We start from the raw sequence: 56,020 nt of genomic DNA on the forward strand, positions 1-56,020 counted from the left end.
AGGATTTGAGCAGCGACGACGCCTCGCCCGCCAGAAGGCCTGAGTCCGTGGTCGGGCGCCAGTGGCAGGTGGGTTGTTCGAACAGACGCGGGCCGTGGATGACGGCGCCGCCCTTGGGATCGTCGGCGGCCCAGACCACGCGGCCGATGCGGGCGTGGCTGATGGCCCCGGCGCACATGGCGCAGGGCTCCAGCGTCACATAGAGGGTCAGGCCGGTAAGGCGATAGTTGTCCAGCGCCGTCGCCGCGCGCCGCATGGCGACGATCTCGGCATGGGCGGTGGGGTCGCGAGCTGCAATCGGACCATTGGCGCCGGTCGAAATTACCTCACCTGAGGCGGGATCGACAAGAATTGCGCCCACGGGCACCTCTCCTGCGTCCGCCGCCGCTTGCGCTTGGTCCAGCGCCATGCGCATGAACCGCTCATCATGGTCCGCCATACAGACGACAACGACAAGAAGCCCCGCGCCCGTCAAGACGAACGGTCGCCCCGGCCCTTTAAATCCTCCGGTCCCCGCAAGAGCGGCGACGGGACGAGATCATTCGGCGACAAGCCGCGCGGCCCTCGCGAAGACGGCGCCAAGCGGTTCGGCGACAAGGCCGACAGCCCACGCAGCGACCGGCCCCGCACCGACAAGCCGCGCAGCGATGGGGGCGGCAAGGACGGCAAGTCCAAGACGCCGGACACGCCTCTGCGCGCTGAGCGAATCGCCAAGACCATGGCCCGCGCCGGCATCGCCTCGCGCCGTGAGGTCGAGCGTCTGATCGGCCTGGGCAAGGTGGCGGTCAACGGCCGCATCCTGGACACGCCCGCGACCCTGGTGACGCGCGACGACGTGATCACCGTGGACGGCAAGCCCATCGGTTCGACCCAGGCGACGCGGGTCTGGCGCTATCACAAGCCGGCGGGCCTTTTGACCAGCCACAGCGATCCGACGGGACGACCGACGGTGTTCGACGCCCTGCCGGCCGGCTTGCCGCGCGTGATCTCGGTCGGGCGGCTGGACCTGGCGACCGAAGGCCTGCTGCTGCTGACCAACGACGGCGAGCTGAGCCGGGCGCTGGAGCTGCCCTCGACCTCGCTGGTGCGTCAGTACCGGGCGCGGGCGCGGGGCAAGATCACCCAGGAACAGCTGGACGCGCTGAAGGACGGCGTGGTCGTGGACGGCGTCGCCTATGGTCCCATCGAGGCCAAGCTGGACAAGGCCAAGGAGTCGAAGTCCGAAGACGGCAAGGCGCCGGCGAACCTGTGGATCTCGGTGTCGATCACCGAGGGCAAGAACCGCGAAGTCAGGAAGGTGCTGGAGTCCGTCGGCCTGACGGTTAACCGGCTGATCCGCCTGGCCTACGGCCCGTTCCGCCTCGACGTCCTGCCCATCGGCTCGGTGGAAGAGGTCGGGCCGCGCGTGATCCGCGAGCTGCTGGCCGACTATATCCGGCCCGAGAACCTGCCGACCGGCAATACGGTCGAGACGCCCGCGCCCATCCCCGGCCGTCGGGTCTCCACGCCCATCGTCAAGGGCCGGTCGGGTTCGGCCATGTCGGACCCGTCGCGCAAGCCCAGCCGCGTTCGCGCCGCCGAGACGGCCCAGGCGGACGCGGTCGAGCGCCGCGAGCGTCCGCCCAAGAAGGAAGGCTGGGCCAAGGCCGCGCCCAAGTTCGAGCATTCCAAGAGCTTCAAGCCGCGCGAACGCACCGCGCCCGCCGGTGATCGTCCGGCGCGTGAGGATGGAGATCGGCCAAAACGCGCCTTCAAGCCGCGCGACGACCAGTTCATCGACGACCGGCGCGGCAAGCCCGGCGCCAAGCCGGCGGGACGCGCCGGCTCCGGCCCCCGCGTAGGCGGTCCCGGCGGAAAGCCGGCCGGCGGCCGCGACTTCAAACCTCGCACAGGCGGCGGCAAACCGGCCGGTCCGTCCGGAACGAGCGGACGCGGGCCAGGCGGCAAGCCGCGCACGCCCCGCTGAGGCTCGCCGCCGAGGACTGAGCGATGACGATCTCGACCGGGCGGTGCCTGTGCGGCGCCGTCACCTTCACCGCGACGCCGAACGGCGGGATGCACGCCTGCCACTGCCCGACCTGTCGGCGGCAGTCGGGCGGCATCCTGTTCAGCGTGGACTGCGGCGACAGCGTCGCGGTCACGGGCGAGGTGGCGACCTATGTGTCGTCCGACTGGGCGACGCGGCAGTTCTGTCCCGCCTGCGGGACGGGCCTGTTCTGGCGATCCAACGACGGGGCGATCACCATGGTCTCGGCCCAGGCGTTCGACGATCCGTCGGTCTTCGCCCTTGAGGACGAGTTCTGCATCGAGAGCAAGCCGGCGACCTATGCGCTGGCGGGCGAGCGGCCGCGCCTGACGACGGACGAGCTGTGGGCGCAGTTCGCGCCGCCGCAGGATTGACGACAAGGGTTGCGACAGGGGGAATGGCGATGACGACGACGACAGCGGATCTGAGCCCGGCGAAGGGCGATCACAGCCTGGAACGGCTGCTGCTGTTCTCGGACGGGGTGTTCGCCATCGCCATCACCCTGCTGGCCATCGAACTGCATGTGCCCGAAGGCTGGAACGGACAGTGGGCCAGCCTGTGGGCCGAACGGTGGCCGATGTTCACCGCCTTTGCGCTCAGCTTCGCCATCATCGGCGTCTTCTGGAACACGCACCGGCGGGTGTTCGCCCGCATGACCGGCTTCAGCAACGGGGTGATGCTGTTCAACATGTTGGCCTTGGCCGGGGTGGTGTTGATGCCGTTCGCCACGACCCTGCTCTACGAACAGCCGCGCAACGGCGAGGGGGCATGGATCTATCTGAGCCTGGTGGCGCTGGTCGGCGTCATGCACGCCGGCGCCTATGGCTGGGCTGCCTTCGTCACCGATGCGATCCGGCCGCGACCGCATTGGGCGGTGCGCGCCACGGTGGTCGTGACCCATGCCCTGATGCCGGGGCTGGCCTGCGCGCTGAGCTTCTTTCTGATGGCGCGGGGTGTCGGGCTGCTGGCGGCCGTGACGGCGCTGGCGCTGGGTCTGCTGATCGCCGGCCGGGTGTGGGTCGGACGCCGCTTTGGCGGAGCCGCCTGATGCGGATCGTCGCGGGCAGCCTGAAGGGCCGGGCCATTGTCGCGCCGGAGGGGCAGGGCACGCGCCCGACCTCGGACCGTGCGCGCCAGGCCTTATTCAACGTGCTGGAACACGCCGCCTGGGGCGAGAGCCTTCAAGGCTTGCGGGTCATCGACCTGTACGCCGGGTCGGGCGCCCTGGGGTTCGAGGCGGTCAGTCGGGGCGCGGGCTTCTGCCTGTTCGTCGAGACGGACGACGGCGCGCGCGGCGCGATCCGCGAGAACGCCGACGCCTATGGGCTGATGGGGCGCACGCGGGTGCATCGCAGGAGCGCGACGGACCTGGGCGTGCGGCCCGGCCCGATCGCCGAGGCGTTCGACCTGGCGTTTCTGGACCCGCCCTATGGCAAGGGGCTGGGGGAGCAGACGCTGGCGCGGCTGATCGAGGGAAGCTGGCTCAAGCCCGGCGCCCTTGTGGTGTTTGAGCGCGGGTCGGACGAGCCGGAGATCGACACCCCCGGCTATCAGCGGCTGGACGCGCGCGACTATGGCGCAGCCAGGGTGCTGTTCCTGAAGGTTTCGCCGACAGCAGAGTGAGGCGATGCTGCCCGTCTCCCAACGGGAGAGGGGAGGGTTACAGTTTGGCGGCCAGGCCGCGCGCCGCCGCCGTCACCTCGGCCCAGGTGATCTCGAACCCGTCGTCGTCGCCGAAATAGGGGTCGGCGACGGCCTGACCCTCGCGGCCGGGGACGTGGTCGAGCAGCAGGCTGAGTTCGGCGGTCGCATCGGCGGGGGCGAGGCGGCGCAGATTGGCCAAGTTGTCGTGGTCCAGGGCGATCACATGGGTGAAGCGGCGAAAGTCCGCCTGCGTCACCTGCCGCGCCTTCAACCCCGAAATCTCGACCCCATGGCGCCGCGCCGTCGCCTGCGCCCTCGGGTCCGGCGCCTCGCCCGCATGCCAATCCCCGGTCCCGGCGGAATCGACGATCAGATCGAGGCGCAGCCGTTCCGCCTCGGCGCGCAGGGCGGCCTCAGCGAGGGGCGAGCGACAGATGTTGCCAAGGCAGACGAAGAGGATGGAGGGCGTCTTCAAGACAGAAACGTCGCAGCGTCAAAAAGCCCCGCCAAATCTTGCTTTGCCATAGGGAGGCCCTTGATAGCTTCATGCAATAGGTACCCTGCGGCGTTGCGACGGTCCGGCGTCAGAGGATAACGCGAGCAGACGACTTTTTTAAAAGCCTTCAAAGAGTGATCACTCTCGTGCGCGATGAGGTTTCGTGTTGTGAATGCGCGCTTGATGACTTCCTTGTGCTTTGGCTCGAGTAGAGAGAATGGTCTTCCCCTAGCAAATAAAGCATCAGCTCTCTTCTCTGTTCGATCATATGGAAGGTAATCGGCGTAAGATGAACCCATTAAGAGGACAGTTTTTACTCGATTAGGGTTAGATTCAGATACCTTGCGAACAAATCTTCTTGTTTTTCCGTTTACTAACTTCGGTCCCCAGTTCGTCGATGGGTTGCATAGGTGAACCATCTGACTTTCTATAAAATATTCGAACGCTCGAACTCCAAAGAGATAAGCGCCCTGAATGACGACGCCCTCTTGATTTGCATCGGCACCCTTAGTTCCTATTCTCTTCAACGCACTGTCTATTGTTTGCCCCAGAACTCCGTACTGGGCTCTCAAGTTGTCAATTGGGTCCGGCATTGGTGGTCAGACCCGCGTGGATGTAGTCTCGGACAACAGTCCGATTTCTAGCGCGATTTGAACGGCTGTTCAGCGCCGCTTGCACTTCGGGAGGCAGTTGATCGCGAGCGTCCAGTGCTCGAGAGATGCTTCTAAGGCGGTCTTCTAGGTCAGGCCGTTGTGGCAGATTTTCACGGCGGCGGGTCCGATTGACAACTGGGCCAAATCTCAAATCTAGAAGGGCGGCAAACAGCGAGTAAAACACTGCCGAATTGCGGAATGCGCTTCGAGCGATATATCCTCCAGCAAACGAAGATATTGTGTTCATCGTTTCTTCGAATGCAGATAAGATGAATGGCATTTCGGCCCAATCATTATCTAGACGCTTATAGGTGGCGTCGATGGATGGTTGGGTTTTCTCTTGAATTCCTCTTTCGGTCAGCATGAGAAGTTCGCTAACGAATTCGACTTCCTTCATCCGAGCGAAATCAGACTCGTTGAATATGCGCCAGTTTCTCCAGGTCTCTAGGTATGATGTAGATAGAGTTTTTGATGTTTGAGAGAAGTGACCAAAGAATTTTGCATTCCTCAGTTCTTGCGCATTTAGCTTTACGCCGCTGGCATTCATCCTTCTAAACATATCTAGAACTTCTGCATCTGATGTACTTGCGGGAAGTACATGAGTGCTGATTTGATATGATATGATTTGCTCACGTAGCGAAGCTGAGAGCTCGCCGAACGCTAGGCCTCCAATGTCGCTGTTGTGAACTTTGCTGACCGTGAATCCGTCACGATCGACGACAAAGCCGGGCACTAAGTCAGGGGCGATATAGCTAAATAATGTGCGTAATCGTTGCTGACCGTCAACGACTTCTCTGAGTGTTCGGAGTGTATTTAAGTCCGTTCGCTCTCTAAGAAATATAATCGGAATCGGTAAGCCGCGAACTACGGTGTCAATAAAATACGATTTTGCAGGCGGCTTCCATACTGAGCGGCGTTGAAAATTTGGATTTAACTCTAGCTCGCCGCTCCGCATCCATCCGATGTACTGGGCTACAGTAAATTCGGTTCGTGCAATTTGTAAAAAGCCCGCCATCTCGGTCTCACATGGGGGAGCCGATCCATACCGCCTCAACCCCGTGGGCGGGACAATGCCTTTGCGATCATTTCAAATCAAATCGGGAGTGTGCTGCCTTCCCCAATCCTCTTATCGCACCGGAGTGACAGGCCCTCACCGTCTCCCGAACAGCTTCTCCAGATCGTGCAGCTTCAGCTCCACATAGGTCGGGCGGCCGTGGTTGCACTGGCCGGAGTGGGGGGTGGCTTCCATCTGGCGGAGAAGGGCGTTCATCTCAGGGGCCGAGAGGACGCGGCCGGAGCGGACGCTGCCGTGGCAGGCCATGGTGCCGCAGATGGCGGCGAGGCGTTCCTTGAGCGACAGGGCCTGGCCGTGTTCGGACAGATCGTCGGCGATGTCGCGGATCAACCCTTGCACGTCCGTATCGCCCAGCATGGCCGGGGTCTCGCGCACCAGGACGGCGCCGGCGCCGAAGGCCTCGACGATCAGGCCCATCTCGGCCAGTTCCTCGGCCCGCCCGGCGACGCGCTCGGCTTCGGCGGGGTCCAGATCGACCACCTCGGGTGTTAGCAGGGCCTGGCGGGTCACGGACCCCTCGGCCATCTGGGCCTTCATCCGCTCATAGACCAGCCGCTCATGCGCCGCGTGCTGATCGACGATGACCAAACCATCGCGGGTCTGGGCGACGATATAGTTGGCGTGGAGTTGCCCCCGCGCGGCGCCCAGGGGGTAGTCGAGGGGGTCTAGGGGAGCGGCGAGTGGCGAGTGGCCAGTGGCGAGGTCGCTGTTTTGCGCAGGTTGCGACGGCCATGAGGGGCCGTCCCATGACGACTCGACGCGGGCGCTGCGTTCGTTGAGGCCGGGGATGATCTGCGCGGCGGCGGCGGGCTGGGACCGGCCGGTCCAGCCGCTGAAGCCTTGCGCCGACGGGGCGCTGGGGCTGTAGGCGGGGCCGGAAGTAACGCCGGTGTGGGTCTGGAAGCCCGACAGGGCGTCGGCGGCGACGGTTGTGCTGGCCCGATGCCCGGCGGCGTGGAGCGCGTGCCTCAGGGCGCCGACGATCAGGCCCCGCACCAAGGCCGGATCGCGGAACCGGACCTCGGCCTTGGCCGGGTGGACGTTGACGTCGACATAGAGCGGATCGATGTCGAGGAAGAGGACGGCGGCCGGATGCCGATCGCGCGCCAGGAAGTCGGCGTAGGCGCCGCGCAGGGCCCCTTGCAGCAGCCGGTCCTTCACCGGGCGGCCGTTGACGAACAGATACTGATGCGCCGCATTGCCGCGTGAATAGGTGGGCAGGCCGGCGTATCCCGACAGGCGCACCCCGTCGCGCTCCTGATCGATCAGCAGGGCGTTGGCCTCGAAGTCGCGACCCAAGAGGGCCGACAGCCGCTTCAGCCGGCCTTCATCGCCGGGATGTTCGGCGGGCAGGCGCAGGGTGACCTTGCCGTCCAGCGACAGGGTGAAGGCGACGGCCTCGTGCGCCATGGCCTGGCGCTTGATCTCTTCGGAGATGGCCATGGCCTCGGACCGCTCGGACTTCATGAACTTGAGCCGGGCGGGGGTGGCGTAGAAGAGGTCGCGCACCTCCACGCGTGCGCCGTGCGGGCCTGGGAAGGGGGCGGGGGCCAGGGGCCGGGTCTCGCCACCCTCGACCGTGATGGCCCAGGCGTCGGTTTCGTCGCGGGATCGGGTGATGATCGACAGGCGGGCGACCGAGCCGATGGAGGGCAGGGCCTCGCCCCGGAAGCCCAGGGTATGGATGCGCAGCAGGTCCACGTCGCCGGCGTCGTCAGGCTCCAGCTTGGACGTGGCGTGGCGTTCGATCGCCAGCGGCAGTTCCTCGCGCGGAATGCCCTTGCCGTCGTCGGCGATCAGGATGCGCGACAGGCCGCCGCCGTCGGCCTGGATCTCGATGTTGCGGCCGCCGGCGTCCAGGGCGTTCTCGACCAGTTCCTTGATGGCGCTGGCCGGCCGCTCCACCACCTCGCCGGCGGCGATGCGGTTGACGGTTTCGGGGGAAAGGCGGCGGATGGGCATGAGCAGGCGAAGATAGGGCGCGGGGGGGATTCGCGCCATGAGGCTTCGCCTCCTCCCCACGTCACGGGGAGAAGGCGTTGAGCGTCAGTCTTCGGTCTTGGACTTGGCGGCCTTCTTCGCCGGAGCCTTCTTGGCGGCCGGTTTCTTGGCGGCGGCCTTCTTGGCGGGCGCCTTCTTCTTGGGCGCGGCGCCGGCCTTGGCGGCCAGAAGAGGCAGGGCGTCTTCCAGGGTCAGGTCTTCGGGCGCCGTGCCCTTCGGCAGGGTGGCGTTGATCTTGCCGGACTTGACGTAGGGCCCAAAGCGGCCGGCCATGACGTGGATCGGTTCGCCCGTTTCCGGGTGGGCGCCCAGGTCTTTCAGCGGAGCCGTGGCGGCGCCACGACCGGGACGACCGGCGCGCTTCTCGGCCAGCAGGGCCACGGCGCGGTTCAGGCCGACCTCGAACACCTCGTCGATGTCAGAGACATTGGCGTAGGTGCCGGCGTGCAGGACGAAGGGTCCGTAACGGCCCAGGCCCGCCGTGATCATCTTGCCATCCTCGGGGTGGACCCCGACCTCGCGCGGCAGGGCCAAGAGGCGCAGGGCCTGGTCCAGAGACAGGGACGCCGGCGACCAGCCCTTGGGCAGGGACGAGCGTTTGGGCTTGTCGCCTTCGGGCGGCGTGATTTCGACGTAGGGGCCGAAACGGCCGATCTTCAGCTGGACCGGCTGGCCCGTTTCCGGATCGATGCCCAGCTCGCGGTCGCCGCTCTCGGCCGAGCCGTCCTCAGCCGACGGGCTGGCGACGGGGCGGGTGTATTTGCACTCGGGATAGCGGTCGCAGCCGATGAAGGCGCCGAAGCGGCTGGTCTTCAGGCTGAGCTGGCCTTGGTGGCACAGGGGGCACTCGCGCGGATCGGTCCCATCGCCCTTGTCCGGGAAGATGTGCGCGCCGAGGCTTTCGTTCAGGGCGTCGAGAATGGCTGTGGTGCGCAGTTCGCCGGCGGCTTGCGTCGCGGCGTGGAAGTCCTGCCAGAAGTTGCGCAGCAGCACCTTCCAGTCCAGTTGACCGGCCGAGACCTCATCGAGCTGGGTCTCCAGCGCGGCGGTGAAGTCGTATTCGACCCACTTCCTGAAGAACTGCTCCAGGAAGGCTGTCACCAGCCGTCCCTTGTCCTCGGGATAGAAGCGGTTCTTGTCGACGCGGACGTATTCGCGGTCGCGCAGGGTCGATAGGGTCGAGGCGTAGGTCGAGGGGCGGCCGATGCCCAGCTCTTCCAGCTTCTTGACCAGGGTGGCTTCCGAATAGCGCGGAGGCGGTTCGGTGAAATGCTGGTCGGTGCGGATGGCGTCGACCTTGGCCTTGGCGCCTTCCTTGAGCGCGGGCAGGCGGCTGGTGTCGTCGCTCTCGTCGTCTTCGGCGCCCTTCTGCTTTTCGTCGCGGCCTTCCTCATAGACGGCGAGGAAGCCGTCGAAGGTGACGACCTGGCCGGTGGCGCGCAGGCCCGTCTGGCCGTCGGCGGTCTCGATGTCGACGGTGGTGCGGTCCATCCGGGCCGCCTCCATCTGCGAGGCGACCATCCGCTTCCAGATCAGTTCATAGAGGCGCTGAAGATCGGATTCGAGGCGCAGGCTGTCGGGATGGCGGGCGATGTTGGTCGGCCGGATCGCTTCGTGCGCTTCCTGAGCATTCTTGGCTTTAGTTTTGTAATAGCGCGGTTCTTGCGGGACGAAGGCCGGGCCGAACGCCTGGCTGATGACCTCGCGCGCCTGGGCGATGCCCTCGGGCGTGGTCTGGACGCCGTCGGTCCGCATATAGGTGATCAGGCCGCCGGTCTCGTCGACGCCCTCGTACAGTTTCTGCGCCGCCTGCATGGTGCGCTGGGCCGAGAAGCCGAGCTTGCGCGCCGCCTCCTGTTGCAGGGTCGAGGTGGTGAAGGGCGGGGCCGGATTGCGGCGTACGGGCTTCTTCTCAACCGCGTTGATGGTGAAGTCGCCGGCGGCGATGGCCGCGCGGGCGGCGGAAGCCGTGGCCTCGTCCCTAATGTCGAGACGCTGGATGCGCTTGCCGGCGTGCTTGACCAGGCGGGCGGTGAAGGGCGGGCTGTCGGCGTTCAGGTCGGCCTCGATGGACCAATATTCCTGAGCCTTGAACTTTTCGATCTCCATCTCGCGATCGACGACGATGCGCAGCGCCACGGATTGGACGCGTCCGGCCGAGCGCGCGCCCGGCAGCTTGCGCCACAGGACCGGCGAGAGGGTGAAACCGACGAGGTAGTCCAGCGCGCGGCGAGCCAGATAGGCCTCGACCAGCTCCATGTCGATCTGGCGCGGATTGGCCATGGCCTCGAGCACGGCGGACTTGGTGATGGCGTTGAAGGTGACTCGTTCGACGTGGGTGTCCTTCAGCGCCTTTTTCTTGTTCAGTACTTCAAGCACGTGCCAGCTGATGGCTTCCCCCTCGCGGTCGGGGTCGGTCGCCAGGATGACGCGGTCGGCGCGCTTTGCGGCCTCGGCGATTTCGGACAGGCGTTTGGCCCCCTTGGCGTCGGCTTCCCAATGCATGGAGAAGTCGTCGTCAGGCAGGACCGAGCCATCCTTGGACGGCAGATCGCGGACGTGGCCGTACGAGGCCAGGACCTCATAGTCCGAGCCCAGATACTTATTGATGGTCTTGGCCTTTGCGGGGCTCTCGACGATGACGAGGTTCATAACGGTCCGGTCTCGGGAAGGGGCGCGAACGTGGTTGGAGCGGAGCCGTGAGTCAATCGCACCTGTCGTCTTACATCTCTAGATAGTGGTTTCGAATAACGAAGGTTGTGTTAGAGTCATGCTCAGATTGTCAAATCAGCTTCAGAGGAGGTGTTACGGTGAGTGCAATGCATCCCAAGCAAGACGAACGCGGTGGTGGCAATGCTAAGCCTCTTGCTGTTAGAGAATACATCGGCGCCATGGCGCTGGAAATGGCGCGGCTGGCGCGGGACGAGGGCGACGTGCGGCTGGCCAGCTTGCTGGAACAGGCCGCGGGCGTGGCGGGTCATCCGCCGACCTAAAGAGAAGCCAGGCCGCCAGGCAGCAGATCGGCGCGGCCGGTCAGGCTGAGCTCCAGCAGGGCGGCGGCGACCTGTGACACCGGAGCGTTGAGGGCGCGGGCGATCTCGTCGCGCGGCGTCGGGGTCGGCGACAGCAGGGCGGCGACGCGGTCGAAGAAGGCGTCGTCGATGTCGCCGTCGAATCGCATCGGATTGGCGGGCGGCTCGCGCAGGGTGCGCAGGGTGTTGAAGGCGCGGTCGATGTCCTCGATCCCCTCGCACAGGATGGCGCCCTGACGCAGCAGTTCGTTCGGGCCGCGCGCGCGGGGATCCAGCGGCGATCCGGGCACCGCGAAGACATCGCGGCCCTGCTCGGCGGCGAGACGGGCGGTGATCAGGGAGCCGGACCGAATCTCGGCTTCAACGACCACTACCCCGCGTGACAGGCCCGAGATGATGCGGTTGCGGCGCGGGAAGTCGCGCGCCTGGGCGCGGGCGCCGACCGGGCTTTCGGAGACGACGCAGCCTTGTTCGGTCAGACGAGCGTAGAGGTCGGCGTGTTCGGACGGATAGATGTCATTCACCCCGCCGCCCAGGACCGCGACGGTCCCGGTCGCCAGGGCGCCTTCGTGGGCGGCGGCGTCGATGCCGCGCGCCATGCCCGAGACGACGACATGACCGGCCTGACCGAGTTGCTGCGCCAGACCGCGTGCGATCCGCTGACCGCCCGCCGAGGCGATGCGGGCGCCGACAATGGCGACCGAGGGCTGGTTCAGCAGGTCGACGCGGCCCCGCGTCCACAGGATCGGCGGCGGCGGATCGAGCGCGGCCAGCATTTCAGGATAGTCGGGATCGCCCAGCACCAGCAGGCGGGCGCCGATGGCGTCGCCGGCGGCGATCTCGCGTTCGACCGCCTCGACGGGCGGCGGAACGGAGGCGGAGCCGGATTTGCGCACCAGATTGGGCAACGCGTCCAGCGCACTGAGGGCCGAGCCGTAGCGGCCGATCAGTTGAGCGAAGGCGACGGGGCCGATGCGGTCGGTGCGGGCGAGCCGCAGCCGGGCGAAGCGTTCGGCCGGGTCCAGGCTCACGCCTTCTTGGCCCCGATGCGCGGTTCCTCGCCCTTCAGCAGCCGGGCGATGTTCTGGTGATGTCGAACCCAGATCAGAACGGCGGCGAAGACGGTCAGGGCGAGGATGGGAAGGCTGACCGGCAGGCCGACGACGGCGAGCGGCAGAAGCGCCAGCAGAGGCGCGGTCGCCGATGAGATGAGCGCCGCCAGCGACGAATAGCGGAACAGGAAGGCGCAGAGCAGCCAGACCGAGCCCGCCATCAGGCCCAGCGGCCAGGCGGCGGCCAGCAGCAGGCCGTAGAAGGTGGCGACGCCCTTGCCGCCCTTGAAGCCCAGCCAGACGGGAAACAGGTGTCCCAGGAAGGCCGCGCCGCCGGCGATGGCGCCGGCTATTTCGCTGCTGAACAGATGACGGGCGATCAGCAGGGCGACCGCGCCCTTGCCGGCGTCCAGCAGCAGGGTGGCCAGGGCCAAATCCTTGCGGCCGGTGCGCAGGACGTTTGTCGCGCCGATGTTGCCTGAGCCGATGTTGCGCACGTCGCCGGCGCCGGCTGCACGCGTGATCACCACGCCGAATGGAATCGAGCCGAGCAGATAGCCGCCCAGCGCCACCAGCGCCAAGGTCCCGAGAGCCGGGGCCACTAGATCCTGCACGTTGATTCGCTCCCCGCGTGTCGTTGCGGCAAAATGCGTCGCGGGGCGGCCGGGAGCAAGGGCGATCCGACCTCTTGACCCGATGATCGGCGCAGCGTTTGGTCCGCGCGTCTTTCCGGAGCCGATCCATGACCCGTATTTCCGCCGCCGCTGCGACCCTGCTGCTGCTTTCGACGACAGGTTGCGTGGGTGCGCTGCCGATGGCGTCTGCGCCGTCATCGGGTCCGGCCTTGGCGGCCTATTTCGACTGCGTGCGGGACGGCGGCGTGGCGATCTCGGCGCACCGGGCGGTTTCGGCGCTGGACCAGCCCGAGAACTCCATCGCCGCCATCGAGGCGACGGGCCGAGCGATCCCCAATGCGATCCTGGAGCTGGACGCTGTCCTGACCAAGGACCGGCAGCTGGTTCTGATGCACGACGACACCATGGACCGGACGACCACCGGGCGCGGCCGGGTTGCGGACCTGACGCTGGCCCAGGTGAAACAGGCGCGGCTGAAGGCGTCGAACGGCGCCCTGACGCGCGCCGCGCCGCCGACGCTGGGCGAGGCGCTGGACGCCGCCGGACGCGTGGGGGCCATCGCCAGCATCGACCTGAAACCCGCCGACGGCGAGACCACGGTCGATCTGGCGCGGGCGGTGATCGATCAGGTGCGCCAGTCGCGGGCCGGAAACCGGGTGATCCTGATCACCTACAATGACTCCGATGCGCGAGCGGTTGCGGCCATGGCGCCGGAGATGATGATTTCGGCCGGGCTGGGCGGCGTGGAGGATCTGAGCGGGCTGAACCCGGCGCAGATTCTGGCCTGGACCGGCACGCGCGAGGAGCGTCCTGCGCTGTGGCGCGCCCTGCGCGAGGCCGGCGTCGAGGTTCAGTTCGGCACCCTGGGCGCCGAGGGCGTGCGCCGTGACGACCGCTACGCCGCCGACGGGGACGTTTCGGAATACCGCGATCTGGTGCGCCAGGGCGTGACCGTGATCGCCACCGACACGCCGCTGGCCGTCAAGTCGGTGCTGGGCGCCGAGGTGGCCAAGGCCGCGAAGTGCGCACGGCCGCGCTGATCTAAGTCTCAGAAGACCTTGCGACCGCCCACCCAGGTTCCGATCAGCTTGCCCTGAAGCCGGCGGCCATCGAACGGGGAGTTCTTGGACTTGGAGTGAAGGGCGTCGGCGTCGATGATGACCGGCGCGCCGGCGTCGAACAGGATGACGTCGGCAAGGGCGCCCTCGGCCAGGACGCCCGCGTCGAGGCCGAGCAGGGCGGCGGGCCCCTGGGTCAGGGGACGAAGCACGTCGAGCAGGTCCAGACCGTCTTCGTGATGCAGGGTCAGGGCGGCGGGCAGCAGGGTCTCCAAGCCGATGGCGCCGGGCGCGGCCTCGGCGAAGGGCCGGCGCTTGTCCTCGGCTGGGGCTGGGGCGTGGGCGGAGGTGATGACGTCGATCAGGCCTTCGCGCACGGCTTCGATCAGAGCCTGGCGGTCGGCCTCCGAGCGCAGCGGCGGGTCCAATCGGTAGAAGGTGCGGTAGTCACCGATGTCCACCTCGTTGAAGCACAGGTGGTTGATCGAGACGCTGACGGCGACCTCCAGCCCCTTGGCGCGGGCGCGGGCCAGGGTGTCCAGGGCGCCCTCGGTCGAAATCTGATCCACGAGGAACCGCGCGCCGGTCTGTTCGACCAGGGCCAGATCACGCTCCAGCCCGATCCGCTCGGCGATGGCGGGGCTGCCGGAAAGGCCCAGGCGCGTGGCCAGTTCGCCCGAGGCGGCCACGGCGCCTTCGGTCAGCCAGGGGTCGGCCGGTCGGCAGGCGATCAGGGCGTTGAAGGCGGCCGCGTAGCTCATCACCCGTTGCAGGGTGCGGCTGTTGACGATGACCTTGTCGCCGTCGGTAAAATAGAGGGCGCCGGCCTCGTCCATCAGGCCGATCTCGGCCATGCGCTGGCCGTCCAGGGCCTTGGTCGCGGCGCCGGCGGCGCGGACGTTTACGAGGTTCAGGGCCGCGCCGCGTCGCTGGATGAAGTCGATCATCGCCGGGTCGTCGACGGCGGGATCGGTGTCGGGCTGGACCACGATGGTGGTCACGCCCCCTGCGGCGGCGGCCAGGCTGGCGGACTTCAGCGTCTCCTTGGGTTCGGCGCCGGGTTCGCCGGTCTTGACCCGAATGTCGATCAGGCCGGGCGCGAGGCACAGACCGTCGGCGTCGATGATCTGATCCGCCGCCAGGTCCGGCGTCGGACCATGGATGACGCGGCTGATGCGACCGTCCTGGATCAGCAGGCCGCCGGGGCCGTCGTAGTCCGTAGCGGGGTCAAGCAGACGGGCGTTGATGATGGCGACGGTGGTCATCGGGCGTCTCCCCAACGGGCGGAGAGGGAGGCCAACACGGCCATGCGGGCGGCGACGCCCATCTCGACCTGATCCTGGATCAGCGAGACGTCCAGGTCGTCGGCCACGTCGGAATCGATCTCGACGCCGCGGTTCATGGGGCCGGGGTGCATGACCCGGGCGCCGGGGTTGGCCCAGGCCAGCTTCTCGCGATCCAGGCCCCAGAAGCGGAAATATTCGCGGGTCGAGGGGACCAGGGCGCCGGCCATCCGCTCCAGCTGAAGCCGCAGCATCATGACCACGTCGCAGCCCTTCAGACCCTCGCGCATGTCATGGAAGACCTCGCAGCCCCAGCGGTCGGCGTCGCCAGGCACCAGGGTCGGCGGACCGATCAGGCGGACGCGCGCCCCCATCATCTGCAACAGGGCGACGTTGGAGCGCGCAACGCGGCTGTGGGTGATGTCGCCGCAGATGGCGACGGTCAGGCTGGTCACATCGCCGAAGGCGCGGCGCATGGACATCAAATCAAGCAAGGCCTGCGTCGGGTGTTCGTGACGGCCGTCCCCGGCGTTGACGACGGCGCAACCGACCTTCTGGCTCAGCAGTTCGGCCGCGCCCGAGGCCGAATGACGGATGACCAGGATGTCGGGCTTCATGGCGTTCAGGGTGACCGCCGTGTCGATCAGGGTTTCGCCCTTCTTCACCGAGGAGGAGGCGACTGGCATGGTGACGACGTCGGCGCCCAGCCGCTTGGCGGCGATCTCGAAGGAGGAGGAGGTGCGGGTCGAGTTCTCGAAGAACAGGTTCACGACCGTGCGGCCGTGCAGCAGATCCAGGGCCTTGGACGACTGGCGATTGAAATCGACGAAGGCGTCGCCCAGATCCAGCAACTGCGGCGTCACATACGGATCGAGGTCCGATGCGGCCAGGAAGTGTGGTTTGGGGAACGGAACCAGCCGGTCGTGGATGGTCTGATCGGTGACTTGAGCGGGCTGGGTCATCGAGACGCGGCTATAGGCGTGACTCGCCCTGAACGCCAGTCAGGTGAAGTGGAACAGGGCCAGCAGGATGGGAATGACCACGGCGCTGCCCACCGTGGTCAGGGCGATGACGCCAGCAATCAGGGGCGCGTCGCCGCCCATCTGACGCGCCAGGATGTAGGAGGCGGCCGAGCCGGGCGCGGCACCGCAGATCAGAGCGATGCCCTGCGCCAGGCTGTCGCCGCCCAAAGCCCAGGCGATGAACCACATCAGCGGCGGCATGACCCCGAGTTTGACCAGGCTGACAGCGGCGATGGTGGTGCGGCGGCGTTTGACCTCGGCGAAGGACAGACCCCCCCCGGCGACGATCAGGCCCAGGGGCAGCGCGGCGGCGCCCAGCAGGTCCAGGGCGTCGGACAGGCCGGGGATCAGGGGCACGCGCAACAGGTTCAGCGCCAGGCCGATAAGACAGGCCAGCAGGATCGGATTGGCCAGCATCGACTTGATAAGGCCGACGACCGACGGCTCGCGCCGCAGCGAGCCCCATTTGGCCAGGACGGCGACGCAGGCGATGTTGGTGACGGGAATGATGAAGGCGATGGCGACCGCGGCCAGCGCCGTGCCTTCCGAGCCATAGACCGACTGGATCACCGGCACGAAGACGAAGCTGTTCCAGCGGATCACGCCCTGAAAGACGCTTGTGTAAGCCGGGCCGTCCAGGGTGATCAGAGGCTTGGCCGCCAGTGTCGCGGTCGCCACGATCAGGGTCGCCCCGACCGCCGCAGCGCCCGCTACGGTCGCGCCGCCGCCGGCGAGGTCGGCGTGCCAGATCGCGGGGACCAGGAAGCTGGGATAGAAGATGTTGATCGACAGCTTCTCGATCGGCCGCCAGGCCTCGTCGGGCAGGAAGCCGGACTTTCGCAAGCCATAGCCTAGGGCGATCATCAGAAAGACCGGCAGGACGCCGGCGATCAGGGCCGTCAAACCCAGGTCGCCTGGTCCCGAACCCGATCCAACGCCCCTTGCAGAATCCAGGCGGCGGCCGTGCGGTCCACGACCTGGGCGCGGCGTTTGCGGTTCAGGTCCAGATCCTCGATCAGGAAACGCTCGACGGCGCTGGTGGACAGCCGCTCGTCCCAGAAGGCGATGTTGACGGGCCTCAGCCGCTCCAGATTGCGGGCGAAGGCGCGGCACGACTGGGCGCGCGGGCCTTCGGTGCCGTCCATGTTGGCGGGCAGGCCGATGACCAGGGCCGAAACCTTGCGATGCGCCATCAGTTTGAACAGGTGTTCGGCTTCCTGCGTGAACTTGGACTTGCGGATCAGCTCCAGCGGCGAGGCGATGAGGCGCGTCGAATCCGACACGGCGACGCCGATGGTCTTCTCACCCAGATCCAACCCAATCCACGGTGTGTCGGGTGGGCAGGCGGCGGGCAGATCGAGGAGTTCGAGGACGGGCACGGCCTGCGGTTAGGACTGGCGCGGGCCGAAGTCAAAGGCGATGGTGACGACGATCGACAGGAAGGACGATGACATGCGCACGGCGACAGCGGCGATGACGGCTTTTGGGCTGGTGCTGAGTGGGTGCGGACAGTCGGACACGCCGGCCAAGACCTCGACCGCACAGGATACTCAGATTGCGGCAGCCGCGCCGACGCCGAGCCCGATTACGCGTGCGGACCCGCCACCGACCGCCAAGTCGGTCGGGCCTGCCAAACGGCGCGCGGCTGCTGCACGCGAAGAGATCGGCACGGCCGCCGACGTGTCGCAGTTGCAGGCCTTGCCGGACCAGAACGCCAAGGTCTTCAGCCTGTCGGGCGGCGATCCCGCGGTGAATGGTCTGGTGACCTATTTCGCCCTGTTCGGCGGCCCGGCCGAGGGCTGGCGCGCCTATCCTCTGGGCGACTATGCCGAATGGAAGGTCGTGGAGGCGAAGGCCAGGCGTGTGGTCCTGGCGGTGCGTCAGGACACGGCGGGGCCGAACGGCGACATCCTGAAGGTGGAGCGCACGGTGCAGATCGACTTCCCCTCAAGCGGCGAGACGCCGCCCGACGCGGTGTCCGTCAGCACGTCGCGGTGAGATCGCGCCTGACGACGGGCGGCTGATCCTTGTGAATCCCAGTGCGGGCGGCTAATCCGACCGCTTCGTTTTCATTTTGTGTGTTGGAGGGCCGCATGGCCATCGACGCTGCGACGGTGCGCAAGGTTGCGCATCTCGCCCGCATCAAGACCCCTGAGGACCGATTGGAGCCGCTGGCGAAGGAGCTGAACGGCATCCTGGCCTGGATCGAGCAGTTGGATCGGGTGGATGTCGAAGGCGTTGAGCCGATAACCTCGAACGTCGCCCAGCCTTTGCGCCTGCGCGACGACGTCGTCACCGACGGCGCCAAGGTCGATGCGGTCCTGTCGAATGCGCCCAAGTCGGCGGACGGCTTCTTCGTCGTGCCTAAGGTGGTCGAATAGTCATGAGCGACCTGATCAAACTGACCCTGAAGGGCGCCGTCGACGGGCTGAAGGCCAAAGACTTCACTTCGGCCGAAATCACCCAGGCCTTCCTGACCACCATCGAGGCCGCGAACCCGACCCTGAACGCCTATGTCGAAGTGACGGCGGACAAGGCCATGGACATGGCGCGCGCGTCCGACGCCCGCATCGCCGCCGGCGAGGGCGGGGCGCTGGAGGGCGCGCCGCTGGGCATCAAGGATCTGTTCTGCACCGAGGGCGTGCAGACGACGGCCGGCTCAAACATGCTGCGCGGCTTCGTGCCGCCGTACGAGTCGACCGTGACCGCCAATCTGTGGCGCGACGGGGCGGTCATGCTGGGCAAGCTGAACATGGACGAATTCGCCATGGGCTCGTCCAACGAAACCTCGGCCTTTGGACCGGTCAAAAACCCGTGGAAATCGACCGGCTCGAACGCCGAGCTGACGCCGGGCGGTTCGTCGGGCGGTTCGGCCTCGGCCGTGGCGGCCGACCTGTGCCTGGCCGCCACCGCATCGGACACCGGCGGCTCGATCCGTCAGCCCGCCGCCTTCACCGGCACGGTCGGCATCAAGCCGACCTATGGCCGCGCCAGCCGCTTCGGCATGGTGGCCTTCGCCTCGTCGCTGGACCAGGCCGGGCCGATCACCAAGACGGTCGAGGACGCGGCCCTGCTGCTGCAATCCATGTGCTCGTTCGACGCCAAGGATTCGACCAGCCTGGACATCGCCACGCCCGACTGGACCCAGTCGGTCGGCAAGTCGGTCAAGGGTCTGCGCATCGGCGTGCCGCGCGAATATGTCGTGGACGGGATGCCGGCCGAGATTCAGGCCCTGTGGGATGAGGGCGTGGCCTGGCTGAAAGACGCCGGCTGCGAGATCGTCGAGATCAGCCTGCCGCACACCAAATACGCCCTGCCGACCTACTATATCGTGGCGCCGGCCGAGGCTTCGTCGAACCTGGCTCGCTACGACGGGATGCGGTTCGGGCATCGGGCGGAGGACTTCAAGTCGCTGGACGACCTGTACGCGACCTCGCGCGCCGAGGGCTTCGGAAAGGAGGTCCAGCGTCGCCTGACCATCGGCGCCTATGTGCTGTCGGCCGGCTTCTACGACGCCTACTACGTCAAGGCGCTGAAGGTGCGTCGCCGCATCGCCGAGGACTTCGACAATGTCTGGGGCCAGGTGGACGCCATCCTGACGCCGTCGACCCCGTCCGCCGCCTTCGCGCTGGGCGACAAGCAGATCGACCCGCTGACCATGTATCTGAACGACGTCTTCACGGTGACGACCAATCTGGCCGGCCTACCGGGCATTTCGGTGCCAGCGGGCGTAGACGCCGGCGGTCTGCCGCTGGGTCTGCAGGTCATCGGCAAGGCGCTGGACGAGGCGACGGTCTTCCAGGTCGGCGCCGCGCTGGAACGGGCGGCGGGCTTCACGGCCAAGCCGAGCAAGTGGTGGTGAGCATGAGCGACAATACCAAGACCATCAAAGGCCGCACCGGCGATTGGGAAATCGTCATGGGCCTGGAAATCCACGCCCAGGTGGCGTCGAAGGCCAAGCTGTTTTCGGGCGCCGCCGTCGGCTTCGGCGCGGGGCCGAACGAGCAGGTGTCGCTGGTCGATGCGGGCTTCCCCGGCATGTTGCCGACGCTGAACAAACACTGTGTCGAACAGGCGGTGAAGACAGGCCTGGGCCTGCGCGCGCAGATCAACCGACGCAGCCAGTTCGACCGCAAAAACTACTTCTATCCCGACCTGCCGACCGGCTATCAGATCAGCCAGCTCTATTACCCCATCGTCGGTGAAGGCGTGGTCGAGGTGGAGGCCGAGGACGGCAGCTTCTTCAACGTCGGCATCGAGCGGCTGCACCTGGAGCAGGACGCGGGCAAGCTGATCCACGACTTATCGCCGACCGAAAGCTACGTCGACCTGAACCGGGCCGGCACGGCGCTGATGGAGATCGTCTCGCGTCCTGACCTGCGCACGCCGGACGAGGCGGTGGCCTATGTGAAGAAGATCCGGACCATCCTGATCTATCTGGGCACCTGCGACGGCGACATGGAGAAAGGCAATCTGCGCGCCGACGTGAACGTGTCGGTTTGCCGGGCCGGCAACTACGACAAATTCAAGCAGACAGGCGACTTCAGCTATCTGGGGACGCGCTGCGAGATCAAGAACGTCAATAGCTTCCGCTTCATTTCTCAGGCGATCCAGTATGAGGCGCGCCGCCAGATCGAGATCCTGGAGGACGGCGGTTCGATCACTCAGGAGACGCGCCTGTACGACCCGACGGCCGGCGAGACGCGCTCGATGCGGTCCAAGGAAGAGGCGCAGGACTATCGCTACTTCCCCGATCCCGACCTGCTGCCGCTGGATCTGGAAGAGGCGTGGATCGCCGAGATCAACGCGTCGCTGCCCGAGTTGCCGGACGACAAGCGCAAGCGCCTGATGGCCGACTATGGCCTGTCGCAATATGACGCCATCGTGCTGATCTCGGAACAGGCCAAGGCCGACTATTTCGAAGCCGCCGCCAAGGGACGGGACGCCAAGCTGGTTTCCAACTGGGTCACCAATGAGGTTTCGGCGCGCCTGGCGGCCGAGGGCAAGGACTTCAGCGAGAACCCGCTGCCGGCGGCGCACGTCGCGCAGCTGGTGGAGTTGATCGAGACGAACGTCATCTCGTCCAAGATCGCCAAGGAAGTGTTCGATCACGTCTGGAACGGCGAAGGCTCGCCCGCCGAGGTGGTCGAGAAGCACGGCCTGAAACAGGTCACGGACACCGGCGCCATCGAAAAGGCCGTGGACGAGATCATCGCCGCCAACCCGGACAAGGCGGCAGCCGTGGCTGAAAAGCCCCAGGCCATCGGCTGGTTCGTTGGTCAGGTCATGAAGGCCACGGGCGGCAAGGCCAATCCGGCGGCGGTCAACGACATCCTGAAGGCCAAGCTGGGCCTGTAAGGCGAGGCGTCGGACTAAAAGCAAAGGCCCTGCGAATCGCTCCGCAGGGCCTTTTCAATTCTGTGTTTAGGCTGACGGCGGGACGGGCGGCGTCGGCGGTGCAGGGGGAGCTGGAGGCGCAGGCGGGACGGGGGCGTCCGGGTCGGTCGGCGCTGGCGGAGCGGGCGGGGCAGGCGGCGGAGGAGGAGCGGACTCATCGACAGGGGTCGGCGCCGGGGGCGCGGGCGGCGCAGGCACGGCGGGATCGATCGGCGGCGGGGCCGGATGGTGCGGAGTCTGATGATCGACCGGCGGGGGCTGCGGAGGCGGCGGCGCGCTGGGCGCTTGCTGGGCGGTTGCGGCGCCGGCCAGCAGCATCGAGGCGGCCAGGGCGGTCAGTGCGATCTTCATCGGGACATGTCCTTCGGTTGAAACGCCATCCGGAAACGCTTCCGGACGTCATCGTGAATGGCGACGAAGACCAGCGTCGGAGCGCATCGCGGCCGATTTTCGTCCGGCGGGTCTCAAGTCGTTTCAAGCGCTGATTGCTGAAGCTGATCTCGGCTGAACGGCGTTTGTGGCGCAGCTGAGGGCTTCGAATACCTGGCGATCCAATGACGCATGACAAGATGTCGCACCGGAACAAGGTCACGGGAAGGTCACGGTTCGCAATCCTTTAGCGAAGCGGGGCAATAAAAAAGCCCGACGGCGCGGGGCCGTCGGGCGGATGTGCAAAATCGTCAGGCTGTTACCAGCGCCAGGCGTCGCGGACGACGTCGATAATATAGCCGTCGTATTCGTCGATCAGATACAGAGTGTTGTCGACGGAAACCCAGCGCGTGCCCTCGGGCGGATAGCCCAGGCCGTAGGTGCGCCAGTCGTTCAGCTGATAGCGCCAGAAGGCATCCGGCAGATACTGGCCGACCGACCACGACCGACCCCAGTAGGAGCGCGGCACGCTGTAGTAGCCCCAACCCGGCGCGAAGTAGAAGCCGACGCGCACGCCGTTGTAACCCCTGAAGCGCCGATCATTGCGCCACCAGTCCGAGCGGTGGTTGCGATAGAAATCCCGCCGCCATTGATCGCCGTTGAAGCGCTGGCGGAACTCGCGGTGCTGACGGTCGCGGTCACGACCGTTGTTCCACCCCGAGCCTGGACGGTCGGGACGGTTCCAGCCGTTTCCAGGACGGACGGGGCGTTGACCGCCAGCATTTGGGCGGTCGGGCCGATCGGGTCGGTTCCAGCCGCCTTCGGGCCGGTCGGGACGCTGGCCGCCGGTATTCGGACGATCGGGTCGGTTCCAGCCGCCTTCGGGCCGGTCCGGACGCTGGCCGCCTGTATTCGGACGATCGGGCCGGTTCCAGCCGCCCTCGGGTCGGTCCGGACGCTGGCCGCCGGTATTCGGGCGATCGGGTCGGTTCCAGCCCCCTTCGGGCCGGTCCGGACGCTGGCCGCCGGTGTTGGGGCGATCAGGCCGAGACCATCCGCCTTCGGGACGATCCGGACGTTGGCCGCCTGCATCGGGACGTTCGCCACCCGACGGGCCCTCGGGACGGGGCGTATCGTTTGCGGGTCGGCTGGGACGTTCGGGGCGAGGCTCGCGCGGTCCGTCTTCACGACCCATCTGCGGACGCTCGGGCCGGTTCATGCCGCGGGCGCGGCCTTCACGCTGAGGCCGTTCCTGCTGAGCCTGGTCCTGTTCCTGGGCGAGGGCTTGCATCGGAGTTGCAAGCGGGCCGGCGACGGCGGCGATGGCGGTGAAAGCCATCAGGAGGCGTTTCATGGTCTTTGGTTCCTGCACGCCGGGTCTCCGGCGGCTTGAGGCAATCATCGATCGGTGGCGATGAACCCAGGCTGAACACTGTTCGCAATCAAGGGACTGTCGGAAAAAGCAGAACCCCGCAGGCAAGACCTGCGGGGTTCGATCGTCCGGTTATGGCGGGGCTTAATAGACGCCCGAGAGGACGCTGGCGATCAGACCGCTGGCCACGGCGATCAACAGGATGTCGTTGCCGGCGTGGACGTAGCGATAACCGCGCGGCGCTTCGCGAAGACCGTAAACATAGGGGTCGCGGACGTAGTAGCTGCGATACTGCGCCGGCAGATAGCCGCCGGTGCGCCAGCGATAGCCGCTGTAGCGCGGCTCGACCCGGTAGTAGCCGTAGCTGGGCGCATACCAGTAGCCTGAGCGCGGACCGTTGTAGCCACGGAAGTCCGAGCGGCCGCGCCACCAGTTGCTGTTGTTGCGGTCCCAGCGGTCGTTGCGCCAATCGCGACGGTCATCCCGGCGTTCGTCGCGATAGTCACGACGGTCGTCGCGGCGATCACGACGATAGTCTTGGCGGCTGTCATAGCGACCGTCGCGCCAGTCGCGGCGATCTTCACGGCGTTCCTGGCGGAAGTCGCGGCGGTCGTCACGGCGATCCTGACGATACTCGCGGCGGTCGCGGTCCTGGGCCTGAACGAGCATCGGCACGGCCGTGGTCGACAGGGCGAGGGCGACGACGGCGGCCTTGGTGAGGCGGTTCATCTTCGTGCTCCATTCTGGGCCGCCGACGGATGTGCCGACCCGACCCGTTAATGATGAGCAAGGTCGGATTTCGCGCCTGAATGCCCGCTGAACGATCGCGTCAGGTTTGCGGAGCGCTGATCGTGTGCGGAGTTGAGGCGTAAACGAGAGATTTCCGAGAGATTTCCGAGGTCTGAATCCCGTTGAAAGTATTCATTTCTGCTTTACTGAAAAGTCCGTGCGAGGCTTTACGCCGTTAACTTTAACTTCAAACCACCGGTATTTGATGGCGTCTCAGAGGCGGGCCCAGAATGGCGCCCGATCAGGAGATACGGTGATGAACGCGCAAGAAATGGCGCACGACCTGCAGGCCAACGATGAAGGTCTGCCGCTGCCGACCCCGGACATGTCCGGCGACGACCTGTTCAAACTGGGCATGATGTATTCGGCCGGATCGGGCGGTTGCCCGATGGACCGGGTGTCGGCTCACATGATCTTCAACCTGGCGGCCATGAAGGGTTCGATCGAGGCGCGCGTCTATCGCCGCGAGATGAGCCAGGAGATGGAACGCGAAGAGATCGCCGAGGCCCAGAAGGCCGCGCGGCGCTACATCGACCAGGGCGTGGTTCAACTGGTCGCGTAAGCGATCAGTTCAGAACTGCGCGTAGCCGTTGCCGTTCGATCCGTTGATCGAATAGCTGAAGCCGATAGGCAGGGCGGCGCGCACCTGGGTGAAGAAGGCTGCCAGTTCGCCCAGCGTCGAACGCGGCACGAAGACGATGTCGCCACGCCGCAACGGCACGACCTCGCCGCGACGCGGACGCAGGTCCACCACCCGCATCATGCGTGATCCGCCGGGGCCGCGACGAATCAGGGCCACGCTGTCCTGACGCGACGTCGGGGCGAAACCACCGGCCTGGATCACCGCCTGATAGGCGTCCAGACCGCCGATCATTTCGAAGACGCCCGGGTTGCGCACCTCGCCATCGACCCAGACGCGGATCGGGCCGGCCTGGCGCAGGGTGACCTCGACAACAGGGCGCACCAGCTGGGTAGCATAGGCCGCAGAGACGACCTGCTGAAGCTGGGGCAGGGTGCGATCCGCCGCCATGACCGATCCGATCAGGGGCAGGGCGATGCGACCATCAGGACCGACCTTGAGCGTGCGCGTCAGCTCCGAGGCCGTCGGCGTCGCCACCTCAATCTCGTCGCCGGGATACAGCAGATATTCCGGCTCCTGGTCCGTCCAGGGGGCGAAGGGCAGGCCGGCGAGCTCGTCGTAGGGCGACCGGTCGGCGCGCCGAGGATCGGGAACGCCGCCGGCACCGCCGCAGGCCGCCAGCGAGGCGGCGATGGAGGCTGAACCCAGGGTCAGCAGAAACAGGCGGCGATCGGTCAGCATGGGAATCGGTCGGCCTCGACGAGGGATATCAGGCAACCTCGCCGGTTATGGGTAATCATCGGTTAACGCCGGTGGGCGAAGGGTGACGACAACACGCCTTTCAAGGGATTCGGCCCGCCCGATGCGCTCCACCGCACACGTCACCACAAGGCCGCGCTACGGCGTTCTGGACGTGATCGGCCTGTTGTTCCGCGAACTGCTGCTGATGATCGTCGTCTTCGTGGTGATCCTGGGGCTGGGGTTCGCCGCCGCCATGACGCTGAAGAAGAGCTACACCGCTACCGGCTCGGTTTTCGCGGGTGTGGGTCAGGAATACGTCTATCAACCGCGCGTCGGCACGGCCGAGCGGGGCCAGGCGCCCCAGGGCGACGAGGTCGCCAACTCCGAAGCCGCCATCCTGGGCTCCAGCGCTGTGCGCCAGAAGGTGGTCGAGGCGCTGGGTCCCGCCGCCATCCTGGGCGAGCCGCCCAAGGGCAGTCCGCAGGCCGCGCGGTCCGCTGCGCTGAAGGCCGTCGGCGGCGGCCTGGGCGTCGCCACGGCGCCGGGCAGCGCGGTCATCCATCTGACCTACAAGGCCGACGATCCCGAACGGGCGGCCCGGGTCCTGAACACGATCATCGAGCAATATCTGATCTATCGTCGCGAAGTCTTCCAGGACAAGACGCCGGCCATCGCCAGCCAACGCATCGCCTTCGAGGATGAACTCGGCAATGCGGACCGGGCTTATGAGGCCTTCCTGGCCTCCAATGACATCGGCGACTTCACGGCGGCCAAGGCGACGCTGGCGGCGACCTATCAGGCGGTCTTCACCGACCGGATGTCGACGCAGAGCCAGCTGAACCAGACCGCCCAGCGGCTGAACACCCTGGTGGCGCAGCAGGCGGGAACACCGGCGGAGGTGGCGTTGCAACAGGATCTGAACATCTCGGCCCAAGACCAGGTGCTGCAACTGCGCACCGAACGCGAGCAGCTGTTGTCGCGTTACCAGCCCGACGCCCAGCCGGTGAAGGATATCGAGGCGCGGATCAATCAACTGCAAGCCTATGTCGCGACCGGCACGGCCGTTGGGGCCAAGGAAGTCCGCACCGGGCCGAACCCTGTCTGGACCGAGCTGGAAACCACGCGGATCAACACCCGGGCTGAGCGCGACTCGCTGGCGGCGCGTCTGGCGGTCCTGGACCGGCAGCTGGCCGATATTCGTTCGCGGCAGGCGCGGCTGACGGCGCTGGAATCCGAGAACACGACTTTGGCCGGCAATCGCGAAGTGCTGAGCGCCTCGATCCGAGAGTTCCAGCAGCGCGAGACCCAGAGCCGGGCCGACAACGCCCTGGTCGCCGCCGGCGCCGACAACGTCACCGTCATCGAGCGCGCTCAGCCGCCGGCCACGGGCAAGAGCCTGAAGATCCCGCTGCTGGCGGCGGTCTTCCTGTTCGCCGGGTTCACCGCCCTGTGCGTCGGCCTGTTGCGCGTGTTCACGCGGCGCGGCTTCACGACACCGGCCTCGGTCAGCCGCACCCTGGACATGCCGGTCCTGGCCGTCGCGCCGGCCAAGGCGGCCTAGCGAAACTCGTGCTAGGCTGAGGGCTTAGGGAGCGCCTTGGCGATTCGATGGTCGATCTGACTTCAGAAATGGCGGGCCTTTGGGCGGCGCTGGGACCGGCGCCGGCGCACCGCGCGCGCGTGATCCAGTTCGCCTCAGCCGCGACCGGCGAGGGTGTCTCGACCGTTGCGCGCGAGTTCGCCCGTCTGGCGGCGGTGCGGGCGCGCAAGCCCGTCTGGTTGATCGACGGCGACTTGGCGCAACAGGGGCAGTTGGAGACGGTGTCGGCCGAGCCGGATCGGTTCGGTCAGGTCGGCAAGGCGGCGCAAGGCTCGCCCGACGGCTCAAGCTTTTACGCCGTGACGCCGCGCGTGACCGGGCGCGACGGCAAGCCGGTGCCGGATTCGCGGCTGCTGACGGCGCGGTCTTGCCTGGGCGGCCGCCTGTGGGTGACGCATTTCCACATGGAGGCGCTGCGATCCGGTCACCGGGTCGAAGCGGTTGGAGAGCCCCGCTATTGGGAGGCGCTGCGGCCCCACGCCGACACCATCGTCATCGACGCGCCCGCCGCCGACCGCAACGACATGGCGATCATCCTGGCGCCCTTCGTGGACATGACGGTCTTGGTGATCGCGGCCGAAAGCACGCCCGCCCATGCCCCGGTCATCCTGCGCGACGAGATCGAGGCGGTGGGCGGCAAGATCGCCGGCGTGGTCATGAACCGTTCGACTTACAAGGCGCCGGGTTTTCTGCAGCGGCTGATGGGCTGAAGCCGCTTTTGAAGCCGACATTTCTGGCGTCCGATTTCGCACATTCGGCAAGAAAATGAAGCGGTTGCGTTAAATCGAGTGCTGATGTGGCGCCTTTGTGTGCGTCGCGCATTGTGTAGCCATGACAAAGTCCGTCGCATTCGTCGGAGCGGGGCCGACGACGCTTTACGCCCTTCATGACCTTCTGTCCGAAAGCGTCGTTTCGGCGCGGGTCACGGTGTTTGAAGCGCGCGAGACGGCCGGGTGCGGCAGCCCCTACAGCCCGGACTGGAACGATCCGGCGATGCTGTCGAACATCGCCAGCATAGAGATCCCGCCGTTGCAGGAGACGCTGGCCGACTGGCTGTCGGCACGAACGCGTGCCGAACTAGCAGAGCTGGACGTGGATGGGGCGTCGCTCAACGATCGGACCTTCGTCCCACGCGTGGCCTTAGGGCGATATTTCGAAAGCCAGTTCGCCACCCTGGTTCAGCAGGCCCGCGCCAAGGGCGTCGACATCGATGTGTGGACGGGATGCCGGGTCATCGACGCGGCGAATCGTCAGGAAGGGATCGAGCTGACCTTCACGTCGCCGCCGTCGCAAAAGGTCGCCAAGGCTGTGTTCGACCATGTGGTTCTGGCAACGGGTCATCAGTGGCCGTCGGGGCCGGACGCCCAGCCCGGATATTTCCTAAGCCCATGGCCTGCATCCGACCTCGCGGATGTTCCGGCGACACGCATCGGCATTCGGGGGTCGTCGTTGACGGCCATCGATGCGGCCGTCGCCCTTGCCACGTCGCACGGGGACTTCGTTCGGCGGGACAATCGGCTGATCTATCAGCCCGCGCCGGATACTGAAGATCTTCACATCGCAATGATGTCGCGAAAGGGTTTGCTGCCCGAGGCGGACTTCTATTTTCCGCTGCCGCATGGCCCGCTGACCTATTGCACGCCCGAGGCTGTTGCTGCGGCTGTGGCGCGCGGCCCTGACGGGCTGTTGGACACCGTATTCGACCTGTTTCGGACCGAGCTGATCCATCTGGACCCTGACTATGCCGCGGAGACGGGACTGCATGATGCGACGCTTGAAACCTTCGCCGAGGCCTATTTCGCTCGGCGCGCAGCGGTTGATCCCTTCGTCTGGGCCGCCGCGAACCTGAAGGAGGCGCAGGCGAACCATGCCGCACAGGTGACGGTCGCTTGGCGCGACGGCATTCTGCGCATGCACGAGATTGTCGCCATCATCGTGCCGCATCTGGACAGCGCCGAGTTCGAGCGGTTCAGCCGCGCCTTCAAGCCGATCTTCGTCGATATCTACGCCGGGGTTCCGCACGAATCGATCGAGCGGATGCTGGCGCTGCACGCCGCAGGACGGCTGGATGTCATCGCGCTGGGCGACGATCACGAGGTGGATACGCGCTGTCCCGAAGGCGGCGCGCGCGTGGCCATCGGCGACACGACCCGCCATTTCCCGATCTTCATCGAGGCGACGGGGCAAGCGGCCCTGAGCGGCATACAGTTCCCGTTCCTGTCCTTGCTGGAGCAGGGGATCGTTCGAGATCAGGTCGCCAACGATGCGCCCGACGTGGTCCGGGGGATTGCTGTCGATGACCTGTTCCGGCCGGTCGATGCGCCCCTGCCGACGGATCGGCTGTTCTGTCTCAGCCTGCCGTTCATCATGGGGCGGCATCCCTTTGCGCAAGGGATCACCAGTTCGCACGAAATGGGTGGGATCGTCGGTCGGCGACTGGCGTTGATCCTGAATACCGCAAAGCCTGCGGTCGATCTTGCCGATACGGCGGCCTGACGCGAGGACGAATGAAGCTGTTTGCGATCTACATCGGCGGGGAGCACCCCGGCGCCAATATCGAGGTGCACGATATGCGCTTCCTCGTCGCCCCCACGATCGAAGCGACGAAAGACGCCTTGCTGGCGCAGTGGTGGGGACGTGAAGGGACGTTGCACATCGATTGCTGGTCGGAGATTTCGCAGGCAGACGGCTATGAGGTCAGCCTGTCGCCGACGCCTTATGAGGGCAAGGAAAAGCTCTACTACGTCAACCTGGGCGGCTACGACGGCGTGGCGTTCGCCGAGCAGCACCGCAATGTCTTCGTGGTCGCCGATAGCCTGCCCACGGCCAAGGCACGCGCCATCAAACTGGCCAAGGGGTGGACGGACGCGCACCGGGACGAGATGTATGAGGCCGAACAGGCGTTTGCGCTGGACGACGTTGCGGGCGCCGAACGGCTTTATATCCACCTCAAGCCGAGCCTGATGACCGGCGATCCGGACTTCACCTGCCGCTATATGCCGATCCGCTGATCAGGCCGAGGTCGCTTCAGCATCGCCGCGCCATACAGTTTAGGCTCGAAGCCCTTGGTCCAGAAGACCTTGCCGAGACCACGCGCGCAGCGGTCGTAGGTGTGGGCGCGGTCGGGACGACGAAGGAGGGCGGACATCAGGGACGCGGCGCCCCAGACACCGGCTTGGGCCAGACCGACCAGCATCCATTTGATGACGCCGGGCCAGTCGCGACGGTCGGCGGCCATCTGGCTCGGGCTCTGGCCATAGGCGAAGGCGCGGGTGAGGGCGTAGTTCAGCGTGGCGCGGTGGGGCGGGGCGAACTCATCCACCCAAGCGTCGGCGGCCCAGCCGAAGCGGCCGCCCCGCGCCGACAGGGCAGTGAACAGCCGGTCGTCCTCGCCGCCTGTCTCGTTCATGGCGACGTCGAAGGGGGCCTTGCCGGGCAGGGCGGTCCTGCGCACCATCAGGCTGTTGCCGCAGCCGTGGATGTCGTCGGTCAGGCCGGTCTCACGCGGGCCGTCGCGACCGAAGAACCGCTCCAGATAGGCGGTGGTCCAGCCGGTGTTTTCCGGCACACGCCCGCGAATGGGGCCGAAGACGACATCGGCGCCGGTCTGGCTCTGCGCGTCCAGCAGGGCGGCGAGCCAGCCGGGCGAGGCGGCCTCGTCGTCGTCGAGGAAGGCGATCAGAGGGGCGTCGGTGGCGGCCAGTCCGACGTTGCGCGCCGTCGCCACGCCGGGGGCCGGGGCGTGGGCGTAAATCATCGGGACGGGCGCTTCGTCGCGCAGCCGCTCGATCAGGGCGGCGGCGGAGCCTTGCGGGTCATTGTCGGCGATGACGATGGCGGCGACGCGGTGCAGCGACCCGGTCTGGGCGAAGACCGAGCGAAGGGCGCGCTCCAGGCTGTCGGGGCGGCGCAGGGTCGGGATGATGACGGCGACGTCGCGCATGGTCAGACGGCGTCCGCATAGACGGCGGCGCGGTAGAGCCTGAGCGCGAAGGCGCGGGCCTTGACCGGCAGGGCCGTCGTCAGGGCGGCCTGTTTCATCAGGCGGCGCGCCAGGGGCAGGGCGGGCAGGCGTTTCAGGGCGCGCGCGGCCTTGTAGCTGGGATAGGTCTGGACGATGGCGGGATGCAGGGCGACGACGCGGGCGAAGTTGCCGGCGCCCTGGTCGAACTTGCGCGCCAGATCCTCGACCGTGTCCAGGCCCATGTGGGTGGCCGGATTGTCGATATGGACGACGGGAAAGCGGCGCGAGACCCGCATGGCCCACTCCACATCTTCCCAGCCCCAGCCGCTGAAGCCGGGATCGAAGGATTCGGCGGCGAAGACGTCGCGGCGCACCAGCAGGTTAGAGGTGTAGACGTATTTCTCGGGCGTCAGGGCGCGTTGGGACGCCGGCAGACATTCCGAAGCGCCGGACAGAGCGCGGTGTACGGCGAACCGGGCGTCGGTCGGCGCCTGATCGAGAGAAAAGCCGCCGAAGGCCACGGCGGGCGCCTCTTGGGCGATCAGGCCCAGCCAGGTCTGAAGGAAGACGGGGGTGTCGGGCCGCATGTCGCTGTCGAGGAAAAGATAGGCCTCGCCCCGGGCGGCGGTGGTCAGGCGGTTGCGGCCTCTGGCGCGGCCCTCGTTGGCGGCCAGGGTGATGAGGCGCACGGGCAGGGCGAGGGCGGCGATGGTCGCCTGAAGTCGGGCCGTCACATCGGCGTCGCCCGTGCCGTCGTCCAGCAGGATCAGTTCGAGCGCGCCAGACAGGGCGGCGGCTTCTGCATCCAGTTGGCGCAGCACGGCCTGGGGATCGTCGCGCAGGAAGGGGATCAGGACCGAGATCTTCGGCCTGGCCCGCGCCCAGGCGGCGTTGTCGTGGATATGGGCGCTCATGTCGTCACGCTCGGACGCGCGCGGACCAGGCGCAGCAGCACGTCACGGACGCCTGCGGCGTTCAGGGTCAGGGCGATGACGGCATAGACGGCGCCGCCCACGCCTGCGTCAAGCATCAGCTCCAAGAATCCGCCGATGGGCGGCAGCAGCCAGACGACCCCGGCCATGACGGCCGACGCGATCCCACAGCGGATCAACGCCTCCCACGGCATCGGCAGGGCTATGGCGCGGCGGCTGAGCAGCAGGCAGGCGATCAGGCCGATGGCGAAGCTGGCGGTGGTCGAGACGGCGGCGCCGGTCACGCCCATTCGGGGGATCAGCACCAGGTTCAGGGCAACGTTGCAAAGCGCCGGGATCGCCATCGTCACCAGCAGCAGGCCGGTCTTCTTTCCGAGCGTGAAGCCGAAGCCGAAATAATAGGCGATCATCCCCGACAGGAAGGACGAGGCGGCGATCCACGGCGTCACCAGCGCAGCGGCGGCGCGCAGATCCTGGCCGATCATCAACTCCGCCAGCGGTCTCGCGACCAGCGACAGGCCGACGGCGGCGGGCAGGCCGATCAGGATCAGGGTCGAACCCTGCTCGATGGCCGTCTGACGCAGCGCCTCGCGCCCGCCGCGCTCCAGCGCCATGACCATCGCCGGCGCCCCGGCCGCACCCAGCCAGATGAAGATCACGTCCAGCGTCCGGTTCGCCAGGCTGTAGCTGGCGTGATAGGCGCCGACCGCCGCCGCATCCATGAAGGCTGCCAGCAGAAACCGGTCCGTCGAGGCCAGCACCAAGGCCAAGGTCAGCGACGCCGCAATGGGATAGCCATAGAGGGCATAGGCCTTCAGCCGCGTGCGATCCACGATCCCGCCACCGGCCTGACGCAATTCCCCCGGCAGGATGAAGGGCAGGGCGAACAGGGGCGCGATGGCCAGGCCCAGCAGGGGCGAGGCCGCGCCGGCGCCGGCCAGCGCGAATCCGGCCCCGACCAGGAAACCCAAAATGGCCACGCCGATGTCCACGGCGGCGGATTTCGACACCTCGCCCGCCGCGCGATATCGCTCCTGCGCCAGCTTCGCGAGGTTGCGCACGGGCGCGCCGGCCAGACCGAAGGCGACGGCGATCTTGAATGCCGGCGTCAGCGGCGCCAGCCAGACGATCAGCGCCGCGATGGGTGTGAACACGGCGATGATGGTGAAGGATGTGCGGTAAAGACTGGCGAAATGGGTCGCCATTCCCTCGGGCGTGCGCTCGGCCGCCCAGAAGCGCGCCATCGACGCCTCCAGCCAAGTGAAGGTGACGGTGTGGGCCAGGGTCGTGACCGAAAACGCCAGGGCGTAATGACCGAAGTCGTCGGCGCTGAGCAGACGCGTGAAGACGAAGATGGTCAGGAAACCGACCACGCCCTGGACGATCTGGGCCGGCAGATAGCCCCAAACGCCGCGCCAGAACATGCGCTTCTCGCTCAACGCACGGCCGCCCGGTCGCCCAGCAGGACGGGGATGGTGACGGCGATAACCCACAGGTCCAGCCAGAAGGACTGTCGCTCGATATATTCGATGTCCAGCTGGACGCGTTCACGCACCTGGGCCTCGGTGTCCACCGGGCCGCGTGAGCCCTTGATGGCGGCCCAGCCGGTCATGCCGGGCTTGATCCGGTGTCGATGGGCGTATTCGGCGACCAGCAGAGCGGATTCGGTCTCGCCGGTCTTCATGCCGATGGCGTGGGGGCGAGGGCCGACCAGGGACATCTCGCCGGACAGGACGTTGAAGATCTGCGGCAGTTCATCCAGGCTGGTGGCGCGAATGAAACGGCCGACACGGGTTATGCGGTCGTCGTCGGCGCAGACTTGGCGGCTGGCGGTCGCATCGGCGGCGGCGTGGCGCATGGAGCGGAACTTCCACACGACAATGGTCTCGTGATTGAAACCGTGACGGCGCTGGCGGAAGAAGACGGGGCCGGGACTGTCCAGCTTCACCGCCAGAGCGACCAAGGCCATGATGGGCGCAGCGACGACAAGGGCGACGGCGCCGATCACCAGATCCTGCATCCGCTTGTTGAAGGCGCGGCGGTCCGGGTTGGCAGGACCATCCAGAGGCGCGAGCGGCGCATTCGCCAGCCTGTTCAGCAGCCCGTCGCGGCCCAACTCCGAATCGACCAGGACCGTCAGCGGATTGGGCAGGGCGTTCAACGTCTGCGTCAGGTCGCGCACGCGCTGGCCGGCCTCGGGATCTATGGCCAGCACGATCCGGTCGACATAGGGCGTCAGGCGGTGGGTCAGCAGGGCCTTAGCGGTCCCCAGCACCGGCACGCCGGCCAAGCTGTCCGGCGATCTGGCCAAGCGGTCGTCGAACACGCCCAGGACATTCATGTCGCGCCGCTCCAACGCCTGTTCGATCAGACGTCGCGCGTTTCGGGTCGCGCCGACGATGACGATGTTGGGCGACAGCACGCCCAGCCGACGCAACCGCGCAATGACGACCAGCCACAGGCCGTGCAACAGCGCCAGGGCGGCCGTCGTCGTCAGGGCCCAGGGCGCAATGACGTTCAGCGCCGGGCGGTCCAGCAGCCAACCCAGCACGAGCGCCACGCCGGCCGAGACGACTCCCACGCCCACAACGCCCGTCATGTGCAGAGGCCAGGGCGTGTCGCGTCCGAATCGATAAAGCTGAAGCGCGCGCATCAACACGAGCACCAAAACGGCGCCGACGACCACGGGCGCGGCGTCGCCGACCGTGATCGAGGCCAGACCCGTCGGCTGGATCGCCAAGACCGCGCTGAAAGCCAGGCCGCAGACCATCAACACGTCGATCAGCCGGAAATAGTGCGCCGACAGGCGCACGGACGATCGCTCGCGCGCATTCAGCCAGATCTCCGGCCGGAACGGCCCGCGCGACGGCCGGCTCTTCAGCGGCGTATCGGCGGCGAGATTGGCGGGACGGTCGAGCAACAGGCGATCCAGCAGCGATCCGGGGGGCGAATGATGGCCGCGATACTGCCGCTTCGGCCTCTATGTCGCGTTAACGTGGACGCTTTCTCTCGAACCGGATTGCGCGACGCATCAGCCTCCGCTATCGACGCCCTCGCAGGAGACGTGGCCGAGTGGCTGAAGGCAACGGTTTGCTAAATCGTCGTACCCCGTAAGGGGTACCGAGGGTTCGAATCCCTCCGTCTCCGCCATTCCTCTCAGAATATGGGCTGATCAGCAGCCGCCATGGGTCGGCGGGGCAGAGGCTTCGTGCATCATGTCGCCGTTGAAAACGACCACCGGGGACGCCTAGCTGAACAAACTCCACCAGGGCTTCCAGGGGGTCAGATGGTGTTCGTGGTGGCGGCCGAAGTGGAAGCAGGTCAGCAACGACAGGACCGGGCCGAAGGGGCTGGTGCGGGCGTTGTGGTGGTCGGGGAAGGCTTCGTCGGTATGCCTGTGAGGCAGCCAGGTGCCGAATGTGAAAAGCTGTAGCGCCGAGAGCAGGGCGGGCGCGGCCCAGAAGACCAGAAGGTTGGGCATTCGGGCGCCGAGGATGAGCACCGCGACGGCCACGAGCACCGTCAGAACGGCCAGTTCTCGCCAGCCGAAATAGGTGCGGAAAAAGCCGTAAAACCAGGGCAGGAAGGCGCTTGGAGCCTCTGCGTGAAAGTCGGGATCGTCCGCCGTACCGGGCGCAGCGTGATGGGCGTGGTGTGCCGTCTTCAGCGGCGCAAACCGAAAACCGGCGTAGAGGGCCAGCGCAAGGCTGCCGATCGCCGTGTTCAGCCGTGGGCGTCCCGGGGCCAGCGAGCCGTGCATGGCGTCGTGGGCGACGATGAACAGGCCGACGGACAGCCAGGTCTGGACGGCGACGATCAGCGGAACGGTCAGGACGCTCCAGATCGTCCAGCGATGAAAATAGACGCCGTAGATATGCAGGCTCAGCCAGGCCGCCGCGATCAGGCCGGCCAGCGTTAGACCGATCAGGGCCTGGTTCGGGACGACCCGTGACATTGGCGTGACGGCGGACATGGCGCGACACTTAGCGCATCGCGGCCCCGTAAGCATCCTGTTCGCTTGCCGCATGCGTCGTCGCGTGCCACCTGTCTGGAATGCAGGTCGACGCCTCTGACACTTCCGCGCCGGACCTTTTGCTGGTCGGCGGCGGCCTGGCCAATGGCCTGCTGGCGCTGCGGCTGTCGCAGCTGCGGCCCGATCTGGACGTGCGAATCGTCGAGGCGGCGCAGACCCTGGGCGGGGTCCACACCTGGTCCTTCTTCGACAGCGACCTGACGCAGGCGCAGCGCGACTGGATCGCGCCCTTGGCCGTGCATCGCTGGCCAGGATACAGCGTCCGTTTTCCCCAGTTCGAGCGCGCGCTGTCGACCCCCTATTGCAGCGTCACGGCCGAACGGTTTGCGGCGGTGGTCGAGGCGGCTTTGCCCGGAAAGGTCATGCTGGGTGCGCCGGTCGCTTCGGTGTCGCCGACCGAAGCGGTGCTGGCTGATGGACGGCGTCTGAACGCCAAGGCGGTGATCGATGGGCGCGGGCCGACCGCGACGCCGGATCTGGCGCTGGGTTTTCAGAAGTTCGTCGGGCTGGAGGTGCGGCTGGCGGCGCCGCACGGTCTGACCACGCCCATCGTCATGGACGCCTGCGTCGATCAGGCCGGGGGCTATCGGTTTCTCTACACCCTGCCGTTCGATGATCGCACGCTGCTGATCGAGGATACGCGCTACACCGACGGGGATGCGCTGGATCGCGCGGCCTTCCGGCAGGGCGTGCTGGATTACGTCCGCGCGCAGGGCTGGGAGATCGAGACGGTCTTGCGCGAAGAGGACGGCGTCCTGCCCGTGGCGCTCGATGGGGACATCGGCGCGCATTTGTCGCGAATGGGGCCGACGGCGCTCAGCGGCCTGCGCGCCGGGCTGTTTCACCCGACCACCGGCTATTCCCTGCCAGACGCGGTGCGGCTGGCCGACCGGTTGGCGCGGGATTTCGAGCCGGCGACGATCGCCGAAGACATCCGCCGGCATGCGCATGACGTATGGGCCGGACGAGGCTTTTATCGGTTGCTGAACCGGATGCTATTCCGTGCGGCGCGGCCCGATGAGCGATACAAGGTGCTGGAGCGTTTCTATCGTCTGCCCCAGCCTTTGGTCGAACGCTTCTACGCCGCGGGATCCACACTCGCTGACAAGGCGCGGATCCTGAGCGGAAAACCCCCGGTGCCGATCGGCGCCGCACTGACCTGTCTGGTCGAAAGAGGACGTGCGTGATGCGGGCTGCTGTAATCGGATCGGGCTTCGGAGGCTTGTCGCTGGCCATACGGCTGCAGTCGGCGGGCATTCAGACCACGGTGTTCGAGGCCCGCGATCTGGAGGGCGGCCGGGCCTATGTGTTCAAGGACAAGGGCTATACCTTCGACGCCGGTCCCACCGTCATCACCGACCCGTCGGCGCTGGAGGAACTGTTCGAGGCCAGCGGGCGCAAGCTGTCGGATTATGTCGATCTGCTGCCGGTCGCGCCCTTCTATCGGCTGTGCTGGGAAGACGGCGACGTCTTCGACTACGTCAACGATCAGGATGAGCTGGACCGCCAGATCGTGGCGCGCAATCCGGCCGACAAGGAAGGCTATCGCAAGTTCCTTGCCTATTCGCAGGACCTGCTGAAGGAAGGCTATCTGAAGCTGGGGGCCGTGCCGTTCCTGGACTTCGCCAGCATGGTCAAGGCGGCGCCGGAACTGATGCGGCTTCAGGCCTGGCGATCGGTCTATGACAAGGTCGCCAGCTATATTCAGGACGAGCACCTGCGTCAGGCGTTCAGCTTCCACTCCCTGCTGGTCGGCGGCAATCCATTCGCCACCTCGTCGATCTATGCATTGATCCATGCGCTGGAGCGGCGCTGGGGCGTGTGGTTCCCGCGTGGCGGCACCGGAGCCCTGATCCAGGCCATGGTGCGTCTGCTCAAGGATCTGGGCGGGGAAGTCCGGCTGAACAGTCCCGTTCAGCGCATCACCATGGCGAACGGTCGTGCGACCGGCGTGGTGGTGAACGGCGAGACGTTGGCCTTCGACATGGTCGCCTCCAACGCCGACGTGGTTCACACCTATCAGCGCCTGTTGGGTCAGGAACCGCGCGGTCAAAAGGAGGGCGCCAAGCTGGCGTCGCGGCGTCACTCCATGTCGCTGTTCGTCATCTATTTCGGCCTGAAACGCGTCCACCCGGAGGTGCGCCACCACACGGTGCTTTTCGGGCCGCGCTATCGCGAGCTGATCGCCGAAATCTTCAAGGGGCCGGACCTGCCCGATGACTTCTCGCTGTATCTGCACGCGCCGACGCGGACCGATCCGTCACTGGCGCCGGAAGGCTGCGACGCCTTCTATGTGCTGGCGCCCGTGCCACACCTGGCCTCGGCCGACATCGACTGGGAGGTCGAGGGGCCGCGCTATCGCGACCGGATCCTGGCCTATCTGGAAAAACGCTACATCCCCGGTTTGACGGCGGACCTGGATACCTGCCGCATCTTCACGCCGGTCGATTTCCGCGACCAGCTGAACGCGCACCAGGGTTCGGCCTTCTCGCTGGAGCCGATCCTGACCCAGAGCGCCTGGTTCCGGGTGCATAACCGCGACGACCAGATCCCCAACCTCTATTTCGTGGGCGCCGGCACCCATCCCGGCGCGGGCGTGCCGGGCGTGGTCGGATCGGCCAAGGCCACCGCCGCCCTGATGATCGAGGACGCGAGGCAGCCGGCATGACCGACGCCGTCCTGGATCACAGCCGCCAGTCGATGGAGCAGGGGTCCAAGAGCTTCGCCGCCGCCGCGCGCCTGTTCCCCGCGGCGATCAGGGACGACGCCTGGATGTTGTATTCCTGGTGCCGGCACTGCGACGACGAGATCGACGGCCAGGTGCTGGGCCACGGCGCGGTCGGCATCGATCCTGTGCTGGCCGGCGAGAAACTGGACGAACTGCGCCTGCGCACCGCCGCCGCCCTGGCCGGTGAGCCGCAGACGGACCCGGTCTTCACCGCCTTCCAGCGCGTGGCCATGCGTCATGGCATTCCAGCCGATGAGGCGATGGACCTGTTGCAAGGGTTCGAGATGGATGTGGTCGGCCGGCGTTACGATACGCTGGAGGACACGCTGGACTACGCCTATCACGTCGCCGGCGTCGTCGGGGTGATGATGGCGCGGATCATGGGGGTGGACGATGCGCCGACCTTGCGACGCGCCCAGGACCTGGGGCTGGCGTTCCAGCTAACGAACATCGCTCGCGACGTGGTCGAGGATGCGAAGGGCGGACGCGTCTATCTGCCCGGCGCCTGGCTGGATGAGGCGGGCGTGCCGCGCGATCAGGTCGATCAGCCCCAGCACCGCGCGGCCGTGGCGAAGACGGCGCAGCGTCTGGTGGCGGCGGCCGAGCCCTTCTACGCCTCGGCGCGCTGGGGTTTGCGCGATCTGAACCCGCGCTCGGCCTGGGCCATCGCCACGGCGCGCGGCGTCTATCGGTCTATCGGTCGCCATGTGTCGCGCGCCGGGGTGAGCGCCTGGGACGGGCGGACGTCCGTCGACAAGGCGGGCAAGCTGATGCTGCTGGGGCGGGGTGGTCTGATCGCCTTGTGGTGCAAGACACTGGACGCCTGGCGCGAGCCGCCGCCGCGCCCGGCGTTGTGGACACACGTCTGACGATCAGCGAGCCGCGCGCCGCCTCTCCAACATCAGGGCGATCGCAAGGCCGCCTGCGCCTAGGCCGGCCATGACCGCCCAGGCGGCGATGACGGTCGACGTGAATTCGCCGCGCCAGATCACGGCCTGATAGGCCTCGATCGCCCAGGCGTGGGGCGTGATCCAGCCGAAATCGCGGAAGGCCTCCGGCATCAAAAAGCGCGGCGCCATCGATCCGCCCAAAGCAGCCAGAAGCAGGACCACGAAGGTCGTGAGCGGCTGGGCCTGTTCGCGCGATCGACACGCTGCTGTCAGAGCCAGGGCCAGACCGGCGGCGCAGCAACCGATCGCCAAGGCAGTCATCGCAGCCGCCGCCATCTGCCAAGGCTCCAGGGCGGGCAGCTTGACCCAGGCCGCGACAAAGACCGCCGCCGACTGCATCACGCCGACCGCCGTCAGCCAGACGGCCCGCCCGCCAAGGATGGGCCCCAGGCCGCCGCGGGCTAGGGCCAGGCGTGATTGAAGGCCGGATCGTCGCTCGTCCAGCCCGCCCATGGCCCCGTGCATGGTGGCGAAGAAGACGAACATGACGCTGACCGCGCCCGCATAATAGGTCGCCTGCACATCACCCTCGGGACCGATCTGCAGGGTCTGAACGCGCGGCGTGGGTCGTGCGACCTGCCCCGACAGGGCGGCGGCCATCGGCTCCAGCCGCGCTTGAAGCGCCGACGCCGCCACGTCCCGGCCGGCGGCGGAAACGATCACCAGTTTTGGCGGTCCCTGCGTCGATGGCCGAATCAGTATGCCGGCGTCAGCGCGACCGTCGATGACGGCGCGGTCGAAGGCCTCGAGATCTTCGACGATGCGAAGTCGATCGCCTATGTCCTTCGACACCGCCTCGCGGATCGCCGCCGTCGCGGGCGTGCGCGACGCGTCATGCAGGACGACTGTGGTGTCTATGTCGCCCCGTGCGCCCGCTCCGAAGATCGCTGCGAACAACAGATAGACCAGGGGCGGCAACAGCAGGGTCAGGATCACGCCTGCGCGGTCGCGCCAAAACCCTCTCGCCCAGGCGCCCGCCACCGCCATCATGATGGAGCCTGCGACAGCTGTGCGACCAAGTCGTCCAGGCCTGGGCGGCGCACGGCGACCTCGCCATCCTCGCCATCGACGACGGCGGCCAGCATCTGGGCGATGGCCAACGCGTCCTCGCAGAGCCTACGCCACTCCAGCCCGTCCTCGGACGCGGTCAACCCCGCCTGGGTGAACCATTGGGCGGCGGGGTCCGACGCGGGTCGGGTCAGGCGAATGCTGAGCAGCCGGGCTGAGCCGAAGGAGCGATGAAGCAGGGCGTTCGGGACGCCCTCCGCCAGAAGTCGTCCCTGCGCCAGGATGCCGATCCGGTCCGCCGTATCGGCGACGAAGATGGCGTCGTGACTGATCAGAAGGCAGCCCGCGCCGGCTTTTGCGGTTTCGCGTAGGGCGACGGACAGGACGCTGCGGGTCGTCGCATCCACGCCCTCCGTCGGTTCGTCGGCGATCAGCAGGCGCGGTTTTCCGACCAGGGCGGCGCTGAGGTTGGCGCGCCGTTTCCAGCCGCCGGACAGGGTGCGCACCGGCTGGTCCGCGCGCGGGCCGCAGCCGGTCAGGTCGAGCGCGCGGTTCACCGCCGCGCCACGATCACGCTTGGGCACGCCGCATAGCCGCGCCGTCACATCGACGTTCTCGCGCGGCGACAGGGCCGGAAACAGGGCGCTGTCCTGCGGTGCCAGTCCGATGCGTCCGCGTGGTCCACCGCCTTCGCCCAGGACGACACGCCCGCGCCGCGCGGGCAGCAGACCCGAGGCGACACGCGCCACCGTGGACTTGCCCGCGCCATTCGCCCCGAGCAGGGCATAGACCTCGCCCGCAGCGATGCTCAGGCTGAAGTCACGCAGCACGGATCGGCCGTCGTAGCCCGCATCGATCCCGCTCAGCGACAAGGCTGGCGCGACGTCAGACCCCAAGTTCGGCCTGCTGGAAAAGGTCCAGGACATAGAGAGCCAGTGGGCTGTCATGGCCGACCGCCTCGACCGCCTTGGCCAACGATTGCCGCACCGCCGCGCGGGTCCGGCATTCACCCCACAGATCGACGAAGGTGGTGGTGTCGTCGTCCTGACCCACGTCCTTGCCGACCGCATCGACGGTCGAACAGACATCCAGCAGATCGTCGCAGAGCTGGAAGGCGAAGCCGATCGCCTCGCCGAAAATCGACAGCCGCGCCAGATCCTGCGCATCGCCGCCGCCGAGCAGACCGCCGCCGCGCACGGTGGCGACGAACAGGGCGCCGGTTTTCAGATCGTTGATCTGGCGCAAGGCGGTTTCGTTGCGATCCCTTGCGTCGTCGCGCAGGTCGCGCATCTGACCCTCGGACAGACCCTCGAAGCCGATCGCCTGCGTCAAAAGGTCCAGGACGGCCAGCCGCGTTTCCGCCGGCGCCGGGGTCTGCAGCACCAGACGCGTCGCTTGGTTCAGCAGGGCCACGGCCGCCAGCACGGCAGTATCCTCCCCATGGCGACGGTGCAGGGTCGGCTGTCCCCGACGCAGCGATGCGTCGTCCATGCATGGCAGATCGTCCAAAACCAGCGACGCGGCATGGACCATTTCCAGCGCGCAGGCGTAGTCCAGGGCGTCTTCCGGCTCGCCGCCGACATGCGCCGTCGCCAGCATGGCCAGCACCGGCCGGACGCGTTTTCCCTGTCCCAGCAAGGCTTCGCGGGCGGCCGTGGACAACAGGCCGTCATGCGCCGGGGCGACCTCGGCCAGGCGCGCCTGAACCTGCAGACCTAGATCGTCGGGTTCGCAGGATGCGCCCGCCAGAGGCGGTTGGCGCCGGATGCCGACGATGGCCATACAGATCTCCCATTGTCGTCGACGTCGCGTTGCGACCACGCGCCGAACCCTTATGATGCCATACGGCATCACGACCGCGTCGGATGCAACCCGCCAGGAGCCGTTTGCGATGTCCACCGACGCCGATGCCTTGATCCGGCGCAAGGACGAACACATCGACCACGTGCGGGCCGGGCGAGGCGTCAGCCAGACGACATCGGGTCTGGACGCTGTCCGTTTCGTTCACGACGCCCTGCCGGATCTCGATCACGACGCCATCGATCTGGCGACGCGCTTTCTGGGGCGACGGGTCGCCTTGCCGTTCCTGATCAGCTCGATGACCGGCGGGCCGTCGCGGGCCGAGGCCATCAATGCGCGGCTGGCCGAGGCGGCCCAGGCTTTGGGCGTCGTTCTGGCGGTCGGCTCGCAGCGTGTGGCGCTGGAGACGGACGGCGGCTTGGGGCTGGGGCTGGACCTGCGACGCCGGGCTCCGGATGCGATGATCCTGGCCAATCTGGGCGCCGTGCAGTTCGCCCTGGGCTATGGTGTCGATGAGGCGCGGCGGGCCATGGAGATGATCGGCGCCGACGCCCTGATCCTGCATCTCAACCCATTGCAGGAATGCGTTCAGCCTGAGGGCGATCGCGACTGGCGAGGCGTGGCGCGAGGCATCGAGAAGGTTGCAACGGCTTTCCCGGGCCGTCTGATCGTCAAGGAGACGGGCGCCGGCCTGTCAGGCGCGGTGGCGCGCCGTCTGGCGGACATGGGCGTCGCTGCGCTGGACGTCGCCGGGGCGGGCGGCACCAACTGGGGCCTGATCGAGGGCGCACGAGCGACGGGCGGCCGAGCGGAAGCGCTGGCCGCGCCCTTCGCCAGCTGGGGCGTGCCGACGGCGCGCAGCTTGGCAGACTGCGCCGAGGCCGCGCCGGAACTGGATATGATCGGGTCGGGCGGCATCCGCGACGGGCTGGATGCGGCGCGTGCGATCCGGCTGGGCGCCTGTCTGGTCGGCCAAGCGGCGGGCATGCTCGAAGCAGCGCTGACTTCGACCGAGGCCGTGGTGGATCACCTGGATCTGATGGCGGCTCAGCTTAGGCTGGCCTGCTTCTGCACCGGGTCGGCGGACCTCTCCGCACTGGCTCAGGCGCCGTTGCTGGAAGCGCCGCGCTTCTGAGACAGTTCGGCCTTCAGCGCACGCGCCGACCGCACCCACAGAAAACCGAACGACACGCAGCCTTCGCGCGTCCGCACTGCGTGATGCAGCCGGTGGGCCTGAATGCGCCGCGTCCAGAACCCCGAGCGCCCTGCGACCCCCGTCGGGAAACGGCGATGCACCAGTCCGTCGTGGAAGAAGAAATAGACCAGTCCATAGGCCGTGACGCCCAGGCCGATCGGCAGCGCCCAAGGCCACAGATGCAGGCCCAAGGCGACGAGGATGATGGCCGGGGCGGCGAACGCCACGGCGAACAGGTCGTTCTTTTCCAGCACGTCGTCGTGCGGCTCATGATGGCTGCGGTGCCAGGTCCACAGCAGGCCGTGCATGACGTAGCGATGCATCGCCCAGGCGAAGACCTCCATCCCCAAGAAGGTGGCGAGGAACAGCAGGATCATCGTCGGCCAGGGCATGACCCCATCTTAGGCGCTTTAGGGACCGCGCGTCACGACTTGACCCGGCGCGACGTTTCGCCGTCTGTGCGCCCATGTTGAAGGACCTGTTCGTCACCACCCTCGCGCTCAGCCTGATCATCGGCTTGCGCTATCTGCTGGTCGGCGTTGTGACTCATGGCTTGCTGTGGGGCGGAGCGGGACGGGGGCGTCAGCTGAACCACAGGCCGCCGGCGCCGAAACGCATCCGCGCCGAAGTCATCGCGTCCTTGATCGCGTGCCCGATCTACGCCTTGCCGGCCGCAATTGTCATCGAACTCTGGAAGCGCGGCGGGACGGCGATCTACGACGATATCCATGCCTGGTCGCTATGGTGGCTGCCCGCCAGCTTCATCGTCTACATGCTGGCCCACGACGCCTTTTACTATTGGGTCCACCGCGGACTGCACCATCCGCGCATCTTCCCCTGGGCCCATGCCGAGCATCATCGGTCGCGCGATCCCAGCGCCTTCGCCTCCTTCGCCTTTGATCCGGCCGAAGCGATCGCCACAGCCTGGTTCCTGCCGGCCCTGACCCTGTTCATCCCCATTCATTGGGGCGTAGCGCTGGCGCTGCTCACCCTAATGACCGCAACCGCCGTACTAAATCACGCAGGCCGAGAAATCTGGCCCGCGTCCTGGCTGAAACGCGCCCCGCTACGCTGGATGATCACCGCCACCCATCACGACGCGCACCACAAACGCTTCAACGGCAACTATGGCCTGTATTTCCAGATGTGGGACCGATGGGCAGGCAGCGAGATTTCTTCCGCTCGAAGGAAGAGAGGCTGAGACGCCACCGCTTTGAACCCGGATGGTCGTGCGTTCTCAGCGGAAGTCAGCGGGTTTTAGGCCATGCCGCTGCAGCTTGTCGTACAGCGTCTTTCTCGGAACCTGCATTTCGCCGAGCACTGCGGATATGTCCCCACGATGGGACTGTAGCGCGTCGCGCAGCAGTTCGCCTTCGAATCGGTTGACGCGGTCGGGAAGGCTCAAGCCTTCATCGGGCGGGCGGATCGTGTCGTCGAGCGACAAGGCGACGCGTTCGGCGAAATGCGCCAGTTCGCGGATATTGCCGGGCCAGTCGGCCTCAACCAACAGGCGTCTTACGCTGTCGCTTATTGTGGGCGTATCAACGCCGTGGCGGTCCGCAGCGCGACGCAGGAAGTGGGCGAACAGCAGGGGAATATCTTCTCGCCGTTCCCGCAGAGGCGGTACGCGGAGCCGCACGACGTTCAGACGGTAATAGAGGTCTTCGCGAAAGGCGCCGGCGCGCGCGGCTTCGCCCAGATCGATCTTTGACGACGCCAGGACACGCAAATCTAAGGCGCGGGGTTCGTTGGCTCCGATCGGATGGACTTCGCGTTCTTCCAGGACACGCAGAATCTTGACCTGAACGGCCAGAGGCATGCTCTCGACCTCGTCCAGAAACAGTGAGCCGTTGTGCGCCCGTTCGACGTGCCCAACCCGGCGGCGCAAGGCTCCGGCGAAGGCGCCGAGTTCGTGTCCGAACAGTTCGCTCTCGATCAGCCCATCAGGCAGGGCGCCGCAGTTGACGGCGACGAAAGGCGACAATCGTCGTCGGCCGCCGTTGTGCAGGGCGCGCGCAACGGCCTCCTTTCCTGTCCCGGTTTCGCCTTCGATCAGCACGTCCATCCGGGCGTCGGCGATCTGAGCTATGGTGGCGCGGAGGGCGGCGATGGCGCGCGACGATCCCGCCAGGGGCAGTTCCTGCCCGCTGTCCGACGCCATAGCCAGCAGCCGGCGGTTCTCCAGCACCAGGCCGCGTTTTTCCAGCGCGCGGTTCAAGCTGTCCTGAAGGCGCTCAAACGGAAAAGGCTTGGCGACGAAGTCGTAGGCTCCGTCCTTCATCGCTGCGACGGCGTCGGTGATGTCGCCATGGCCAGTGATCATGATGATCGGCAGGGCCGCGTCCAAAGCCTGCAGGCGGCTGAGCAACTGGCGGCCATCGAGGCCGGGCATCCGCAGGTCGGTGATGACAACGCCCGGGAAATCGGCGTCAATCGCTCTCAATGCAGTTTCGGCCCCCGGAAAAGGGCGGACGTCGTAACCTTCCAAGGTGAGGCGCTCGACCAAGGCATGGCGGAAATCGGCGTCGTCCTCGATCAGAGCGATGGCAGTGGGGCGGGCGAATTCCATCACGCGATCCTCAGCGTGGCGACAAAGGTCGCTCCGACGTCCTCGTCGACCAAGTCAAGCTCGCCGCCGAAACCGGCGATCAGATCTCGACAGATGACCAGACCCAAGCCGAGGCCATTTGCGCGTGTGGTGACAAAGGGCGTGAACAGTTGGGCGCGCACAGCGGGAGGGACGCCAGGGCCATTGTCGGAAATGCTCAATCGAACACGGTCCTTATCGCGCAAGACTTTCAGCGTTAGTCGCGGCCGATCGCAGCCTTCCAGCGCTTCTGAAGCGTTCTTGACCAGATTGACGATCACCTGTTCCAGGCGAAAGCGGTCGGCGCGCACTGTGACGTCTGCGTCGCCTTCGCGGATCAATTCGACGCCGCCCTCGTCCAATCGGCCGCGCGTTAGCAGCAAGGCGCCGTAGATCGCGTCTTCCAGACGGACGATGCCGATTTTGGGATCTGACTTTCTGGAAAAGACCCTTAGGCCCTCGGTGATGGCGCCGATGCGCTGGGTCAGGTCGCTGATCCGCGCCAACGCGCCACGCGCCTTGGCGGGGTCGTCGCGGTCAAGCAGAACGCCGGCAGTCTCTGCCTGTGTCTGGATAGCGGCGACGGGTTGGTTGATCTCATGCGCCACGCTGGCGACGATCTGCCCCAAGGCGGCGAGTTTGCTGGCTTGGACCAGTTCGTCACGCAGCAGTTCGCGTGCGGTCTCGGCTCGGCGGCGTTCCTCGATCTGGCGATTAAGGGCGGCATTGGCGTCACGAAGCTCGTGGGTGCGTTCGTCGATCAGCCTTTCCAGCTCCAGCCGCGCCTCTTCTTCGGCACGGGCGCGGACAAGGGCATGATGACGACGACGCAGCAGCACGGCGATGACGCCTGCCAGCAGGGTGACAATCAGGGCCGCAAGCGCCCGTGCGGTTGCGACGGCAGTCCCAATGGATCCGCGATCCGGCGACAGCAGGTGCAGGGTCCAGCCGGGCGTTTCCGTTGGGATCCCCGCATGCATCCAGCGTTGCTCACGTCCATCGACTGGAGCCTGGATCAGACGCGGTCGATCATTGGGGGGCGTCACGAAGGGGAGGGGACGCAATGCCTCGGGTTGAAGCGTCTGATCGGTCAATGTAAGCCGCCGTCGACGTTCGTCCAGCGCTTCGGTGGTGCGGAAACGCCATGCCGGCACACTGGTGATCAGCACGACGCCGCCGGGATCGACCACATAGGCCGGCTCACCCGACGCGCGCCATTCGGCCTCGAGAGCGGCGAACTCTACCTTGACCACGACGACGCCCACGGCGGAGTCGCTCGACCCGTCAACGCGCCGCGCCAGATAAAGTCCGGGTCGGCCGGACACGGTGCCCAAGGCGAAGAACTCCGCCTGCCCCTGGCGCATGGCGTTGATGAAATAGGGGCGAAACCCATAGTCGGCGCCGACGAAACTGGTCGGCAGGCGCCAGTTGCTGGCGGCGCGGGTCCGGCCGTTGGCGTCGATGATGTAGATGGCGGCGGCCCGTGTCTGACGCGCCAAAGTCTCAAGTTTAAGGCTGACAGGATCGCCTTTCGCAGTCTGCGGGGCGCTCAGCAGGGCGGCAATGTCGGGATCGCTTGCCAACGCCAGGGGCAGGGAGCGGTGCTTTTCCAGTTCGCTGCGTAGCACGGCTGCGTGCAAGGCGGCGGCCGCCTCCGTCTGCCGAGCCAGTTCTATCTGAGCGTCACGCCGAGCAACCTCGCCTGCGCCGAAAGCCGCCAGGACGGCGATCATGAACCAGCATGCTGTCGTTACCAGCCAACGGGAGCGCCAAGGCTTTCGATCCAAGTCTATGACAGATGAATGTTGCACGTTCGCAGTGTGCGGATAATCGCACGTAAGGGCCAGTCACTTGGGTGAAAAACCGCACAGATATCTCGATCAAAGCTCCCGCTTTCATAGAAAGTGCTTGGTTATCATAAAGATGAAGACGTTCGATCAATCGCTTTCGCGGCGCTGATTCTCGTTAGAAGCTCTATCGAACGGAGCGTGGCGAAGATCGCGCCCATCGAGGAGACTGCGGGATCACCCCGCACATCAGGAGCCCTTCGTGATCTCAATACCGTCAGAGGCCGCGCCGGTCGTTCGCCGGCCGTTCTATCGACACCTGTATTTCCAGGTGCTGATCGCTATCGCGCTCGGCGCCTTGATCGGTCACTTCTGGCCGACATTCGGCGAAAGCCTGAAGCCGCTGGGCGACGGATTCATCAAACTGGTGAAGATGGTCATCGCGCCAGTGATCTTCCTGACCATTGTGACCGGCATCGCCGGCATGCGCGATCTTGGAAGCGTCGGTCGCGTCGCCGCCAAGGCCTTCGCATACTTCCTGGTCTTCTCGACTCTGGCTCTGATCGTGGGCCTGATCATCGCCAATCTGGTGCGTCCGGGCCATGGTCTGAACATCGACCCGGCGACCTTGAACGCCGGCGCCGTCGAGCAGTATGCGGCGGCCGCGCACGAGAGCACGATCGTCGGCTTCCTGATGGGCGTCATTCCCGACACGCTGGTCAGCGCCTTCTCGACCGGCAACATCCTGCAGGTTCTGTTCGTGTCGATCCTGTTTGGCCTCGCCCTGGCGTTGGTGGGAGAGCGGGCCCAGCCTGTGGTCGATCTGTTCGAGACGCTCAGCCTTGCCGTGTTCAAGCTGGTCGCCATCGTGATGAAGGCCGCGCCCATCGGCGCCTTTGGAGCCTTCGCCTTTACGATCGGCGCCTACGGCATCGCATCGATCGCCAATCTGGCCGCCTTGATCGTGACCTTCTACGTCACCGCGATCATCTTCGTCGTGGGCGTGCTGGGGCTGGTGGGCGTCGCCAACGGCTTCAACATTCTCAAGCTGATCCGTTACCTCAAGGAAGAGCTGCTGCTGGTGCTGGGCACTTCCAGTTCAGAAGCGGCTTTGCCCAGCCTGATCTCCAAGATGGAACGCGCGGGCGCCGCCAAGTCGGTCGTCGGCCTGGTCGTGCCGACCGGCTATTCGTTCAATCTGGACGGCACCAATATCTATATGACGATGGCGGCTCTGTTCATTGCTCAGGCGCTGAACATCGAACTCACCATCTGGCAGCAGATCACGCTTCTGCTGGTCGCCATGCTCAGCTCAAAAGGCGCAGCGGGCATCACAGGCGCGGGCTTCATCACCCTGGCGGCGACCCTGTCGGTCGTGCCGGATGTGCCAGTCGCAGGCATGGCGCTGATCCTGGGCATCGATCGCTTCATGAGCGAATGCCGGGCCCTGACCAACTTCATCGGCAACGCCGTGGCCACCATCGTCGTGGCCCGCTGGGAAAACGCGCTGGATCGCGACGCCCTGACGGCCGCGCTGGACGGACATCCCTTGCCGGTTGCGGCGCTGCCTGACCCTGCGGCGGGGCCTGGAGACGATCTGGTTCTCGCCAAGGACTGACGGCGAGGACGACTTTTGAATGACGGGACCGCCGACATAACGACGGCCCGGGAGGAGGAAACATGAAGATGCAATCCAAGTTCGCACTGATGGCGGGCGCGGCCTCGGCTGTCCTGCTGATCTCGGCGGGAGCGGCTCTGGCTCAGGACGCCACGCCTCAGTCCACGCCAGCGCAGGAGGGCGAGGCGGCGCAGGTCGAGGACATCGTCGTCGTCGGCTCTCAAATCCGCGGCGCCTCCACCACGGCGGCTCTACCGGTAACCGTCGTCACGCAGGAAGAAATCATCGCGACCGGCGCCGTCAGCGGCGATGATCTGCTGCGGTCCATTCCCCAGATGGGTGATGTGCTGTTCTCCAGCGCCAACAATCCTCAAACCTCGAACGCAGCGCGGGGCGACGTCAACTCGGTCAATCTGCGCTCGCTCGGGGTGGGCAACACCCTGGTGCTCTTGAACGGACGTCGGATCGTTCAGCACCCCACCAGCCAAGGGACGTCCGACACCGGCACGGTGCCGGTGCTCAGCTACAACTCCAACGCCATTCCGGTCTCGGGGTTGGAGCGGTTGGAGGTTCTGCTGGACGGGGCCGCCGCCATCTATGGCGCGGACGCCGTCGCGGGCGTCGTGAACACTGTGCTTCAGCAGGATTTCGATGGCTTGGAGATGAAGGCCCAGTACGGCGGCGCGGAGGGCACGCATCGCCGAGAGTTCACCTTCGGAATGTTCGCCGGCAAGGATTTCGAGTGGGGCAATCTGTCTGGCTTCCTCGACTACACCAACCGCACCGCCCAGCAGGCCAGCGACGAGCCCTATACCGCCTCGGACGACCGCCGCAGCCTGTTCGCCAACGTGCCGGGCTATGAGAATTCGACCGACACCGACGGGCGCTCTTCCTATACAGCCTGGGCCAACTTCCAGACGCCATTCCAGGTCCGTCGAGGCACGACGGCCCTGACGACCGGCGCCGGGGCCTTCCACAATCAGCCTTCCAGCTTTGGCTGCACCGCGCCGGTCGGCGGTGACGTCTGCTTGGCTAGTGGCAACATCAGCTACAGCGGCGCCGGCCGCGAGTTGCGCTATGACGGAGCGCGGGGCACCACCCAATCGCCGGATATCGAACGGTTGAACCTGTTCGTGTCGGGCCACTACGATCTCTACAACGGCGTCACGGCCTTTGGCGAACTCGGCTATTACACGGCATCGACCCAAAACATTCAGCCGCCGACCATCCTGCTGAACCCGCTGTGGATTCCAGCCAGCAACTACTGGAATCCGTTCGGCCCCGTCACCTTCGCCGACGGCACACGCAATCCCAATCGTCTCGCAGGCCTGACAAACGTCCCCACAGCCGGGACGGCCGTTAAGCTGGTTCGGTATCGCTTCAACGATTTGGGCGCCCAGGTGGTGGACGTCGACAACTGGCAGTCCCGATTCCTGGGCGGCCTGCGGGGCGAATGGCGCGGCTTCGATTGGGAAAGCGCGCTGCTGTATTCGGAAGCCGAGGCCACCGACAGCTCGAACGCCGTCAATCTGACCGCGCTTCAGGCCAATCTCGCCCTGTCGACGCCTGACGCCTACAATCCGTTCAGCGGCGGCTGTGTGAACGACACCAGCTTCGGCGATTGCACGCCCAGCTCTCAGGCCGCGATCGACGCCATCACGACCGACCTGACGCGGGTGTCCAAGACCACGCTGGCGCTGTGGGACTTCAAGGTCAGCCGTCCCGATGTCTTCACCCTGCCGGGCGGACCTGTCGGTATGGCCCTGGGCGTCGAGGCGCGCCGTGAGACCCAGCGTGACGACCGCGACGCTGATCTGGACGGCACCAACGTCTTCCGCGACAGCGTCTCGGGCGAGATCAGCCAGTCCAACATCGCTGCGGTCAGTTCAAACCCCGATACCTTCGGCACGCGCGAGGTCTATTCGGCCTATGTCGAGTTCGCTGTGCCTGTCGTTTCGCCGGAGATGAATATCCCGCTGGTTCGCAGTCTCGATTTCCAACTGGCCGGTCGATACGAGCACTATTCCGACTTCGGCGATGTGGCCAAGCCCAAGATCGCCATGGCCTGGGATTTGGTCGAAGGCGTACGCGTCCGGGGCTCGTATTCCGAGGGTTTCCGCGCCCCGAACCTGGAACAGACCAACGCTGCGCAGTACGGGCGTCTGTCCACCAATAACGATTACATCCGCTGCGAGGCCGATCTGCGCCTGGGTCGGATCACCAACTTCAATCAATGTTCGCAACCCGCCAGCGCCTCGCTGCTGGTATCGGGCAATCCCGAGCTTCAGCCCGAGGAAAGCACCAACCAGTCCATCGGCCTGGTGTTGCAGCCCTGGTTCATTCCCGAGCAGTTCGGCCGCTTCACCTTCACGCTGGACCGCTGGAAGATCGAGCAGGAGAAGATCGTCGGTCTGCTGGGCGCGCAGTCGAACGTCGTGCTGGACTACCTGAACATCCTGAACGGCACGCGGAACGACAACGTCAACCGGGCGGCGGTGACGGCCGACGACATCGCCTTCTTCCAGGGGAGCGGAATCACTCCCGTCGGACAGATCGTCTCGGTCGAAGACCAGTTCATCAACCTGCTGCCGCAGACGGTGGAGGGTCTCGACATCGGTCTTCAGTGGCGACTGCGCGGCACGCCCTGGGGCAACTTCCGCGCCAGCGTGAATGCGGCGCATCTGACGAAGTTTGACCGTTCTCCCGGCCCCTTGGTCGAGTCGCTGTTCGCGGCGCGTGAAGCCGGTCAGATAAACGCGAATACACCGCTGCCGATCTCTCAGACCCTGCTGGCTCGCAACGGCCGGCCAGAATGGCGGGTGACGGGCTCGTTCACCTGGTCGCAAGGGCCATGGCAGGTGGGCGCATTCACCCAATACAACAGCGCCGTCACCGAAACCGGCTTCCTCAGCGCCCAGGGCGATCCCTGGCAGGTCGATAGTCAGATCACTGGCAATCTGTATGGTCAGTATGAGTTCGGCAACAACGCTGGCTTTGCGTCCGGCACAACGGTTCGCCTGGGGGCTCGTAACATCACTGACGAGCAGCCGCCGTTGACTTCGTCGGGCTATCTGGGTGCGCTCTACAATCCCTACGGCCGCTACTGGTACGCCAACATCTCCAAGACGTTCTAAGAGAGCAGAGGCGCGATGACCGACCGTCTCGTTCGATCTCTGGGTGCGCTGGTCGCAGCCTGGGCAGGCATCGCGCCGATGACGCAGGCGCAGGAAACGCAGACGGCCGTCACGGCGGCTGTCGATCCTGCGCCCGCGCCAGCCGATTGCCCGGACTTCGTGCCGCAGCGGACGCGGTGCTGGTCGGGCAGGGCGGTTAAAGGCGGCTATTTTTGGATCGCCGTGCCTCAGGACTGGAATGGCGCCCTGATCGTTCACGCGCATGGCGGACCCCGCACCAGCGCACCAGAACCGAACGATCCGCTGGAGGACATGGAGCGGTTCTCCATGACGGTGAAGGAAGGTTTCGCCTGGGCGGGCTCGACCTATCGCCGTGGCGGCTATGGCGTACGGATGGCGGCGGAAGATACGGACGATCTGCGCCAGATTTTCTGGAACGCCTTCGGCAAGCCACGTCGAACTTTGGTGCATGGCCAGTCCTGGGGCGGCAACGTCGCGGCCAAGACGGCTGAGCTCTACGCCCGCGATGCCGAGGGACAGGTCATGTGGGACGGCGTTGTCCTGACCAACGGCGTAATCGGCGGCGGGACCCGCACCTACCGCTTTCGCGCCGATCTGAGAGCGGTGTATCAGTTCTACTGCAACAACCACCCGCTTCCGAACGAGCCCGGATATCCGCTTTGGCAGGGGCTGCCGTTAGAAAGCGATCTGAACCGGGCGCAGTTGGCGGAGCGGGTCAAAACCTGCACGGGCGTGGGCCTGCCGCTTGCTGAGAGGTCGGCTGAGCAGAAGCGCAATCTGGCGGATGTCCTGGCCGTGACGGGCGTGAAAGAGGAACAGTTAGTTCCGCATCTAGCCTGGGCGACCTTCCTGTTCCGCGACATGGTTTTGCGCCGTCTTGACGGGCTGAACCCCTTCGACAACAGCCATACGGTCTATCAGGGTTCGCACGACGACGAGGCGTTGAACGCTGGCGTTCAGCGTTTCGCGGCCGATCCGATGGGTGTGGCGCGCTTGGCCTACGACGCCGAGCTCAGCGGTCTGATCGTGGCGCCGACGCTGACGATCCACGCCAAGAACGATGCGACAGCCTTCGTCTCCAACGACGCGCTTTACAGGGAGACGGTCGCCGCGGCGGGACGATCGGACCTATTGGTCCAGACGTTCACAGACGAGTCCGAACATAGCCGCCTATCGCCGCCAGAGTACGTCGGTCTTTTCCAGGCGATGATGCGCTGGCTGGACGAGGGCGTGAAGCCGACGCCCGCTGACGTTGCCACGCTGTGTCAGGTGGCGGCTTCACGCTACGAGGACGGCTGTCATTTCGACACCACCTTCAAGCCGTCGACGGACAGCCGCCCCAACTGAAGCTGCCGCTTCGCTTCACAGCGATCTGCTCCAAACGCAACACGGCCCGCAGGCGACTGCGGGCCGTGTCTATTTGTGCGTGACCTGAAAGATCAGGCCGTCTTGGCGCGGTCCTTGTCGGAGGAGCTGCGGGCCAGTTCGCGGTTCAGCCACAGGGCCACGAGGGTGCAGATGGCGCCCGACAGCAGATAGGCGCCGGCGGCGATCAGGCCGAACTGGCTGGAGATCCACAGGGCCGCCAAGGGCGCAAAGCCCGCGCCGAATAGCCAGGCCAGGTCCGAGGTCAGGGCGGAGGAGGTATAGCGGTTCGTCAGGCTGAAGCTGGACGCCACGGGGCCAGAGGCCTGGCCGAACGACAGGCCGAGCAGGATGAAGCCGGAGATCATGAAGGTCAGCTCGCCGACCGGGCCGCCATTCAGCAGTTGCGGCGCAAAGCCCGAGAAGGCGGCGATGCCGGCGGCCGTGATCGCCAGCAAGGTGCGGCGGCCGTAGCGGTCGGCCAGAATGCCCGAGGCCAGAATGGCCAGCAGACCGAAGACCGCGCCCACCATCTCGATCAGCAGGAAGCGGACCGGCGTTTCCTTTGTGAACAGGAACACCCACGACAGCGGGAAGACGGTTACCATGTGGAACATGGCGAAGCTGGCCAGCGGAGCGAAGGCGCCGATGGCGATCTTCGGGCCTTCGTCGCGCAGGGCCTGGCTGATCGGCGTGGGCTGAAGCTCGCGCGTCTCGAACAGCTTCTGGAAGGCCGGCGTCACTACGATGCGCAGGCGCGCGAACAGGGCCACGACGTTGATGGCGAAGGCGACGAAGAACGGATAGCGCCAGCCCCAATCCAAGAAGTCAGGGGCCGACAGCGTGTTCAGGAAGAAGGCGAACAGGGCCGAGGCCACCAGCAGGCCGATGGGCGCGCCGAGTTGCGGGATCATGGCGTACCAGCCGCGCTTCTTCTCGGGCGCGTTCAGCGCCAGCAGCGAGGCCAGACCGTCCCAAGTGCCGCCCAGGGCGACGCCCTGGCCGATACGGGTCAGGGCCAGCAGCACCGGCGCCCACATGCCGATGCTCTCATATCCGGGGATGAAGGCCACAGACACGGTGGAGGTGCCCAGCAGCAGCAGGGCGGTCGTCAGCTTGGCGCCGCGTCCGAACTTGCGGTCGATGGCGATGAACAGGACGGTGCCCAGCGGCCGGGCCAGGAAAGCCAGGGCGAAGACGGCGAAGGAGAGCAGGGTGCCGCCCACCGCGCCCGCATAGGGGAAGATCAACTGCGGGAAAACGACCACCGAAGCGATGGCGTAAACAAAGAAGTCGAAAAACTCGGAAGTTCGGCCGATAATGACGCCGATGGCGATCTCGCCGGCGTCAACCTTGCCATGGCCCGTGTGAAGGGCGGCGGCGTCGCGTTCCAGCGACTCTGACGAAGGGGTCGTCGAGGCGGACATGGGCTTGGTCGCTCCGTGTGAGACTGAATTATCGGCCGTACGGCAGGTCGCCGCATTATGACCGGGCGCCCTTTGCGATGAAAGCGGCCTCGTGAGGATAGGACATATTGCCCAATGTCGTTCCTGATTGAAGCTGAGTATCCCGCCGCCTACGAACGCCAACCGTCGCGGCGCCTCCCCCTCGCCCGACGCTTTTCGATTGGATCCGCCTTGCGCCGTCTGCGCCTTCTTTTGCTCGCGCCCATCGTGGCCCTGCTGTCGGCCTGCAACCTGGTCGTCCTTAGTCCTGCCGGCGACGTCGCGTCCCAGCAGGGCGATCTGCTGATGATCTCGACCCTGCTGATGCTGATCATCATCGTGCCGGTGATGGGTCTGATCGTCTTCTTCGCCTGGAAGTATCGGGCGTCGAACAAGGAGGCCGAGGCCGACTACCGTCCCGACTGGGACCACTCCACGTCGTTGGAGCTGGTCATCTGGGCCGCGCCGCTGATGATCATCATCTGCCTGGGCGCCCTGACCTGGGCCGGCACCCACCTGCTGGACCCCTATCGTCCGATCGACCGGATCAAGCCGGGCCAGGCCGTCGAGGAAAGCGTCGAGCCGTTGCAGGTCAATGTCGTCGCGCTCGACTGGAAGTGGATGTTCA

52 protein-coding genes and 1 tRNA gene (2 of these 53 only partly in view) are annotated in these 56,020 nt (G+C 66.4%); 25 read left to right on the forward strand and 28 right to left on the reverse strand.

Annotated features, from left to right (window positions below):
- On the reverse strand, window positions 1-415 hold the 5' portion of the coding sequence (gene tadA / locus QRN13_RS06635; RefSeq protein ID WP_271040888.1) for a tRNA adenosine(34) deaminase TadA. The gene continues 44 nt to the left of window position 1, outside the view; 415 of the gene's 459 nt are visible here — the first part of the coding sequence; it begins with the start codon at window positions 413-415; its stop codon lies beyond the left edge, outside the window.
- 12 nt (window positions 416-427) lie between these two features.
- Here tadA and QRN13_RS06640 point away from each other — a divergent pair, with 12 nt between their 5' ends.
- The 4 genes from QRN13_RS06640 to rsmD are packed head-to-tail and all read left to right on the forward strand — an operon-like array spanning window position 428 to window position 3,649.
- Window positions 428-1,966, forward strand: coding sequence for a pseudouridine synthase (locus QRN13_RS06640; RefSeq protein WP_284877305.1), 1,539 nt, complete (start codon window positions 428-430; stop codon window positions 1,964-1,966).
- A 23-nt stretch (window positions 1,967-1,989) separates the two neighbouring features.
- Window positions 1,990-2,400, forward strand: coding sequence for a GFA family protein (locus QRN13_RS06645; protein ID WP_066551267.1), 411 nt, complete (start codon window positions 1,990-1,992; stop codon window positions 2,398-2,400).
- A 29-nt stretch (window positions 2,401-2,429) separates the two neighbouring features.
- The gene (locus QRN13_RS06650) at window positions 2,430-3,074 is read left to right on the forward strand and encodes a TMEM175 family protein (protein WP_271040891.1); all 645 of its coding nucleotides are present in this window, start codon (window positions 2,430-2,432) and stop codon (window positions 3,072-3,074) included.
- Complete coding sequence (gene rsmD / locus QRN13_RS06655) at window positions 3,074-3,649, forward strand: 16S rRNA (guanine(966)-N(2))-methyltransferase RsmD (protein WP_284877306.1); 576 nt, start codon at window positions 3,074-3,076, stop codon at window positions 3,647-3,649. The genes QRN13_RS06650 and rsmD overlap by 1 nt, the downstream gene beginning before the upstream one ends.
- A 37-nt stretch (window positions 3,650-3,686) precedes the next feature.
- On the opposite strand, the gene QRN13_RS06660 is transcribed toward rsmD, so the two are convergent.
- The 5 genes from QRN13_RS06660 to topA form a co-directional block, all read right to left on the reverse strand.
- Window positions 3,687-4,145 carry a low molecular weight protein-tyrosine-phosphatase gene (locus QRN13_RS06660; RefSeq protein WP_284877307.1) on the reverse strand — a complete coding sequence of 153 codons (459 nt, stop codon included), beginning with the start codon at window positions 4,143-4,145 and terminating at the stop codon, window positions 3,687-3,689.
- Complete coding sequence (locus QRN13_RS06665; protein WP_284877308.1) at window positions 4,142-4,693, reverse strand: hypothetical protein; 552 nt, start codon at window positions 4,691-4,693, stop codon at window positions 4,142-4,144. The genes QRN13_RS06660 and QRN13_RS06665 overlap by 4 nt, the downstream gene beginning before the upstream one ends.
- 49 nt (window positions 4,694-4,742) lie before the next feature.
- Entirely contained in the window at window positions 4,743-5,834 is a 1,092-nt protein-coding gene (locus QRN13_RS06670; protein WP_284877309.1) for a GmrSD restriction endonuclease domain-containing protein, read from the reverse strand.
- A gap of 135 nt (window positions 5,835-5,969) precedes the next feature.
- On the reverse strand, window positions 5,970-7,856 hold the full coding sequence (mutL, locus tag QRN13_RS06675; protein ID WP_284877736.1) for a DNA mismatch repair endonuclease MutL: 1,887 nt from the start codon (window positions 7,854-7,856) through the stop codon (window positions 5,970-5,972).
- A gap of 84 nt (window positions 7,857-7,940) precedes the next feature.
- On the reverse strand, window positions 7,941-10,547 hold the full coding sequence (gene topA / locus QRN13_RS06680) for a type I DNA topoisomerase (protein ID WP_284877310.1): 2,607 nt from the start codon (window positions 10,545-10,547) through the stop codon (window positions 7,941-7,943).
- A 167-nt stretch (window positions 10,548-10,714) separates the two neighbouring features.
- Here topA and QRN13_RS06685 point away from each other — a divergent pair, with 167 nt between their 5' ends.
- Window positions 10,715-10,888: a hypothetical protein gene (locus QRN13_RS06685; RefSeq protein WP_284877311.1), complete on the forward strand. Its 174-nt coding sequence runs from the start codon at window positions 10,715-10,717 to the stop codon at window positions 10,886-10,888.
- Here QRN13_RS06685 and dprA read toward each other — a convergent pair.
- Together dprA and plsY are read right to left on the reverse strand one after the other, a co-directional pair.
- Window positions 10,885-11,958, reverse strand: a complete 1,074-nt coding sequence (dprA, locus tag QRN13_RS06690; protein WP_284877312.1) for a DNA-processing protein DprA — start codon at window positions 11,956-11,958, stop codon at window positions 10,885-10,887. The genes QRN13_RS06685 and dprA overlap by 4 nt on opposite strands.
- Complete coding sequence (gene plsY / locus QRN13_RS06695; protein ID WP_284877313.1) at window positions 11,955-12,593, reverse strand: glycerol-3-phosphate 1-O-acyltransferase PlsY; 639 nt, start codon at window positions 12,591-12,593, stop codon at window positions 11,955-11,957. Before plsY ends, dprA begins: the two co-directional genes overlap by 4 nt.
- A gap of 128 nt (window positions 12,594-12,721) precedes the next feature.
- Between plsY and QRN13_RS06700 the strand changes: the two genes are divergently transcribed.
- Window positions 12,722-13,654, forward strand: coding sequence for a glycerophosphodiester phosphodiesterase family protein (locus QRN13_RS06700; RefSeq protein ID WP_284877314.1), 933 nt, complete (start codon window positions 12,722-12,724; stop codon window positions 13,652-13,654).
- 8 nt (window positions 13,655-13,662) lie between these two features.
- On the opposite strand, the gene pyrC is transcribed toward QRN13_RS06700, so the two are convergent.
- From pyrC to ruvX, 4 genes are read right to left on the reverse strand one after another with little or no spacing between them, the layout of a single operon-like run.
- Window positions 13,663-14,937, reverse strand: a complete 1,275-nt coding sequence (gene pyrC, locus QRN13_RS06705; protein ID WP_284877315.1) for a dihydroorotase — start codon at window positions 14,935-14,937, stop codon at window positions 13,663-13,665.
- Entirely contained in the window at window positions 14,934-15,917 is a 984-nt protein-coding gene (locus tag QRN13_RS06710) for an aspartate carbamoyltransferase catalytic subunit (RefSeq protein ID WP_284877316.1), read from the reverse strand. Before QRN13_RS06710 ends, pyrC begins: the two co-directional genes overlap by 4 nt.
- Before the next feature lie 39 nt (window positions 15,918-15,956).
- Entirely contained in the window at window positions 15,957-16,880 is a 924-nt protein-coding gene (locus QRN13_RS06715; RefSeq protein ID WP_284877318.1) for an AEC family transporter, read from the reverse strand.
- Window positions 16,877-17,356 (reverse strand): Holliday junction resolvase RuvX, encoded by a 480-nt coding sequence (ruvX, locus tag QRN13_RS06720; RefSeq protein ID WP_284877319.1) that lies wholly within the window; start codon window positions 17,354-17,356, stop codon window positions 16,877-16,879. The genes QRN13_RS06715 and ruvX overlap by 4 nt, the downstream gene beginning before the upstream one ends.
- 73 nt (window positions 17,357-17,429) lie before the next feature.
- Here ruvX and QRN13_RS06725 point away from each other — a divergent pair, with 73 nt between their 5' ends.
- From QRN13_RS06725 to gatB, 4 genes are all read left to right on the forward strand, one after another.
- Window positions 17,430-17,975 carry a hypothetical protein gene (locus tag QRN13_RS06725; RefSeq protein ID WP_284877320.1) on the forward strand — a complete coding sequence of 182 codons (546 nt, stop codon included), beginning with the start codon at window positions 17,430-17,432 and terminating at the stop codon, window positions 17,973-17,975.
- 95 nt (window positions 17,976-18,070) lie between these two features.
- Entirely contained in the window at window positions 18,071-18,358 is a 288-nt protein-coding gene (gatC, locus tag QRN13_RS06730) for an Asp-tRNA(Asn)/Glu-tRNA(Gln) amidotransferase subunit GatC (protein ID WP_284877321.1), read from the forward strand.
- A gap of 2 nt (window positions 18,359-18,360) precedes the next feature.
- A complete protein-coding gene (gene gatA / locus QRN13_RS06735) occupies window positions 18,361-19,839 on the forward strand; it encodes an Asp-tRNA(Asn)/Glu-tRNA(Gln) amidotransferase subunit GatA (protein WP_284877322.1) in 1,479 nt (492 codons plus the stop codon).
- A gap of 2 nt (window positions 19,840-19,841) precedes the next feature.
- On the forward strand, window positions 19,842-21,335 hold the full coding sequence (gene gatB, locus QRN13_RS06740) for an Asp-tRNA(Asn)/Glu-tRNA(Gln) amidotransferase subunit GatB (RefSeq protein WP_284877323.1): 1,494 nt from the start codon (window positions 19,842-19,844) through the stop codon (window positions 21,333-21,335).
- 66 nt (window positions 21,336-21,401) lie between these two features.
- Here the strand turns inward: gatB and QRN13_RS06745 are convergent, their stop codons facing one another.
- The 3 genes from QRN13_RS06745 to QRN13_RS06755 form a co-directional block, all read right to left on the reverse strand.
- Window positions 21,402-21,725: a hypothetical protein gene (locus QRN13_RS06745; protein WP_284877324.1), complete on the reverse strand. Its 324-nt coding sequence runs from the start codon at window positions 21,723-21,725 to the stop codon at window positions 21,402-21,404.
- A 337-nt stretch (window positions 21,726-22,062) separates the two neighbouring features.
- Window positions 22,063-23,097, reverse strand: a complete 1,035-nt coding sequence (locus tag QRN13_RS06750; RefSeq protein WP_284877325.1) for an RcnB family protein — start codon at window positions 23,095-23,097, stop codon at window positions 22,063-22,065.
- 162 nt (window positions 23,098-23,259) lie between these two features.
- Window positions 23,260-23,844, reverse strand: coding sequence for an RcnB family protein (locus QRN13_RS06755; protein WP_055753440.1), 585 nt, complete (start codon window positions 23,842-23,844; stop codon window positions 23,260-23,262).
- Window positions 23,845-24,160: 316 nt separating this feature from the next.
- On the opposite strand from QRN13_RS06755, the gene QRN13_RS06760 reads away from it, so the two are divergent.
- Window positions 24,161-24,466: a sel1 repeat family protein gene (locus QRN13_RS06760; protein WP_284877326.1), complete on the forward strand. Its 306-nt coding sequence runs from the start codon at window positions 24,161-24,163 to the stop codon at window positions 24,464-24,466.
- 9 nt (window positions 24,467-24,475) lie between these two features.
- Here the strand turns inward: QRN13_RS06760 and QRN13_RS06765 are convergent, their stop codons facing one another.
- Window positions 24,476-25,225 (reverse strand): polysaccharide biosynthesis/export family protein, encoded by a 750-nt coding sequence (locus QRN13_RS06765; RefSeq protein WP_066551294.1) that lies wholly within the window; start codon window positions 25,223-25,225, stop codon window positions 24,476-24,478.
- A 121-nt stretch (window positions 25,226-25,346) separates the two neighbouring features.
- On the opposite strand from QRN13_RS06765, the gene QRN13_RS06770 reads away from it, so the two are divergent.
- The 4 genes from QRN13_RS06770 (at window position 25,347) to QRN13_RS06785 (ending at window position 29,836) form a co-directional block, all read left to right on the forward strand.
- Complete coding sequence (locus QRN13_RS06770) at window positions 25,347-26,786, forward strand: GumC family protein (RefSeq protein ID WP_284877327.1); 1,440 nt, start codon at window positions 25,347-25,349, stop codon at window positions 26,784-26,786.
- A 47-nt stretch (window positions 26,787-26,833) separates the two neighbouring features.
- The gene (locus QRN13_RS06775) at window positions 26,834-27,535 is read left to right on the forward strand and encodes a P-loop NTPase family protein (RefSeq protein WP_284877328.1); all 702 of its coding nucleotides are present in this window, start codon (window positions 26,834-26,836) and stop codon (window positions 27,533-27,535) included.
- Between the two features lie 121 nt (window positions 27,536-27,656).
- Window positions 27,657-29,321, forward strand: a complete 1,665-nt coding sequence (locus QRN13_RS06780) for an FAD/NAD(P)-binding protein (RefSeq protein WP_284877329.1) — start codon at window positions 27,657-27,659, stop codon at window positions 29,319-29,321.
- 11 nt (window positions 29,322-29,332) lie between these two features.
- A complete protein-coding gene (locus QRN13_RS06785; RefSeq protein WP_284877330.1) occupies window positions 29,333-29,836 on the forward strand; it encodes a DUF1543 domain-containing protein in 504 nt (167 codons plus the stop codon).
- Here QRN13_RS06785 and QRN13_RS06790 read toward each other — a convergent pair.
- The 4 genes from QRN13_RS06790 to QRN13_RS06805 are packed head-to-tail and all read right to left on the reverse strand — an operon-like array spanning window position 29,818 to window position 34,641.
- Window positions 29,818-30,768 (reverse strand): glycosyltransferase family 2 protein, encoded by a 951-nt coding sequence (locus tag QRN13_RS06790; protein ID WP_284877331.1) that lies wholly within the window; start codon window positions 30,766-30,768, stop codon window positions 29,818-29,820. The genes QRN13_RS06785 and QRN13_RS06790 overlap by 19 nt on opposite strands.
- Window positions 30,769-30,770: 2 nt before the next feature.
- The gene (locus tag QRN13_RS06795) at window positions 30,771-31,703 is read right to left on the reverse strand and encodes a glycosyltransferase family 2 protein (protein ID WP_284877332.1); all 933 of its coding nucleotides are present in this window, start codon (window positions 31,701-31,703) and stop codon (window positions 30,771-30,773) included.
- Window positions 31,700-33,145, reverse strand: a complete 1,446-nt coding sequence (locus QRN13_RS06800; protein WP_284877737.1) for an oligosaccharide flippase family protein — start codon at window positions 33,143-33,145, stop codon at window positions 31,700-31,702. The genes QRN13_RS06795 and QRN13_RS06800 overlap by 4 nt, the downstream gene beginning before the upstream one ends.
- 11 nt (window positions 33,146-33,156) lie before the next feature.
- The gene (locus QRN13_RS06805; protein WP_284877333.1) at window positions 33,157-34,641 is read right to left on the reverse strand and encodes an exopolysaccharide biosynthesis polyprenyl glycosylphosphotransferase; all 1,485 of its coding nucleotides are present in this window, start codon (window positions 34,639-34,641) and stop codon (window positions 33,157-33,159) included.
- A gap of 138 nt (window positions 34,642-34,779) precedes the next feature.
- On the opposite strand from QRN13_RS06805, the gene QRN13_RS06810 reads away from it, so the two are divergent.
- Window positions 34,780-34,871, forward strand: a tRNA-Ser gene (locus tag QRN13_RS06810).
- A 97-nt stretch (window positions 34,872-34,968) separates the two neighbouring features.
- Here the strand turns inward: QRN13_RS06810 and QRN13_RS06815 are convergent.
- Window positions 34,969-35,694, reverse strand: a complete 726-nt coding sequence (locus QRN13_RS06815; RefSeq protein ID WP_284877334.1) for a fatty acid desaturase — start codon at window positions 35,692-35,694, stop codon at window positions 34,969-34,971.
- A gap of 80 nt (window positions 35,695-35,774) precedes the next feature.
- On the opposite strand from QRN13_RS06815, the gene crtY reads away from it, so the two are divergent.
- Genes crtY through QRN13_RS06830 form a run of 3 tightly spaced genes read left to right on the forward strand, consistent with a single transcriptional unit; the run spans window position 35,775 to window position 39,351 of the window.
- Entirely contained in the window at window positions 35,775-36,941 is a 1,167-nt protein-coding gene (gene crtY, locus QRN13_RS06820; RefSeq protein ID WP_284877335.1) for a lycopene beta-cyclase CrtY, read from the forward strand.
- Window positions 36,941-38,422 (forward strand): phytoene desaturase, encoded by a 1,482-nt coding sequence (locus QRN13_RS06825; protein ID WP_284877336.1) that lies wholly within the window; start codon window positions 36,941-36,943, stop codon window positions 38,420-38,422. Before crtY ends, QRN13_RS06825 begins: the two co-directional genes overlap by 1 nt.
- A complete protein-coding gene (locus QRN13_RS06830) occupies window positions 38,419-39,351 on the forward strand; it encodes a phytoene/squalene synthase family protein (RefSeq protein ID WP_153922776.1) in 933 nt (310 codons plus the stop codon). The genes QRN13_RS06825 and QRN13_RS06830 overlap by 4 nt, the downstream gene beginning before the upstream one ends.
- Before the next feature lie 3 nt (window positions 39,352-39,354).
- Here the strand turns inward: QRN13_RS06830 and QRN13_RS06835 are convergent, their stop codons facing one another.
- From QRN13_RS06835 to QRN13_RS06845, 3 genes are read right to left on the reverse strand one after another with little or no spacing between them, the layout of a single operon-like run.
- Window positions 39,355-40,422, reverse strand: coding sequence for an ABC transporter permease (locus tag QRN13_RS06835; RefSeq protein ID WP_284877337.1), 1,068 nt, complete (start codon window positions 40,420-40,422; stop codon window positions 39,355-39,357).
- Complete coding sequence (locus QRN13_RS06840) at window positions 40,419-41,336, reverse strand: ABC transporter ATP-binding protein (RefSeq protein WP_284877338.1); 918 nt, start codon at window positions 41,334-41,336, stop codon at window positions 40,419-40,421. Before QRN13_RS06840 ends, QRN13_RS06835 begins: the two co-directional genes overlap by 4 nt.
- Entirely contained in the window at window positions 41,326-42,222 is an 897-nt protein-coding gene (locus QRN13_RS06845; protein ID WP_284877339.1) for a polyprenyl synthetase family protein, read from the reverse strand. The genes QRN13_RS06840 and QRN13_RS06845 overlap by 11 nt, the downstream gene beginning before the upstream one ends.
- Before the next feature lie 109 nt (window positions 42,223-42,331).
- On the opposite strand from QRN13_RS06845, the gene fni reads away from it, so the two are divergent.
- Window positions 42,332-43,375 carry a type 2 isopentenyl-diphosphate Delta-isomerase gene (fni, locus tag QRN13_RS06850; RefSeq protein ID WP_284877340.1) on the forward strand — a complete coding sequence of 348 codons (1,044 nt, stop codon included), beginning with the start codon at window positions 42,332-42,334 and terminating at the stop codon, window positions 43,373-43,375.
- On the opposite strand, the gene QRN13_RS06855 is transcribed toward fni, so the two are convergent.
- Window positions 43,342-43,827: a sterol desaturase family protein gene (locus QRN13_RS06855; RefSeq protein WP_284877341.1), complete on the reverse strand. Its 486-nt coding sequence runs from the start codon at window positions 43,825-43,827 to the stop codon at window positions 43,342-43,344. The two genes, fni and QRN13_RS06855, sit on opposite strands and share 34 nt — an antisense overlap.
- A gap of 74 nt (window positions 43,828-43,901) precedes the next feature.
- Between QRN13_RS06855 and QRN13_RS06860 the strand changes: the two genes are divergently transcribed.
- Window positions 43,902-44,636, forward strand: coding sequence for a sterol desaturase family protein (locus QRN13_RS06860; protein ID WP_284877342.1), 735 nt, complete (start codon window positions 43,902-43,904; stop codon window positions 44,634-44,636).
- Between the two features lie 36 nt (window positions 44,637-44,672).
- Here QRN13_RS06860 and QRN13_RS06865 read toward each other — a convergent pair whose 3' ends face one another.
- Both QRN13_RS06865 and QRN13_RS06870 read right to left on the reverse strand, forming a co-directional pair.
- Complete coding sequence (locus QRN13_RS06865) at window positions 44,673-46,004, reverse strand: sigma-54-dependent transcriptional regulator (protein ID WP_284877343.1); 1,332 nt, start codon at window positions 46,002-46,004, stop codon at window positions 44,673-44,675.
- Window positions 46,004-47,755 (reverse strand): sensor histidine kinase, encoded by a 1,752-nt coding sequence (locus QRN13_RS06870; RefSeq protein WP_284877344.1) that lies wholly within the window; start codon window positions 47,753-47,755, stop codon window positions 46,004-46,006. Before QRN13_RS06870 ends, QRN13_RS06865 begins: the two co-directional genes overlap by 1 nt.
- 319 nt (window positions 47,756-48,074) lie before the next feature.
- Here QRN13_RS06870 and QRN13_RS06875 point away from each other — a divergent pair, with 319 nt between their 5' ends.
- The 3 genes from QRN13_RS06875 (at window position 48,075) to QRN13_RS06885 (ending at window position 53,929) form a co-directional block, all read left to right on the forward strand.
- The gene (locus QRN13_RS06875; protein ID WP_502868587.1) at window positions 48,075-49,427 is read left to right on the forward strand and encodes a dicarboxylate/amino acid:cation symporter; all 1,353 of its coding nucleotides are present in this window, start codon (window positions 48,075-48,077) and stop codon (window positions 49,425-49,427) included.
- 62 nt (window positions 49,428-49,489) lie between these two features.
- Complete coding sequence (locus QRN13_RS06880; protein WP_284877348.1) at window positions 49,490-52,561, forward strand: TonB-dependent receptor domain-containing protein; 3,072 nt, start codon at window positions 49,490-49,492, stop codon at window positions 52,559-52,561.
- A 15-nt stretch (window positions 52,562-52,576) separates the two neighbouring features.
- Window positions 52,577-53,929 carry a hypothetical protein gene (locus QRN13_RS06885; protein WP_284877349.1) on the forward strand — a complete coding sequence of 451 codons (1,353 nt, stop codon included), beginning with the start codon at window positions 52,577-52,579 and terminating at the stop codon, window positions 53,927-53,929.
- A gap of 92 nt (window positions 53,930-54,021) precedes the next feature.
- Here the strand turns inward: QRN13_RS06885 and QRN13_RS06890 are convergent, their stop codons facing one another.
- The gene (locus QRN13_RS06890) at window positions 54,022-55,374 is read right to left on the reverse strand and encodes an MFS transporter (RefSeq protein WP_055804843.1); all 1,353 of its coding nucleotides are present in this window, start codon (window positions 55,372-55,374) and stop codon (window positions 54,022-54,024) included.
- 210 nt (window positions 55,375-55,584) lie between these two features.
- Here QRN13_RS06890 and cyoA point away from each other — a divergent pair, with 210 nt between their 5' ends.
- Window positions 55,585-56,020, forward strand: the start of a protein-coding gene (gene cyoA / locus QRN13_RS06895; protein ID WP_284877350.1) for a ubiquinol oxidase subunit II. Its footprint extends 794 nt past the window's final position; 436 of the gene's 1,230 nt are visible here — the first part of the coding sequence; the start codon lies at window positions 55,585-55,587; its stop codon lies off the right edge, out of view.

Source organism: Brevundimonas sp. MEB006b (assembly GCF_030209705.1).
In the GTDB taxonomy this organism is placed as follows: Bacteria; Pseudomonadota; Alphaproteobacteria; order Caulobacterales; family Caulobacteraceae; genus Brevundimonas.

Excerpts from the sequence above, each read along its gene's own strand:
- QRN13_RS06755 (WP_055753440.1), bottom strand. The coding sequence starts at position 23,844 with ATGAACCGCCTCACCAAGGCCGCCGTCGTCGCCCTCGCCCTGTCGACC.
- QRN13_RS06865 (WP_284877343.1), bottom strand. The coding sequence starts at position 46,004 with ATGGAATTCGCCCGCCCCACTGCCATCGCTCTGATCGAGGACGACGCC.
- QRN13_RS06815 (WP_284877334.1), bottom strand. The coding sequence starts at position 35,694 with ATGTCCGCCGTCACGCCAATGTCACGGGTCGTCCCGAACCAGGCCCTG.
- QRN13_RS06885 (WP_284877349.1), top strand. The coding sequence starts at position 52,577 with ATGACCGACCGTCTCGTTCGATCTCTGGGTGCGCTGGTCGCAGCCTGG.
- QRN13_RS06855 (WP_284877341.1), bottom strand. The coding sequence starts at position 43,827 with ATGCCCTGGCCGACGATGATCCTGCTGTTCCTCGCCACCTTCTTGGGG.
- gatA (WP_284877322.1), top strand. The coding sequence starts at position 18,361 with ATGAGCGACCTGATCAAACTGACCCTGAAGGGCGCCGTCGACGGGCTG.
- QRN13_RS06860 (WP_284877342.1), top strand. The coding sequence starts at position 43,902 with ATGTTGAAGGACCTGTTCGTCACCACCCTCGCGCTCAGCCTGATCATC.
- QRN13_RS06890 (WP_055804843.1), bottom strand. The coding sequence starts at position 55,374 with ATGTCCGCCTCGACGACCCCTTCGTCAGAGTCGCTGGAACGCGACGCC.
- mutL (WP_284877736.1), bottom strand. The coding sequence starts at position 7,856 with ATGCCCATCCGCCGCCTTTCCCCCGAAACCGTCAACCGCATCGCCGCC.
- gatB (WP_284877323.1), top strand. The coding sequence starts at position 19,842 with ATGAGCGACAATACCAAGACCATCAAAGGCCGCACCGGCGATTGGGAA.
- crtY (WP_284877335.1), top strand. The coding sequence starts at position 35,775 with ATGCAGGTCGACGCCTCTGACACTTCCGCGCCGGACCTTTTGCTGGTC.
- QRN13_RS06760 (WP_284877326.1), top strand. The coding sequence starts at position 24,161 with ATGAACGCGCAAGAAATGGCGCACGACCTGCAGGCCAACGATGAAGGT.
- QRN13_RS06845 (WP_284877339.1), bottom strand. The coding sequence starts at position 42,222 with ATGGCCATCGTCGGCATCCGGCGCCAACCGCCTCTGGCGGGCGCATCC.
- QRN13_RS06765 (WP_066551294.1), bottom strand. The coding sequence starts at position 25,225 with ATGCTGACCGATCGCCGCCTGTTTCTGCTGACCCTGGGTTCAGCCTCC.
- QRN13_RS06700 (WP_284877314.1), top strand. The coding sequence starts at position 12,722 with ATGACCCGTATTTCCGCCGCCGCTGCGACCCTGCTGCTGCTTTCGACG.
- QRN13_RS06830 (WP_153922776.1), top strand. The coding sequence starts at position 38,419 with ATGACCGACGCCGTCCTGGATCACAGCCGCCAGTCGATGGAGCAGGGG.
- QRN13_RS06785 (WP_284877330.1), top strand. The coding sequence starts at position 29,333 with ATGAAGCTGTTTGCGATCTACATCGGCGGGGAGCACCCCGGCGCCAAT.
- QRN13_RS06770 (WP_284877327.1), top strand. The coding sequence starts at position 25,347 with ATGCGCTCCACCGCACACGTCACCACAAGGCCGCGCTACGGCGTTCTG.
- pyrC (WP_284877315.1), bottom strand. The coding sequence starts at position 14,937 with ATGACCACCGTCGCCATCATCAACGCCCGTCTGCTTGACCCCGCTACG.
- QRN13_RS06750 (WP_284877325.1), bottom strand. The coding sequence starts at position 23,097 with ATGAAACGCCTCCTGATGGCTTTCACCGCCATCGCCGCCGTCGCCGGC.
- rsmD (WP_284877306.1), top strand. The coding sequence starts at position 3,074 with ATGCGGATCGTCGCGGGCAGCCTGAAGGGCCGGGCCATTGTCGCGCCG.
- QRN13_RS06790 (WP_284877331.1), bottom strand. The coding sequence starts at position 30,768 with ATGCGCGACGTCGCCGTCATCATCCCGACCCTGCGCCGCCCCGACAGC.
- QRN13_RS06800 (WP_284877737.1), bottom strand. The coding sequence starts at position 33,145 with ATGTTCTGGCGCGGCGTTTGGGGCTATCTGCCGGCCCAGATCGTCCAG.
- QRN13_RS06870 (WP_284877344.1), bottom strand. The coding sequence starts at position 47,755 with ATGATCGCCGTCCTGGCGGCTTTCGGCGCAGGCGAGGTTGCTCGGCGT.
- QRN13_RS06835 (WP_284877337.1), bottom strand. The coding sequence starts at position 40,422 with ATGATGGCGGTGGCGGGCGCCTGGGCGAGAGGGTTTTGGCGCGACCGC.
- QRN13_RS06710 (WP_284877316.1), bottom strand. The coding sequence starts at position 15,917 with ATGACCCAGCCCGCTCAAGTCACCGATCAGACCATCCACGACCGGCTG.
- QRN13_RS06640 (WP_284877305.1), top strand. The coding sequence starts at position 428 with ATGGTCCGCCATACAGACGACAACGACAAGAAGCCCCGCGCCCGTCAA.
- gatC (WP_284877321.1), top strand. The coding sequence starts at position 18,071 with ATGGCCATCGACGCTGCGACGGTGCGCAAGGTTGCGCATCTCGCCCGC.
- QRN13_RS06795 (WP_284877332.1), bottom strand. The coding sequence starts at position 31,703 with ATGAGCGCCCATATCCACGACAACGCCGCCTGGGCGCGGGCCAGGCCG.
- QRN13_RS06670 (WP_284877309.1), bottom strand. The coding sequence starts at position 5,834 with ATGGCGGGCTTTTTACAAATTGCACGAACCGAATTTACTGTAGCCCAG.
- QRN13_RS06880 (WP_284877348.1), top strand. The coding sequence starts at position 49,490 with ATGAAGATGCAATCCAAGTTCGCACTGATGGCGGGCGCGGCCTCGGCT.
- fni (WP_284877340.1), top strand. The coding sequence starts at position 42,332 with ATGTCCACCGACGCCGATGCCTTGATCCGGCGCAAGGACGAACACATC.
- topA (WP_284877310.1), bottom strand. The coding sequence starts at position 10,547 with ATGAACCTCGTCATCGTCGAGAGCCCCGCAAAGGCCAAGACCATCAAT.
- QRN13_RS06645 (WP_066551267.1), top strand. The coding sequence starts at position 1,990 with ATGACGATCTCGACCGGGCGGTGCCTGTGCGGCGCCGTCACCTTCACC.
- QRN13_RS06725 (WP_284877320.1), top strand. The coding sequence starts at position 17,430 with ATGCGCACGGCGACAGCGGCGATGACGGCTTTTGGGCTGGTGCTGAGT.
- QRN13_RS06745 (WP_284877324.1), bottom strand. The coding sequence starts at position 21,725 with ATGAAGATCGCACTGACCGCCCTGGCCGCCTCGATGCTGCTGGCCGGC.
- QRN13_RS06780 (WP_284877329.1), top strand. The coding sequence starts at position 27,657 with ATGACAAAGTCCGTCGCATTCGTCGGAGCGGGGCCGACGACGCTTTAC.
- QRN13_RS06650 (WP_271040891.1), top strand. The coding sequence starts at position 2,430 with ATGACGACGACGACAGCGGATCTGAGCCCGGCGAAGGGCGATCACAGC.
- QRN13_RS06685 (WP_284877311.1), top strand. The coding sequence starts at position 10,715 with ATGCATCCCAAGCAAGACGAACGCGGTGGTGGCAATGCTAAGCCTCTT.
- QRN13_RS06775 (WP_284877328.1), top strand. The coding sequence starts at position 26,834 with ATGGTCGATCTGACTTCAGAAATGGCGGGCCTTTGGGCGGCGCTGGGA.
- QRN13_RS06825 (WP_284877336.1), top strand. The coding sequence starts at position 36,941 with ATGCGGGCTGCTGTAATCGGATCGGGCTTCGGAGGCTTGTCGCTGGCC.